Genomic DNA, 56,278 nt, shown 5'->3' on the forward strand with positions numbered 1-56,278 from the left:
GTCGGCAAGTGCCTTGCCCGGGCACGAGTATTTTTTCGTGAGACCCGCAGCCCCGGGGGGAGGCGGGCTAGTCCTTCGAGTCGTCCGGGCAGTCGGGGATGCGCGCGCCATGCTTTCGGGCGGCAGCCAGTATTTCCGCGGAAAGCGGGCTGTCGCCAGATGCCCGCGAGAGCACCATCGCGCCGACCATCATCGACACCAGGGCGAGCGCCTCGCTGCGGCGCTCCGGCCCCTTGCCCATGGCCTCGTGCAGCAGGGCGGCGCGTTTTTCGATGGCATCACTGAAGACCTGCCGGCACCGCGGGTCCGTCCTGGCGGCCTCGACCCCAACCGCGGCGATCGCACAACCACGTTCGGCATGGTCGCGGTGGGTGAGCGAGAGGTACGAATCCAGCACGGCGCCTACGCGCTCCATGGGGTCCTCCGACGTGCTGGCAGCCTCGCTCAGGCGAGTCGCGTAGGTCTGCTCGAGCGCGTGCTCGAGGGCAGCCAACAGCACATCCTCCTTGGACTTGAAGTGTGCATAGAAGCCCCCGTGGGTCAGCCCCGCATCGGACATCAGGCCCGCGATGGACACCTGATCGATGCCGTCCCGGCAGAAATTCCGTGCGGCGCGGTCGATGATCCTCTCCCGCGTCTTTTGCTTGTGTTCGGGTGAGTAGCGCATGGCGGCCCTCCAGGACGTCGATGCCATGATACCTCTCATTCAAAGGCGGGGACCGGGAGGCCGTGGCGGAGGGCCCCCGGCAGCGACACTTGCACATGGAATTATGAGCATCATACTATGCAGCCCTGGTCAGCGCATCCCCATTGGCCCGCACCAGGGCTGGCATGTCCGCCTTCGGGTGCCAGTTGCGTCACTACAACGCCCACTCCCCCAGCCTCGAAACGGAAGCGCCCGCAGTGAACTGGAGCCACCGATGAAATCTCCCACGCTGTACCGGCACGTCAATCGCGTGCTCGGGCCCGTTCTCCCGCAAGTCATGGGTCGGCTAGCCGCCCACATGCTGCTCACTGCACGCCCCCCTCGGAATTCGCCCCCGCCCAAGGATGCAGAGCGCTCGGTCGACCTTGGAGCTGGCGCCCGCGCCTGGGTATACGGCCGCGGGCCCGCCGTCTTCCTGCTGCATGGATGGTCCTCCGGGCCCATGGCGCTGGGAAGCCTGGTTCCTTCCCTGGTGGCCATGGGCCTCCAGGCGGTGTGCCTGCGTGCGCCGGGCCACGATCCGGACGATCCGGCGGCGTCGCACCCGGCTGCCTTCGTGGATGTACTGCTGCGCGCGCGCGACGAACTCGGTACCCCGGCGGCCGTGGTGGGGCACTCGATGGGTGCCGGTACGGCACTGGTGGCCCAGTCCGAGGGCTTGCGGGCCGGCAGCCTGGTCCTGATCGCAGGGCCAGCCTCCGTCACCGGTGTGCTGGACCGGTTCGTCTTTGAAACCGGCCTGCCGGACCGGGCTGCCCGGGCATTCCGGCAGCGCGTGATCCATGCCGGGGGAAAGTCGGAAGGCTTCTTCGACAGCCAGCGCTTCGCCCGCGACATCGACGCCACCGTGCTGCTGGTGCATGACCACGATGATGCGGAAGTGCCCTTCGAGGAGGCAGAACAGCTGCATGAGCGTCTGCCCAACTCGCGCCTCTTCGCCACCTCCACGCTCGGCCACCGCCGGATCCTGAAGGACCGCCGCGTGCTGACCGAGGTCGCAACGTTCCTGGTCAAACATGCCAGGACGCCTCGCGAGGACAGTGCCATGGCAACATCCCGCAGTGCGGGTTCCCTGAGCGTGGAGATGACGTGAGCAGCAGCACGCTGAACATCTGGAAGCGGCTTGCCTCCAAGCCGGGCGGCAAGTGGGCCTTCTCGCGCCTCGTGTGTCTCAAGGCGCCTTATTTCGGCAGCATTCGCCCGCGGTTCGAAGAACTGCGGCCCCAATATTGCGCAGTGCGAATGCGCAAGCGGCGGGCCGTGCTCAATCACATCGGCACCGTGCATGCGGTTGCCATGTGCAACCTGGCGGAGCTTGCAGGCGGAACGATGACCGAGGTCACGATCCCGGCGACGCATCGCTGGATCCCCAAGGGCATGACGGTGGAATACCTCAAGAAGGCCACAACGGATCTGGTCGCTGTCGCCACACCCCGTTCGCAGATCGACTGGTCGGTGCCGGGCGAATTCAAGGTCGAAGTCGCGGTCCGCGATCAGCAGGGGGAGCAGGTATTTGGCGCCGTCATCAGCATGTGGGTGGCACCGCGCAAGCATCGGCCGGACGAATTCCGTGCCCGGGACGATGGCGAAAGCAGCTGATTGCACGGGACTTCCGGGCCGGGGAACGCCACCGCGTGGCGCGGTACAATCGAACGATTCCCGTCTCCACACACGGCCATCGTTTATGAGCACCACCGCCCACGACCATTCCGACGCCTCCGCCCAGGCCGAGCACGACAACACCCCGCTGCGCTTCGTCACCGCCGCCAGCCTGTTCGACGGCCACGATGCCGCGATCAACATCATGCGCCGGCTGATCCAGGGCCAGGGCGCGGAAGTGGTGCACCTGGGGCACAACCGCTCGGTCGAGGACGTCGTGCGCGCCGCCCTGCAGGAGGACGCCGACGGCATCGCGCTGTCGAGCTACCAGGGCGGCCACGTCGAATACTTCAAGTACATGGTCGACATGCTCAAGGAGCGTGGCGCCGAACACATCCGCGTGTTCGGCGGCGGTGGCGGCACCATCACGCCCGAAGAGATCAAGGAGCTGCAGGACTACGGCGTCGAGCGCATCTACCACCCCAACGACGGCATGAAGATGGGCCTGGTGGAGATGATCGAGGACGTGGTGAACCGTGCCGGTCGTGCGCGTCTGGACTCCACGGTGCCCGAGTCGACCGACCTGGACGACGAGATCAGCATCGGCCGCATGCTCTCGGCGATCGAGGAGGGCCTGATCGAGGAGCCCGAGCTGGCCAAGCTGCGCAAGCAGTGGCAGCTGGCCGGCGCCAAGACCCCGGTGGTCGGCCTGACCGGCACCGGCGGCGCGGGCAAGTCCAGCGTCACCGATGAACTGCTCAACCGCTTCCTGCAGGCCTTCCCGGACATGCGCGTGGCGGTGCTGGCCGTGGACCCGACCCGCCGCCGCAGTGGCGGCGCGCTGCTGGGCGACCGCATCCGCATGAACTCGCTGCGCTCCAAGCGCGTGTTCATGCGCTCCATGGCCACCCGCCGCCAGCACGTGGCCACCAATGCCGTGCTGCAGGACTGCATCGGCCTGCTCAAGGGCCTGGGCTACGACCTGGTCATCGTCGAGACCGCCGGCATCGGCCAGTCGGATTCCGAGATCGTCGACCTGGTCGAATTCCCGGTCTACGTGATGACCAGCGACTACGGCGCGGCCAGCCAGCTGGAGAAGATCGACATGGTCGACTTCGCCGACCTGATCGTACTGAACAAGTTCGACCGCCGCGGCGCCGAGGACGCGCTGCGCGACGTGCGCAAGCAGTGGAAGCGCAACCGCACCCAGTTCCAGCTGGCCGACGAGGACGTGCCGGTCTACCCGACCATCGCCAGCCAGTTCAACGACCCGGGCGTGAGCTGGATGTTCGCCAACCTGTGCCGCCTGCTGCGCGAGAAGCTGGGCCACGACGGCGCACTGGGCAGCGAGCGCTGCAACTTCCAGCCCGAGATCGACACCAGCCTGAAGTCGCCGCGCGCCACCGTGCTGATCCCCGGTGCGCGAGTGCGCTACCTGGCCGAGATCGCCGAGCAGGGTCGCGGCATCAACCGCCACATCGAAAGCCAGTCGGAAACCGCCAACCGCGCCCAGGCCTACTGGCAGAGCCTGCGCGACCTGGGCGACGAGCAGCTGCCCAAGGCGCTGGAACTGTTCGACGCCGACGACCTGCGCATGCCCGGCCCGGATGGCCAGCCGGCCAGCGAATGGGACGGCGTGGAGCGCCGCAGTGGTGACGACCGCCGCGTGCCCGGCGTGCTGGGCGACCGCCGCCGCGCCAAGTTCCAGTGGGAGAAGCGCGCCAGCGGCATGCCCGACGACCACCAGGACAGCAACCAGCCCGCCACCGTCGACCGCAGCCTGATCACGCTGCGCCAGCGCTACAACGACGCCGTGCAGTCGCTCGACTCCGACGCGCTGAAGCTGCTGCGCGACTGGCCGGCGCGGCTGAAGTCGATCACCGACGAGGTGACCGAGTACGAAGTGCGCGGCAAGAAGATCAAGGTCGAGAACTACCGCGAATCGCTGAGCCACCAGCAGATCCCGAAGATCGCCGCGCCCACCTACACCAGCTGGGGCGAGCTGCTGACCTTCCTGCAGAAGGAAAACCTGCCCGGCGACTACCCCTACACCGGTGGCGTGTACCCGTACCGCCGCAGCGGCGAGGACCCGATCCGCATGTTCGCCGGCGAGGGCACGCCCGAGCGCACCAACCGCCGCTTCCACTACCTCAGCGAAGGCCTGCCGGCAGCGCGCCTGTCCACCGCCTTCGACTCGGTCACGCTGTACGGTGAAGATCCGGCCCCGCGCCCGGACATCTACGGCAAGATCGGCAACTCCGGCGTGTCGATCGCCACGCTCGACGACATGAAGAAGCTGTATTCCGGCTTCGACCTGTGCTCGCCGACCACCAGCGTGTCGATGACCATCAACGGCCCGGCGCCGATCATCCTGGCGATGTTCATGAACACCGCCGTCGACCAGCAGGTGGAGATCTACCTGAAGTCCGACGACGGGCTGTGGAAGGAGGCGCAGAAGAAGATCGACGCCTTCTTCAAGGACCGCCCGCGCCCGGAGTACAGCGGCACCCTGCCCAAGACCAACGACGGCCTGGGCCTGGCGCTGCTGGGCATCACCGGCGACCAGCTGGTGGACGCCGACACCTACGAGAAGATCCGCGGCGCCACCATGGCCACCGTGCGCGGCACCGTGCAGGCCGACATCCTGAAGGAAGACCAGGCGCAGAACACCTGCATCTTCAGCACCGAGTTCGCGCTGCGCATGATGGGCGACATCCAGCAGAGCTTCGTGGACCGCAAGGTGCGCAACTTCTACTCGGTGTCGATCAGCGGGTACCACATCGCCGAAGCCGGGGCGAACCCGATCAGCCAGCTGGCCTTTACGCTCAGCAACGGCTTCACGATCGTGGAGTACTACCTGGCGCGGGGCATGAACATCGACGACTTCGCCCCGAACCTGAGCTTCTTCTTCTCCAACGGCATGGACCCGGAGTACACCGTGATCGGCCGCGTGGCCCGCCGCATCTGGGCGCGCGCGATGCGCGAGCGTTATGGCGCCAGTGCCCGCAGCCAGATGATGAAGTACCACATCCAGACCAGCGGCCGGAGCCTGCACGCGCAGGAAATCCAGTTCAATGACATCCGCACCACGCTGCAGGCGCTGTACGCGCTGTTCGACAACTGCAACAGCCTGCACACCAACGCCTACGACGAAGCGATCACCACGCCGACCGAGGAAAGCGTGCGCCGCGCCGTGGCGATCCAGATGATCATCAACAAGGAGCTGGGGCTGAACTTCTGCGAGAACCCGTGGCAGGGCAGCTTCATCGTCGACAAGCTGACGGATATCGTGGAGGAGGCCGTGTACAAGGAGTTCGAGGCGATCAGCGAGCGTGGCGGCGTGCTGGGCGCCATGGACACCATGTACCAGCGCGGCAAGATCCAGGAAGAAAGCCTTTACTACGAGCACAAGAAGCACGACGCAGCCTGCCGCTGATCGGCGTGAACACCTTCCTGCCCAAGGAGCACGCCGGCGAAGTGGTGACCGAGATCGAACTGATCCGGAGCACCGAGGCCGAGAAGGGCCAGCAGATCGAGAACGTGCAGCGCTACCAGGACAACCGCAACACGCTGGCCGGGGAGGGCCTAAAGCCGCTACAAGCCGCGGCGCGCGAGCGGAAGAACGTGTTCGAGGGTCTGCTGGAGGCGGTGAAGACGCATAGCCTGGGGCAGATCAGCCATGCGTTGTATGACGTCGGTGGGGAGTATCGGCGGAATATGTAGGCGACTGCCGCATACAATCGAAAAAACGCCCGCGTCGCGGGCGTTTTTTTTGGGTTATAGTTTCGCAGGTAGCGTTGACCGGGGCCGCAGTTCTTTACATGCCTGCGGGATTACAGAGGAGGCGATTCTTGAGGCGCTTCATGATCAGTTTTAGGCAAGGGTCATAGCGCGACGTTTGCCGGCGGCATAGTACAAGTCGCGGATGTGCGTAATGCACGCTGAAGGCAATCGTGCACTAAGCATGAAATTTATTTCCATCGCGCGCGAGCAGAATCCGCATATCGCGCAGCTTGGCGCGGCGAGCGCGCGCTTTCCCATTAAGAGTCGTCTCCATTCCTGTAACACCAGATGATCGGAAGCGTCCATGCTAGGAAAGAGCGATACAAGACGTTTCTAGCCAGCAGCATAGAACTGCGAGGGGATATGAATACACTGAGTTCAACGAGTGAAAACCTGTCACGATTCAGAGAGGCGGTGGCCGCCGATCTATTCTCTCCCAGTGACATAGTAGAGTTTTCCAGTTTATCTAAGTCAGTCGAGCGGCTGCGACCAGCAGTAGATCGATTACAAGCCGTGGCCGACGGTGGTTTATCTCCACAAAGCCTTGGAAGCGCGTTCGTCGCGGACGCAGATACGTACCGACTAGTGTGCAGGTTCTTCGCAATTTCTGCCGACATTGCGCTAGAGGACCACCGGCGACTTTCGGCAAAGCCCCCCAAAAACCTAGATGAAGCAACGTACGCTGCGGCCATTATGGTTGAGTTCGGTGTAGCTAACCTTCTTGCGCCTCACGTTGACGTAGAAAAGCTCGTAATGCTCACGCTAATCGGTGACGACGCAAAAAACCGAAGATTCCGCGTAGATGCAAAAATTCGACAGCGAATCGAATTGGCAGTTGAACGAGCTGTTGAAGCCGCAAAATCGTCTGGCTATGCCTACGAAATAGTGTCCCCATCTTCGCTTGGGGGCGTTGTAAGGCCCGTGCCAGACTATGTAATTAGCTTAGGCGGGACGCCCCGCGTGATTATTGCATCCACCTTCCAATCTCATTCTGGTGGTCGTCAGACGCGTGAGTTGACAACGCAGTATCCAATGTTGGCCAATGAGGCTAGACGCCATGGGCTTGAGTTAATACTGGTCGCTGATGGAAAGGGTATTAGAGATGCCTCGAAAAGGTCACTTTCGTTACTTTTCGAAGCCGTTCCTCTGACACTAACGATAGCCCAGGCTGAAAGCGAGCTTATGCAATCGGCTCTGCGTGAAATTGCAGAGCGCGAGCGTCTTATATCCATTGATGAAGTCGTTATAGACAAGCTTATTAGCGCTGGACTCGACCGCGAGCTAGAAATAGCTGCGGATGATCTCCCGGTGTCACCGCAGGTAGGGCGCTTCGCCCTTGCACGATACGCAAGCGCTAATTCAAATTTTGCACTCATCGTTGACCCTGGTGGGACACGCCTCCGATGGCAACATCATGAGGTCCTCCGTGCGTTCCAAACTTTGCAACGAAAATTTGAGCATGAAAATGCTGTAGACATCGTCGCGAATTACTTAGGCGGTCGTGAAATAGTGGTAGTTGAGGGATCTGAGTATGGAGCGAAACTCTTTGACCTTAGTGAGGGCGTACATCAAATTGTCTGCATTGCAGCAAAACTCGGGACAGTGAATGTCGAGGTGCTTCAACAGGTCTCACGGCAAGCGATGCATTCCGGAGAATCCTGTCGAATTGCGGTGCTTATCGTTTCTCATGCGTTGTCAGAGCAGAATGCGAGGGTGATCAGCGATAGTCAGGTAGCATTGCCCGTCACTGTCATTACGCTGGATCTCGACACCTGTATAGCGTTCGCGAGGTCAAACCGTGACCCTTCAGAGTTATTGCAGGAGGCTCTCTTAAATCAGTCAGATCTTACTAAACTCAGCCCTTTCGTTCTGCGAGGTGTCACGCCAGAGCGAGTTTTCTTCGGTCGTGAAGAAGAAGAAGCTACCCTTCTTGCGACACTAGCGACGAACAGTGTGGCGTTATTGGGTGGTCGCAGGATCGGTAAGACTTCATTGATGCAACACTCCTTTGCGCGTTTGCGCTCCGCCAATCTGCATCCGTTTTTCGGAGATTGCCAAGTCGTAAGAACATGGACGGACTTTGGGCAACTCGTGATTCGGGAGTGGGGCGTTGAACTTGAAAAAGACTTTGTTCCCTCGGATCTCTTCTCCATTGTAAATCAGTTGCGTGCGCGCGGTTCTGAACGTGTTGTAATACTGCTCGATGAGATTGATCAGCTACTGGACTGGGATTCTCGCCATGAAGAGGATGAGGTCCCAGAAGCCTTCTTCAGAACTTGTCGATCGATTTCGCAACAGGGGCTCGCACAATTCGTATTCTCCGGTGAGCGAACAATAGCAAAACGCATTTGGGATCCATCCTCCCCACACTGGAATTTTTGCCGGCCAATGATGTTGCGCCAGCTGACCCAGGCTGCAGCAGGTGCCTTAATATCGGAGCCGCTGGTCGGACTCGGAATCAGTATCGACAACATACCCGAAGTAGCAAAGGCAGTATGGACGACGACTGATGGTCATCCTGAACTTATTCAAGTGATTGGCGACGGAGTGATTTCTCTCGTAAATGAACGATCGCGAGATGACGTATTTGTGTCTGCTAATGATATAGAGGTTGTAACGTCTAATTATGAGTTTGCTGAGCAGTATTTAGAGACGTATTGGGGGCAGGCCAACCCTCTGGAACGGGCTGTTAGTATAATGCTGCTTTCAGTTCCCCAACCGACAACTGAGTTTCTTCGGAAGCTTTCCAATTTCGGGGTCTTCTCAAGCGAGCCTGATATTGTTTCCGCACTAAGAATGCTTGAGCTGTACGGAATCGCCGATCAGGACTCGGTTGGATATGCCGCCCGTCTTAGTTGGTTTCATACTGCCTTGCAATACTATGGTGGGAGTGACGCGGTGCTTTCTAGATTCGCGAAGGGGGCTAAAGGATGACCGTTGTTGCTGGCCCCGTCCCGGTTGATTCTGATCTCTATATTGAGCGCGAATTCGATAAAAAAGTGTGGGGGTCCTTGACCCGCGGAGAGTCGGTCGTACTGCTCGGCCCGCGTCAGCATGGCAAGACTTCTTCATTGTTAAGATTAAGGTTGCGCCTGAAAGAAGCGGGATTTACGGTCGCCTTAATAGATCTTCAGAAACTACCAGCAAGCTATACTTTTAGAATTTTATTAGAGTGGGTTGCTAATGAAGTTGCGAGCGAGGTTGGCGTTACCTCATTCGTGAAGCCCCAAGGGCTCGATGCTGAATCGCTGCATAAATGGTTTGGCTGTGTAATTCCCGATGGACATAGCCGCATTGCATTTTTAATCGATGAAGCATCCGGAATTTCCGATGAAAGTATTAGAAACGCGTTTTATGCGCAAATACGCGCGTTCAACGCGGCAGCGAAGAGTAGTCCGGGTTGATCCAAGCCAGGATCGTTTTTTTGTTCTCAGGGACTTTCCGTCCTGAGTCATTAGTGGTTCCGGAAAACTCTCCTTTTAATGTTTGTCTTGAAGTAGAGTGCGAAGACCTGACTCGGCGGCAGACTGAAGAGCTAGTACGTATGGCTGGGGTTGGGCAAGCCAGAGAAGTAGCCGATGTTCTCTTCGACTGTGCCGGTGGACAGGCCCATTTGACACAGTTGGCCGCCAGAGAGCTTCTTGAAATGGTAGGGGACAAGGTTGAAGGTGCGAAAACGATCGTGGACCGCTGGAGGCGTAACTCGAACGCTCATGCTGACAATATGTTTGCCGCGGTTTCGAGAGATCATGAGATGGGTGAAATAATTGAAGCCCTGTTACGCAGTAATGATGATGGCATTGAAATTGAACCCGGAAATTTGTCGTTTAAGTATGCGCGTGTTGTTGGTCTTTGCAAGCGGCGAGATAATCGTATTTGCTTTCGAAGCGCGCTCTTCGAGCACTTAGCAAGGGAGCGTAATCGAATCGAAAACGAGAGATCCTCGCGTGGGGGGGGCGGCGCAAGCGGTGGATCGTGTAGGGAGCGATTGGTATCTGTGCATGGCATTCGAACAAGCGGAACATGGCAGAAGGATCTGTCTCCGGTCGTTTCGGCTGCAGGGTTCACATACCATCCTCTAGATTACGGGTTTTTCACAGCGCTGCTATTTTTAACACCAGCCGGTCGACGACGGAAGCTACAGTGGTTTCGAAAGGCTATTGCTGACGTGCCACAAGATGCTAGGGGTCCTTCTATTGTCGCGCACAGTTTTGGATCCTATCTCGTAGCGCGGTCGTTGGAAATAGATCCGTATATTTCCTTTAGACGTGTAATTCTTTGTGGGTCAATTGTACGTACAAGGTTCCCTTGGGATCGGTTTGTGAAGGAGGGAAGAGTCGAGGCAGTTCTACATTCCTACTCAAGATTAGACGTTTGGGCTCGGATAGTCGGCTGGGTAGTTCGCGACGCTGGTCCGTCTGGTGCCATAGGGTTCGATTTGGATACAGCAAGTCTCGTTCGGCAACATGGTTTTAACGAGTTTGGGCACAGCGACTATTTTTACAGAGTCTATTATGAGCGTAGCTGGGTACCATTTTTGCGGGGTGAGGCAGTGCCAGATGTCTCCCAGAACCCCGAGCCCTCGGATTGGAACTGGCGGTACACAATTTCTTGTTTAATCGTGATCTCGCTCACGTTAATATTAATTGGATATTTTCTGGGTATCCATCTTTAGACAATGGAGTAATATCGTTCTGAGCCAGCAGCTGCATGCGACGATGGGTATGTGCTCGAGAGACTGGCGAAGTACCGAGAATCCCTCGTCCTGGATGCGTGCGCGATACGCGCCATTGCCAGATAGAGGCCCATGAGTGCTCAGTCCCAAGCTTTCGCCGCTGAATTTAGCGCTTGAAGTTGGGTTGGCTGTGGAAGCGATCCCACAATACTTCTAGGTGAGGTAGTTTCGTGGAGTCGTGCTTCACGAGATCTTGTCTGCGAATAACCGGTGATGGTGCTCAAGAAAGCTCGCCTGCTCCGGACGAAACGGTGCCACTCGTCGGTCAGGATCGATCGACCATCGCTCCAGGACCTCCCCAGAAAGGGACGGATGGACCCGCATTCGACCCGTCTGCTCGAACGTGATCAGGCGGTCATCGAACAGGGCATCCACGTGGGGCGAGAGCAAAAGGCCATTTAGACCACTTAGCCGTTCGGCGTTGCTGGCGTCCTTCCAAGGCTTGATGTGGCTGGCGATCAATATGCGGCGATCATCGACGCCTGTCACGCGGCAAGACTGCTCTAACAGGATGACCCGCTTGCGAAAAAGCCCTTGCCCGATACGCGCTTTGGAGAGCTGCATGCGCTGAGTTTCGGGAATGCTTTTGTCAGCTTCGATCTGGTGGATGTCCTCCAGGACCTCACCGCCCAGTTCAGCCTCGCGCGTCAGTAATCTGTTCGTTGCCGCAAGCTCTTCCGCCTCCGTTAGTGCCAGCAGAAGCAAGCCTAGGCTGTCGGGGATCGACGCCAGATAGCAGCCTTGGTTGCCGTGGCCGTTCGCCCTAATGGGGGAGTGTCTGTCTGGCAGCAGGGGAGCAATCTGACTAGCGTACTCTGCAGGACGGATTGGCCTCGGTACCGGCGAGAACTCAACACCGACTAGCCAACCCTCGTCCGACCAATAATCGCCGACGGAGCCGAACTCAACTGGCTTGGGGCTGGCAGTGGCTTCTTCCGTGACCCGGCCGATCGCTTGAATTTCGCCATTGGCGAACGAAAAGACGATGTCGCCTTCCCGTGCCATCCGCATGTTCTCGTAGGTTTGGTTGAATGCACCGTTGGCATTCCGGAACGGCGACCACAGGTAACCGCCAAGCACTTCGTGCTTGCGCGTTTGCTTGTGGTTGACCCACCAGAACGCCATGTCGTCGCTCCCCCGAGGTCCCCAGGTTAGAGCAGGTGGAGAATAGGTGCCAGCTGCGATGACCAGAGATTTTCTAGGGTGTATGAAGTTTCCGCGTGGTATTCATCGACTAGGGGTCATCAGACGCGAGCGCTGGCGGACTAGAGCGCGTCGCTTGCGATTCATGTTTAGACCACAAGGGGGAAGTGATGGACGAAAGGCCTGAGTTTCTTGTCCGAGGCGAGCGCGCTCGGTTGTTCCCGGTGCTCGCTGATACGTCCAAGGAAGGCCGGACGTTGTCCATTGTGTTGTCCTGCATGGAAACCGTAGAGGACTTCGGGAAAGCGCTGCTCTCCGACCTGGGGGTCAAGGCTGGAACCCGGACCCGGGTTGAGGCTTATACGGAAGTGGTTCTGCGCAAGACTGGTACTGCGAACGTGAGGCCAGACGGACTGCTGGTACTGCGCTCGGGCGGAAATCAATGGACGGCGCTGGTTGAGGCAAAGGTCGGCAACACCGATCTGACTCCGGAGCAGATGGAGGCGTACCTCGAGCTGGCAAAGCTCAATGGCGTCGATGCGCTCTTGACGATATCCAATCAGTTCGCGCCGCTGCCTGGACATCATCCGGTGCCGATAAGCGCTTCCGGAATCAAGAAAGCCAAGCTGTGGCACTGGTCTTGGATGTACGTCCTGACACAGGCGATGTTGCACTTGGAGAACGGAGACGTTCAGGACCGCGAGCAACGCGTGATCCTCAACGAAATGATTCGGTTTCTCAGTCATCCTAGCGCGGGGGTGAAGAGCTTTGATCAGATGCCCGCGGCATGGACCAGTGTCGCGGCAGCCGTTCAAGCGGGTGGTGCGCTTTCGGCAAAGTCCAGTGACGTTCAGGAGGTTGTGGGTGCCTGGTATCAGGAAACTCGCGACCTGTGCCTGATTCTTAGCCGCCAATTGGGCGAGGAAGTTTCAGTCAAGGTGTCTCGGGCACATACATTGGACCCGAGCCTGCGGATCAAGGCGGATGCGGACCTACTGGCTCAGGAGTGCCGGCTGAGGAGCAGCTTCGCAGTCCCCAATACAGCGGCGGCCATCGAAGTGTCTGCCGACTTCAACCGGCGAGCGGTTTACGCATCAATGCGGGTGATGGCGCCGGGAGACCGCAAGTCCACCAAGGCGAGGTTGACGTGGCTGCTTCGCCAACTGGGCAAATCCAAGGCCGAGAACATTCACATCCGCTTCTATTGGCCAGGTCGCGGTGCGTTTACGCAACATCCGCTGGCAAAGCTCAGGGAAAGCCCCGAGTTGGGAGAGGAGGCGGGTAAGGTTGTTTCGTCCTTCGAGGTTGTTTTTGCACGTGACCTTGCCGGCCGATTTGCCCAGAGGAAGAACTTCGTCGTGGATCTCGAGCAGGCCATTCCAGACTTCTATGAGCAGGTTGGGCAGCATCTGAAAGTTTGGCAACCACAGGCCCCAAAGCTCAAGGAAGATCGATCGTCTGCAATCGATGTCGGCACCGCTGCGATGCAAAAGGAGGCTGAATCTACAGTTGCAGAAAGGAACATTCCGGCGGAGGGAGAAGGTAGCGAGCTCTAGAGTTTGCCCACTTGTGCCTCTCGGCGATGCTTTCGGGCTGGGCGGGGATAGGCCGGATGCTCGTGTGTTTGTTACCGCCGTCGGAAAGTGCTACCCAGGTCGTGCGCCGTTGAGTTTCGAGTTAGTACGCCGCGCGACTCGATGCACGCGTCCTTTGCACTGCGGATTCAATTGGGCGCGCCTAGCGCTCTTGCTAGCCGAGAGGGTTGGGTCGCCTTCGGGGCTTCCACGCAAGCCGTATAGATCCGCTGACGGAGCCGCCATGCGGGACTTTTCGATGATCGGAAGCAAAAAACTTCTCGCGCAGTACCACGGGTCGAGCCTATCCACTCAATCTTGTCTGGATGCACTGGCAAGAGTGCTTGCAGCCGATGTGGCTATCGCACGAGCTCTTTTGCTCACACACGGCGACAGGCACGGCTTCTATCTGGAAGTGGAGGAGCCCGAGCCGATATTCATCCGGTGCGGCTTTGCCTCCGGATACGGAGGGGAGGGGCCCGCGGGACTTGCGATTGCGCTCCATCTCTTGCGGCGGTTTCAGATTGACGTCGACGAAGTCGCGGTGGAGCACGGTCTTTTGCAACGGCTCGATGAAGGAAATCTGAGGCGAGCTGATTTGGAAGGGATTGTGCAGGCGCGTGTGATCAGGCCGATGCGCACGTACGGCTACATGCATGCGGGGCTCGAAGGCCGCGAAACCGCAGAGCAACTTATGCGGAGGCAGTTTCCACCAAGTATTCCTTGGTGGACGCTCGACGATCGGCTAACAGACCTAGCTCTCGACGCTTCTACTAACCCGGACCGGGCCGTGTTTGAAGCCTATCGGCTACTTGAGCAACTGGTGAAGCTCCGCTGTGGAATCCACATGGATGTCTCAGGTGTCGCGGTGCTCCGTAAGGCGTTTCGAGGCCCAGGCTCGCTCCTGACCTGGACGAGCGTGTCAAATGGCGAGGCTGAGGGACGCGCCCAGTTTTTTGAGGCAGCGTTCTTGGCGCATCGGAATCCTAGGGCGCATCGTGAGGTCGAGGGAGGTGTAGCGCGTGCTTTTCGCGAATTCGCTATTGCGAACGAGCTCTTTGTATTGGAGAGCGAGGCTGTGGCACGTATCACCAAGGAAGACGCGTAGAGAAGCTAGGGAGTTCGGGGGTCACGGCAGCAGTGAAGAGCGAGCGATACAGCCGGTCCCGGCCACGTCAGAGCGACTCCCAGGCTGCTTGCTGGGGCTGGTAGCCACAGCTGGCTTAAGGACGCTAACGAATCTCGGCCGTGAAGCGGCACCTCGGATACTGCGAGCACCCGAGAAATTCGGATCCAGTGCTCCTGTTCTTGCGAACGACCGTCTCCGACCCGCACGCTCCGCAGGGTGGAGGGCCTACTGCGCCCGGTGGCGGAGGTACCGACGTCGGATCAGCCGAAGCAAGTGGGACCGAACCGCAGCGTTCTTTCCGCAATAGGTCCACTAGCCGGTCGTCCCCAACCAAATCGATCGGTTTGCCCACCGCGAAGCGCCGGGCATCTGCACTGAACGTGCCCGTGCAGATGATGCTCACCGCATCGGCGCCGTGGTGTTGGAGAAGGCCGAACATTTCCCTGACGGTTGAAACCGGTATCTGCCGGTTTCGCCAGTGTTTGCACTGCACCAGTGTCTTCTTTCCGTCGCGGTGAAGCACCAGATCCACACCGCCGTCGGGGCCTCCCAACCCTGACTCAGTGACGCGGTAGCCCTGCTGTCGGAATGCCTCGCCGATGAGCATTTCGAACTGGCGCCAGTCGAGTTCACGAATGGCGGCAAGGTCTGTTCGTGTGGCGAACAGGTGCGAGCGCTTCCTCCTTTCGACGAACGACACGAGGGCACTGATCGAGAAGACCGCCAGGAGAATCCACGCGAACACTGGCAGCGAGTGGGTGGCGATGGCGGTGTACATCGAGCGCGAAATGGGATTCTCGATGCGTTCGGCCAAAACCGGCGCGACCCACATCAGCGCGGCGAACACGATTGCGCCGACAAGCAGACTCACCTGCCACGGCATTGCCGCGGCGAGATCGAACAGATTGGGCTTGGATTTACGGCGCACGGCTCTGGACCTCAATGGGCGAACAACGAGCTCAGCGACATCGATCTCGTTCCAGGTTGGCAACCTGACGGTGCCGATCGAGCAAAATCTAGCGCGCCTCCGCAAACGTTTGTTGAGAAAGGTGTCGCAAAGGAGACCAGAAAATTTCTAGGTCATCGATCCGACCTCTGATCGGCAGGTACCATCGCTCAGGGGGAGCACAGGGGGTTCGTATGACAGGCTTGGCAAAGACTCTTCGACGAGCGTGGAGGCGCGGGCAGCCGGTTGGCGTCCTGCTGGCCATCGTGCTCGCATCGGGCTGTGGCACGGAGGAGGCCCCTCGGGCCCCGCAAAAGGCGGGTGAACCCATGAACTCCGCCACGGTGGCTGCGCGTCTCACTGCAGCAAACGTCGGGGCCGTTACGGGGAACGACGAGCTCTATCGCGAACAGATGGGTGCGCTGAACGAAGAGTTTCGTCGGTCGATCAAGCTGGCCGACCCGAGCCGTCCGGTCGAGCGCGAATCCGCGAGGACTGCTGCCCGGTCCGTGGATGGCGTCCGCTCGGTAGTCTGGATCGACCAGCACAACCTGTTCGCCATCGTGGAGGAGAACGCCCATCGCACCTACGCGACGATCGATTCGGTCTGTCTGGAGCTGGAGCCCTTGGGCGACACGCTGGGAGTGGTGGTGAACCTGCAGTCCGGTGCGGCCCGTACGGGCGACGAACTGGAGATCCTCAGCCGCAACTGTCAGCTCGCCCCGGGCCAGCGGGCGATGTTTCAGCCAAACCGCCAAGTGGACGCGATCGACCCTGCTATCCGGCGGGCGCATAGGGCGAATCAGAACCGCTAGCAGCAAACGTCGCAACGAGCATGGTCCAGACTTGATCGGGGAAGCTGAATTACAGGGGAGCACGATGAATCAGTGGATTCTGGCTTCAGCACTGCTGTTGGCCGTCGGGGTGGCTGGCGCTGAAAGCGATACTTCGCCCGCTGAGGAGCACGCGGCCGCGCTCCGCGAGGCCGAGGCCGTAGGCCGGGAGCTTTTCGCCCACGAAACCGCACAGCGGGCCGCTTCCGAGTCGGCACGCCGGGTACGCGGCTTCCGCCGCGACCGAGCGGTGGCCGGGGTGTTGAGCACGCGGGTCGATGACCGCATCGAGGTCGAGTTCGTGGTGCCGGGCGACGACGGCGTACCGCAGGTGCGTTACCGCGCAATCGCCAACAGCGATGGCCAGCTGCTGGATGGCACCGAGCGCCTGGCCACGCCCGAGCCACTGCCGGCGGATCGCGCACGCGCCTTCGACGTGCGGCAACGGGCCGCCAGCTACCCCTTCGAGCGCTGTGGCGAGGATGCGGCGGTGATCGTGCTGCCCGAACCGGGTGCCGGCGAGGGCGCGCTGCGGGCCTACACGCTGGCTTCGGCGGGGCGCAATGCGGTGGCCGCCGGGGGCAACCACCGGATGGACGTGGCGGCGGACGGCAGCATCGTGGCCACCCGGAAGTTCACCAATACCTGCATCCAGCTGGGCGACGACCCGCGCGCTGTGGCGCTGACCCTGACGCATCTGCTGGATCCACACCCCACCGAGATTCACGTGTTGCTGGGATACCGGACGGGCAAGGCGCTGTACCTTTTGACCACCGAAAACGAAGCGATGTGGGCGATCGAAAACGGTGCGGTGCGGTGGGTGGACCGGGGCGGGGACGGGGAGTAGGGCGCGATGATCAGGACCGTGATGTCGACTGTGCTGCTGGCGGCGGCACTGCTGCCCTGGCGGGTGGAGGCCGATGATCGGCAGGCGCTGCTGGACCGGGCGGATGCGCTGGAGAGCGAGGGGCGGGAGGCCGAGGTGCTGGCCCTGCTCGGGCCCTATGCCGGGGAGGACGACACCCGGGTGCTGGGTCGCCTGGCCAGTGCGGCCTTGCTGGTGGCCACAAACGGGGGCGAGGGCGCGCCAGTGACGGGGGCATCGATCCGGCCCGCCATCGACTACGCCCGCCGCGCGGCGGAGCTGGGTGAAGCGATCGGCTGGAACCTGCTGTGGGTCATCTACTCCAACGGCATGGGCGTGGAGGTGGATGTGCCGCGGGCCGCGGGCTATCTGCGCGCCGGGGCCGATGCCGGGGATCCGGGGGCGCTGCTGAATCTGTTGGGGCAGCTCTACGGCGGCTCGCCCTTCTTCGAGCCGGACGTCGCCGAGGCCTGCGCGGTCTACGACCGTCTGGTGGCCACCGGAATCGATCTGCCGGATCCGGTTGCGTTCACGCGTGCGGAGATGCGCATCCGGGGCCACTGCGGCCTCGAGGCGGACCCGGATGCGGGCTTCGCCGAATGGCGCGCCCTGGCCGAGGGCGGCTTTGTCGACGCGCAGCGGCTGGTCGGGCTGGCCCTTGTCCGGGGCTGGTTTTCCGAGCCCGCGCATGCCGAGGCGATCGAGTGGTTCGAGAAGGCGGCCGCACAGGGCGATGGCGAGGCGATGTGGGAGTTGGGCAGTGTCTACGTGAAGGGCCACGGGGTGGATCCCGACCCGGCCCGGGCGGTGCACTGGTTCCAGCAGGGTGCCGATGTGCACCATCCGAATTCCGTCACCTCCCTCGCGGTGATGTATGCCACCGGATCCGGCGTGGCCCAGGACTTCGCGCGGGCAAAGCGCTTGTACGAGCAGGCAGCGCAGCTGGGCGACACGCACGCGCTGAGGAACCTGGCCGTGATGAACGTGCTGGGCCAGGGCACACCCCCGGATCCGGTGCAGGGGCGGGTGTACTACCTGCAGCACCTGCACGCGGGGCATGAGCCCCATCCCCCGTTCGAGGCGCTGCTAGACAACGCGCTCGATCCGGCGGGGCGGGCCGAGTCCGAGCAGCGCTTCCAGGATTGGCTGGTGCTGCAGGACATCCTGGACGCGCAATGACACTAAAGGAAAGTTAATGAGCGACAGTCGGGGCATGGGGCGGGGCTTTGCGTGGTGCGCGGTGTGCCTGTTGCTGGTGGCCTGCGCAACACCGGGCGGCGCGCGCCTGACGGCCGAGGGGGAGCTTTCACGCTTCGGCTCCGAGGCGGCCTTTGCAGCCTGGCTGAAGGCAGAGCGGGCGAAGCATCCCGAAGGAATCGCGAGGCGAGGAACGATCGTGCAAGAGGCGCCCGTGCCCTTGAGCGCGCCGCCGCCTCCGGCACCTTCCCCCGCGGCAGGCGACTCGTCGCTGGATCGGATCGAGGTCACTGGCGCACGCCTGGCCAGCCCGGTGGCCGGCGAATCGGTCACGAACGTCCAGGTGGCGGGGGTCGATGAAGGCGGCATCGTCAAGCGGGCCGGCGATTACCTGGTGGTGCTGCGCGATGACGTGCTGTACACCGTTCGCCTGCGGCGCGATGGCTCGGAGGTGTTGGAGCTGGCCGACGCCCTTCCCACCGCGTTGGAGGCCGACGGCAAGGACGTGTGGTACGACGAGATCCTCGTCTCGGGTTCGAACATTGTCCTGATCGGCTTCAACTACGGACAGCGCACGGCGGTGTCGGAGCTGCTGCTGTTCTCGATCGATGCCGATGGGGCGCTGCAACGTCGCTCGCGCTTCTGGATCGAGACCGAGGACTACTTCGATACCGAAAACTACGGCGCCCGCCTGGTCGGAAATCACATCCTGATCAGCGCGCAGCTGCCGTTCGCGTGGAACGCGATTCCCGATGCTCTGCGCTGGTCGCGCCGTGACGTTGCGACCCCGCGGTGGCATGACCTGATCGATCTTGCAGAGGTGCACTTGCCGGTGTTCGCGCTGCGGAGTCCCGAGGTTCACGTGCTGTCGCTGTGTCCGGTGGAGGATCTACTGCAGGGCATGATGGACTGCCAGACCTTCGGTGTGGTGGGCGACCGGGGTTCGCAGCTTTATGTCTCGCCCTCGTCTGCTTTCCTCGCCCTGGCCCATCCCGTTTACGACAAGAAGGGCACCGGGCCCTTGAGCAGCATCTTTCGGGTGCCGTTGCGCGACTTTCAGGCCCCCGGCTTCGCGGTGGTCAACGGCAAGGTGGACAGCCCGCTGCAGTTCTCCGAGCGAGCGAACAGCCTGTTCGTGGCCACCGCGTCGGCACCCGGCGCGGGTGCCGAGGGCGCCTATGATGTAACCCGCGTGCCTTTGGATCGGTTCGGCACCGCGATGGCGCAGGACGTTGTGCTGCCGGACTGGCTGGTTGAGCTGCCGTACCACGGCGCCCTGGTCCGGTTCGGAGAGGATGCGGTGTGGTTTGGGCGCGATGGACGTCACCGCTGGCAGTCCGAACCCGCTTCGCCGGGGCCGATGGTGGTCCAGACGCTGGACGATGCACCGCCGGCCCGCTTCGAAACCGGCATCTGGCCGCAGTTGCTGCAACCGGTGCCCGGTGGGCTGCTGGTGTTTGGCAGCGATGAGGATGAGGAGGACTTCGTGCTGGGCTACGCCGCACGCGAGGCCGACGGGGCGCGACTGGTCGACCGCTACATTCCCGGCGGCGTGGAGTTGTCGGAGATGCGCACGCACGCGGTGAACATGGCCGGGCAGCGCGACGGCAGTTTGCTGGTCGGGTGGCCGGTGCGCGGGCGCGAGGGCTCGGAATCGGCGTTGATGTTTGCCGCCCTGCAGGGTGGCAGTCTGGCCGACCGCGGGGTGCTGGACTTCAGCGACATGCCCGAGCTGGCTCGCCAGTCCGTCGCCTGGTACGGCGAGTCGCGGGTGGTGTTCCTCGGCCACCGGGTGATTGGCCTGAGCGGTGATGCGCTGATAGAGGGGCAGCTGCAGGGTAATCGGGTCGCGCCGCTGCGCCACGCGGTGCTGGAGCGGCCGGGCCGCTAGCGCACCGAAGACCGTTGCGACCCAGCCACGTGCGTGTCGCAACGCATCGGCGACGCCCTGCCGCTGCCGGGCTGCCGCACGGCTACACTTGGATGTGGTCCGGCAAACGGATGGGGGGGCGAGCATGATTTGGATGATCCTGGGGTTGGTAGTGTTCCTTGGTGCGCATTCGGTGCGGGTGGCGGCACCCGCGTGGCGTCAGCGCATGATCGGGCGCGTGGGTGAGGGCACCTGGAAGGGCGTCTACAGCCTGGTGTCGATCATCGGCTTCGTGCTGATCGTCTGGGGCTACGGGCAGGCGCGGGCGGCGGGCACCACGCTGGTGTGGGTGCCGCCGGTGGGCATGCGCCACGCCGCCTCGCTGCTGACGCTGGTGGCCTTCGTGCTGCTGGTGGCCACCTACATGCCGCGCAACCACATCCGCCGTGCCGTCGGGCATCCGATGATCATCGGCGTGGCGCTGTGGTCGGTCGCGCACCTGCTGGCCAACGGCTGGCTGCATGCCATCGTGCTGTTCGGCGCGTTCCTGCTGTGGGCGCTGGTCGACTGGGCGTCCGCGGCGCGGCGTGGGCCGGTGGTCGTTGCACCGGCCAGCGCCATGATGACCGCGCTGACCGTGGTGGTCGGCGTGGTGGCGTGGCTGGTGTTTGCGATGTGGCTGCATCGAATGTTGATCGGGGTGGCACCTTTTGGTTGATCCAGCAGTTCTTCAGGGGGAATGAGGATGATGATGTCGGGAGCATCCGGGCGTGGCCCCGGAGGTTGGGCAGTGCTTGGTCGGGGGCTGGTGCTGTGTGTCGGTCTGGTGCTTGTGGTCGGCTGCATGCCCGCCCGGAACCTGACATTGGCGGACGTTCCACCGCCCGCCAGGCAGTTCGTGACCGATGCCACTCAACCGGATGCCTATCCGGGGTTTGGCGCCGCGGAAGGCAACATCTACAGCTGCCGCTATGGCATTTCCCTGCAGAAGACCGAGGAGTTCAGTCCGCCCAAGGCACGCATGTTCGAGGCGCTGCTGGCCGCAGCCTGGCCGGAAGTCGAGTCGCGCGAGGTGGTGTTGCATCGCTTCGACATCTACGACAACAAGCGCTTGAGGCTGTTGTCCAACGCGGGCAACTTCATGGGCGGAGCCATCGGTGCCGCCGTCTCTTCCTCCGCAAGGCGGGCCACCGGAGATCGCGTGTTCACTGACCGCCTGGTGGTTCACGTCGACCCGGATCCGTCCTACGTGCCCGACGACGAAAACCCGATCGGGTGCAATGGTCGCGGCGAGGGGGAGTACTTCGCATCCGAGATCAGCGCCGGGCACAGCGTGATGGTGACGTGGCTGCGCTTCGACGTGGACGGCACGCCGTATCACCTGCGCACCTTCTATCCCTATCAGGAGATCACGCTCGATGCGCTGGAGCATGCCAAGCGCGAAGCGGTGCGCCTGAGCGTGGCCGCCGCCGTCGACCTGGCGCGCGATGGTGCGGTCGCAGGGGCGCAGGAGGCGGGCTTGTAGCCGGGTCCGGGGTTTCAGGGTTTGGTGTGGTCGATATTCTCAGCGAGAGTGAGGATGACCGTCGTGGGGTGACCGACCATGAAAAATCCACCTACGGCGGCGTAGAGAAGGTGGAGGATGGCCGGGAGTGGGTGCGCCTGCGGAGGGGCCTGCTGTGGAACACGCCGGTCGAATGAGGGGCCGTGTTGTCCCGCTCGACGTAGCGAGGAGCTTCGCTCAGCGCCGGAACCAGCTGCGCAGTCTTGCCAGCAGCAACTCCACGTCGGTCAGTTCGGCCCGCTCGGTCCGCACCCGGACCGCTTCGGCGGGCACGTCGGTGCTGATGTCGTGCACGCCCAGGTCCATGTAGCGCGCCATCAGTACCGGGTCGTTGACGGTCCACACCTGCAGTAGGTACCCGCGGCGGCGTGCGTCGGCCACCACCGAGGCGTCTACCCGCACGTGGTTGAGGCCCAGCATGTCGAAGTCGGTGCGGCGTGCGGTGCCCGGCAAGGCGGCATTGGCGAACAGGGCCAGTCGCGCCTGCGGAGCCACCACGCGTGCCGCGCGCACCAGGTCGGGCGACAGCGAGGCGAGGATGACGGCGTCCCAGTGGCCGCCGTCCTCGATGACCGCCACGGTGGCGTCGAGCAGGGCCTGGGCATTGCCGGGGTCGGGCTTGAGCTCCACCAGCGCCTGCGCGCGTCCGTCGAGGAAGTCGAGCGCCTCGGCCAGCGTGGGGATGCGCTCACCCGAGAACACGGGATCGAACCAGCTGCCCACGTCGATGTCGCGCATGTCCGACAGGGGTGTATCCACGACGGCCCGCGAATCGCCTGCCATGCGCCGGAAATCGCTGTCGTGGAACACGATCACGGCGCCATCGGCGCTGAGCCGCACGTCGAACTCGATCGCATCCGCGCCGGCGTCGAGGGCGGCCTCGAAGGCGGCCAGCGTGTTTTCCGGGGCCACGGCCGATGCGCCGCGGTGGGCGGTCACGGTCACCTCGCGGCCCAGGTTCATGCTGACCACGGCGAACGTCGCCTGCACCAGCGCCACGACCAGAACGACCGCCTCGGCGCCGCCGACGAAACGTCCCGGGCGGGGCGGCACCGCGTCCGCGTCTTGGACACCAATGACACCCCCGAGCCGGTGGAACAGCGCACGCACCAGCAGCGCGTTCGCCGTGGTGCCGAGGAACAGCACACCCAGCACCGTGGCGGCGTAGAGGGTGAGGTAGCCCACCATTCCGGCGCTCACCAGCCAGCGATTCGCCGGGATCTGGTCCAGCAGTGGGGTGGCCGCGCGGTCGTACCCCAGCGTCACCAGCACCGGCAGGGCGGCGATGGCCAGCGCGACACCCACCACCAGCAGTGCGATGCGCAGGTGCCGGCCACGCGTGAGGGCGCGGCTGCGGGTAAGCGCCGCCACCGGGGACAGGCCCTCCAGCACCAGCGCGGGCGTGGCCAGCAGCCAGCGGAAGTAGAGCGTGGCGTGCAGGAACAGGCCGGCTGCCAGAACCGGCAGGAAGCCGCCGAGGAACCACCACAGCGCGGCGGGTTGCACGGTGATGACGTAGTAGGGGTCGAGGTTTCCAAGCAGCAGCCAGTACAGCCCGATGCCGACCACCAGCCAGGGCAGCGCCAGCACCGCATGCGCCAGCACCTGGCAGCCCGTCAGCGCGGCCAGCGGCGCCGCGCGCCGGAGCATGCCGCGCAATGCCGCCGCGGCGATGCGGTAGCGGCAGCCGTGGCTGGCCGACACCAGCAGCATGCCGGCCTGTTGCAGCATGACCGCGAACAGCGCGAGCGCACCGGCCAGCATCAGCCAGCCGAGCGCCAGCACGATGTCGATCAGACCGTCGAACTCGCCGGCGAGCGGGCGCTCGATCCAGTGCAGCAGCGCGGCGAGCGACCAGGTGCTCAGTGGGGCGGCGGCAACCACCGCGAAGGCAGTGAACAGCAGGTACCAGGCGAGCATCGGGCGCAGGTGGCGGCGGAGGTCCTGCCGCATGTCCTGGATGAGGATGCCGCGCAGCAGCTGGCGGTCGTCCGGGATCGTCGGGCGTTCCATCCCATCTAGTGATCCGCTTTCGATGTGCCCGCCTGGCTCGTTGTGCATCGGGCGATTGTAGACAGTGGCGGACAGGGCATCGAACTGGCGATCAACACGCTGTTCATCGCACCCGGGTAGGGGGCCCGCGCGTCGAGGAACCGGGCCCCAGCTCGAGGATTGCGGCCAATGATTCCGAGGGGGAAGTGGTTGGGCTATAGTCCCGCCGGGGGCGCCCACCGGCGCAGCAGAAAGCATCTCAGGGGACTTCAGATGGAAATCTCGCAGCGGCGCAATGCGAACCGCATTCGCTTCACGTTTGGCGAAGCAAGTCTGCAGTATCAGCAGCAGGATGGTTCCGGAAGCCGAAGCTTCAGTGTCGATTACGTGGACATTTCCCGTGACCGGCAGACGCTGGTCGAGCGCAACGACTGGTTGCGCAACGTGGGCCTGCTCTGGCTGGCGATCGGCGCGGTGATGACGGCAATCAACTGGATCGGTGGCAACTGGGGAATGCCGAACTTCTGGATCTTCATCGGCGCCGGTTGCTACGCCTTCTACCATTTCCGAAGCACGCCATTCACCATCCTGCCCACCCCGAAGGCAACCTGCTGGTGATCGACGATGCGAGTGGCGCGAAGGTTCTCGATGAGATCGCCACGCGACGCGCGGCCGCCTACCGGGCGGAGTACGACTTCTTTCCCGATGGTGAATCCCCGGATGATTCTCGCCGCCGGTTCAAGTGGCTGCATCAGGAGGAAGCGCTGACCGATGAGCAGCTGCAGGGGCGGTTGGCCCAGGTGGATGCGATGGAGGTTGCTCCGACCGCGCTCGAACCCGCAGCCGCCAGGCCACTGCTCAACTGAACCGACTTCGGGATCCAGGGGCGCGCCGGCTCAAGTCCGGTGCGCGTGCGGCGCCGATCAGGCGACTACCGCTGGTCCAGCTCGTGATGGATCAGCACCACGCATTGCGACGCGAACAGCATCGTCCTGCCCAGCGTGATGCGCTTCGCGCCCAGGCGGTCGAGGCTGTTGAAGGTCTTCTTCGGCATCGGAATGTGGTCGGTGAGCAGGAAGCAGGGGTTGCCCTGGAACATCTGCTCACGCATCGGCGTGCCTTTCGGGTCCATCACGAACAGCTCATGGCCCTCGGCCAGTTGCTTCACCAGCGCCTCGAAGCTCTGCGTGTGCACGGTGACGCCTGATTCCACCGGTCGCGTCTCGTCCTTGCCCATGCCCCGGGACGCATCCAGCGCCCGGGCGACCTTGCCCAGCAGCGCCCGCTCGTTGAAGCCGCCGATGTCATGCATGGCGTTGGCCTCGAAGCGGATCGTGCGCGAGTAGTCCTGCGTGCTTTCCAGCACAAGGTAGACCACCACGTCGGGGCGGTGCGACTGGGCCACGAAGATCGCGTTCATCAGCGTGTGCGCCAGGATCTCCGTATGCGCCTGGGTGCCCACGCCGGCCAGCAGGTTGGCGCTGTCGGTGGGCGCGGCGCGCGCCCTCAGTACGAAGGTGCGCATCGGCTCAATCCTCGTCGTCCTGCGCCTCGCGCCCCTGCTGGCGGATCAGCGCCACCTGGCGCGCGTCCTCGATCGCGTCGCGCACGCCGTCCAGGTCGACGGTGTGCTCATCGAAGGTGAACTCACCGGTCAGCGGCGTGTCGGGTTGCAACTGGCCGGCCTCGAAGATCGCCCACATCTCCTCGCCGTACCAGGTGTCCAGCAACTCCGGCGCCCAGCGGCCAAGCGTGGCGGTGAGGTTGTTGACGTCGCGCAGCAGCATGGTGCGCGCGGCGTTGTTGCCGGCGGCGCTGACCACCTGCGGAAAGTCGATGACCACCGGGCCCTCGGGGCCCACCAGCACGTTGTAGGCGGACAGGTCGCCGTGGATCAGGCCGCAGCACAGCATCCGCACCACCTCGCGCACCAGGATGGCGTGGAACTCGCGCGCCTTCTCCGGCGTCAGTTCCACCTCGGCCAGGCGCGGGGCGGCGAAATCGTTCGCATCGGTGATCAACTCCATCACCAGCACGCCGTGCAGGAAGCTGTAGGGCTCCGGCACGCGAACGCCGGCGGCACGCAGCTGGAACAGCGCGTCGACCTCGGCGTTCTTCCACTCGTCCTCCTGCTGCTTGCGGCCGTAGCGACTGCCGGACGCCACGGCGCGGGTCTCGCGGCTGCCGCGTGACTTGCGGCCTTCCTGGTACTGCACGCGCTTCTGGAAGCTGCGGTGCCCCATGTCCTTGAACACCTTGGCGCAGCGCACCTCGTTGCCGGCGCGCACCACGTACACGGCCGCTTCCTTGCCGCTCTTGAGCGGTCGCAGCACTTCGTCGATGACGCCTTCTTCGATCAGCGCCTGCAGGCTTGGTGGAGTCTTCACGGGGTCCCGGGGATGGGTCGCGCGGCGGAACGGCGCGACGGGGGCGCATTATCGCCGAAATTTCACCTGCACCTCGACCGCATCAGGGCGATGGTTGTGGCTGAGCGATCCGCCAAAGCGCTGCACGAGGCGCGAAACAAGCTCCAGGCCCAGGCCGAAGCCCGCCGTGCGGGAGTCCTCGGCGTACGGGTTCACCACGGACAGCCCGTCGGAATCGGCGTTCACCTCGATGATGCCGGGTCCGCCGTGCTGGATCGCATTCATCAGCAGGTTGGCTGCAATCGTTTCGATCACCTCCGCCGGCCACGGCCAGCACAGCCCGGGCGGCGCGTTCGCATGCAGGGCCTGCCGGCGGCTGTGTGCGAGTGGTGCGAACTCCTCGTCGAGTGCCGCCAGCAGCGTGTCCGCCGGGGTCGGAGGGGCCGAGGAGCGCACGCTGTCGCGTTCCAGCCAGAGGATGGCCTGGCTGGCACGGACAAGGCGCTGGTGGGCACGTCGCAGGCGCATCCACGCGGCGCCGTCATGGCGGTCCTCCTGCAGTGCGTCCAGGCTCGTGCGTGCCGATTGAAGCGGTGTCCTGAGTTCGTGGCCCAGGAAGGCGAGGGTTTCACGCTCGCGCTCCAGGGCGGTCAGCCGGGCGTCCCACGCGTCGGCACTGCGATGGGCGAGAAGGGCGAACTCTTCGATCGGCTCGTCGCGGGCCAGCTGGCGCAGGCTGGTGGTGTCCCCGGGCTCGCCGAGCGCATGCACCAGGGCATCCGCGCGGCGCGCCAACGTGCCGACGAAGCGATGCGCCAGCACCCAGGCCGCCAGGGTCAGCAGTGCCGCGATCGCCAACAGCCAGGGCCAGCCCGTGCGCAGCGCGGCGTTGACGTAGAGCTGGTCAGTGACGTCATAGACCAGCAGGAAGTCGCGCCCCCCCTGGTCGCGCCCCGCCAGCACATGGACGTATGGGCCATCGGGCAACCGCAGTTCCCTGATCGCGCCGGGCCGGTGGGCCTGGAACGCGGCCAGGACCGCCGGCGGGGCATCCTGCGACCCATACCGGGTGAAGCCGGTCGGCAGGTGGACGGCGCCCTCCACGACGGTTTGACCCACGTCGCGCAGGCGGCGGTCGATGAACTGGTCTTCCAGCAGGAACAGCAGCAGGAGCGCCATCGCCGCAAAGCCGGCGAACAGCGTCACGCCAAACGTGATCCATTGCCGCGCCAGCACACTTCGCAGGCGCAGGCGCCTCATTCGCCGACCTCGAACCGGTAGCCGATGCCGCGCTCGGTGGCGATCGGCCGGGTGCCGAAGGCCGACAGCAATGCCTGCCTGAGCTGCCACACGTGTGCACGCAGCGGGTCGCTGTGCGGTGGAAGGTCTCCCCACAGGCGGTCGATCAGCTGCTGGCGCGACACGCAGGCCGGGTGGGCCTGCATCAGCTGGGCCAGGATCGCCACGCCGCTGACGTGCAGCTGCAAACGCTTGCCGCCATGGGTGAGCAGTCCGGCGGACTCGTCGAGTCGATAGTCGCCCACGCACAGGGCGGTGGATCTTGGGCCCGCCGCGACGTGGGTGGCGATCGCGCGGATGCGCGCCAGCAGCTCGGCCGGCGCCACCGGCTTCACCAGCCAGTCCACGGCCCCGGCATCGAAGCCCTTCAGCTTGTCGTCCAAAGCGCCCCGGGCCGTCAGGAACAGCACCGGCTGGATGATCTGCTGGCGCGCCTTGAGGTCGCGGCACAGGCTGATGCCGTCCTCGCCCGGCAGGTTGACATCCAGCACCAGCACGTCGAACGCTTCCTCGCGCAGTCGGGCCCGGGCCTGGGTCGCGGAGTAGGCGAAGTCGACCGACAGTCCATGGGACTGCAGGTAGTCGCCGAAGCCGGCGGCTACGTCCAGATCGTCTTCGACCAGCAGCACGTTGATGCGTGCCGGCGACACCAGTGCGCCCATTGCCTCGCCGCCCATTCGTGATGTCACACCCGCGCCAGGCGCTGCAACTGCCAGGCGCTGCGCAATTCCCACTGCATCGCTGCCACCACCGCGTGCATCAGCAGCAGGCGCTTGTCCGCACGAGGCGCTTCGCGCTTGAGCGCGATCGCCGCGCCCAGGCCCTCGCGCCGGTACACGTGCAGCAGGCTGACACTCACTTCCTCCGGTGTCACCTCCCGGGGCAGGGGCTCGTGACCCAACACACGGATCATCGTCTCGGCGACCTCCCAAGTGGACCATGGATTCTGTCCGCTCACGAGGCGACCGTCCACGATGGTGTGGCCCAGGTACATCGGTGCCTCATGGAAGGTGGCGCCGTGGGCGATGAGTTCGTCCTGCAGCAGGAAGGGAAAGCGGTCGCGTGCCTCCGGGATCAGGAACAGCTCCTCGGCGTTCGTGAAGCCGGTCACCTGGCGATCCCGGAGCCAAGGGCTGCCGTCTTCGCGCAGCACGCCGACCAGCGCGGCCGGTCCATGGCACACGGCGCCGACAACACCGTTGCGGGCGTCGATGGCGGAAACGATGCGGGCGATGTCGGGGTTGTGCGGGAAGTCGAACATCGTGCCCTTGCCGCCGACGAAGTACACCGCGGCGTAGCGTTCCGGATCCACCTGGGCCAAGGGAAGCGTCGTGGCCAGTTTCCGGCGGATGTCGGGGTCGTTGAGGAAGGCGTAGTCGGCATCGGTGACGTCATCGCTGTCCACCACCATCTCCGGTGCGCCACCCATGGGGCTCGCCACGTCGACCTCGTAGCCGTTCACGGTGAACACCCAGTAGGCGCGTGAGAGCTCGGTCAGTTCGTAGCCTGCCCGTTTCCCGTTGTCGGGAAATCGCCCGGTGCTGGTGACGACTGCCAGGATGCGGCCGCGGCGCTCGGGAGTCTGCAGCTGCAGGTAGGGCAGTTCGGCGGCAAGCGCCAAGGGGTCGGCTCGAGGCTCTTTTTCCAGATCCAGCGTGGCGTACCAGATCCAGCCGGACAGGCCGAGGCTGGTCACCAGGGCCACCATTCCGCCCAGCAAAACCCATGTGAAAGTGCGCATTGGTCCATCCCGTGCCGCCGGTTGGCGGGTTCGGGAGGGATGGTGGCTCGCCGAGGTAAAACGAATGTCCGCGACGCCCCGGGCAGGCAGGTCACGAACCAGGATGCGCCGGAGGGGCGTGTTCGGGCATTTTGCGCTGAACGTAGCCCCAGTGGCGTCGATGGAGACGTGCGCTTACACCGAAATGGCCCGTGCGCTGCACGCCCCCGTAATGCCCCTCACGTGACACTGGACTTCGGCCAAGGAGGCCGATGACCAAGGAGCTGGGACATGAACGACAGAATGGATGGGCACAACAGGACGGGTGGCCAGGACACGAAGCGCGCGCCCGACACGAAGCACGACCACGACGGTAAGCATGACGCCAACCGGGATCCGATCACCGGAGCGCCCGGGGCCCATCCCGTCGGCACGGGCGTGGGCGCGGCTGCCGGAGGAATCGCCGCCGGTGCTGCCGCCGGCACGTTGGCCGCCGGGCCTGTCGGCACGGTGGTGGGCGCGGCAGCCGGTGCCATTGTCGGCGGGCTGGCGGGCAAGGCAGTGGGCGAGAAGATCAACCCGACCGTTGAGAACGCGCACTGGCGGGAGAACTACAAGAACGAACCGTATTACAAGGCAGACCACGGTTACGAAGACTACGAGCCCGCCTACCAGACGGGCTACGAAGCCCGTGCGCGTCATGCGGATCGCGACTTCGACGATGTCGAGGAAGACATGCGCATGGATTACGAAAAGCGGAAGGGCAACTCGCGCCTGGGTTGGGAAGATGCCAAGCCGGCCAGTCGTGCGGCCTGGGATCGAGCCGATGGCAAAACCTCCCGGGCATCCGAGGACCGCAGTCACTGATCCGAGCGCCTCGCGTTCACTGTTCATGTTCAACGCACCCGCGGATCCCGGAGGCGGGGTCCGCGGCCCGTGCCAGTCGCGGCGGCAGGTTCCAACTCAGCTGAAGGCGTACACCACCATGAACTGGACGGTGCGGTAGACCAGATAGTTGGTGACGCCCAGTACCAGCAGGAACGCCATGGCGGCAAGTAGCGCCCGCCACCATGGCGTGGCGTAGACGCGACGGATGGCTAGGGTGGTATAGCCCAGCACCACGATCAGCATGATCGGCCGCCAGGCGTGGAACATGGCCACGTACCAGCTGCCGCCCAGGGCATTGGCGACCAGCGAGGCCGGGCCGATGGTGAGTTCGATGAAGAGCACCAGGAAAGTGAACAGGTGCAGGGCGACGACGAAGTGCTCGGCGAAGTAGAGCCGACGGCTGCGGTACATGGCGGCCAGCGCAAGCGCCAGGAACGGCACGTGCAGGATGATCAGCAGCTTGCTGATCGCGCCGGAGCGGGCGTCGTAGTCGCGCGCATAGTCCACCATCGTGTAGCCGACGCGGCCCCCGCTGCGCTCAAGCCGATCGGCGTTGCGACGCTCCACCCGGGCGCGCACCCAGTCCGCCGTGATGGGGCTGTGGACCTGGCCCCTGAAGTTTTCGATGGTTTCGCGCGCCCTCGGACTGATCCGTTCGGGGTCATCGAAGGACTCCATGGCGATGTCGCCGGGCACCTGGTTGTAGAAGGGCAGGGTGAAGTCGGTCAGCGCCGGCGCAAGGAAGTACAGGACGTTGGCGATGACGAACAGGGTGATCGGTGGCAGCCAGTGGGTCCGTCGCCCGGCGATGTAGTCTCGCGACAGGACGCCGGGGCGAAACAGCAACGCGCGGATGCTGCGCCAGAAGCGGCTGTCCAGATCGGTCATCGCCCCGAAGAACTGCCCCAGCAGGTGTCCCAGGCGACGATCGGACTCGCGCAAACGGCGCTGCCCGCACTGGGCGCAGAACCCGCCCTGCAGGGTCGCGCCGCAGTTGCGGCACTGTGTCGAGTCCAGGCTTCCCGGCTGGACGGGCTGGTCGTCGGCCATGGGCGAAGCTTAGCCCAGCCTGCGACGGCCGTTTATGTCCGGGTAACCGCCGCGGAACTATCGTCGCGCCATGACCTTTTCCCAGCCCGCACCGGATGCCCCGTTCTTCGTCGTCATCAATGCCGCCTCCGGCCACGTCGATGCGGAGGAGGTCATGGCCTGCATCGGCGGCATCTTCGATGAAGCCGGACGACGCCACGAGTTCCTGCAAGTCCTCGATCCCTCCCAGCTGTCGAGCACGGCCGAAGAAGCGGTGAAGCGGGCGATCGCGCAGGGAGGCGTGGTGGTGGCCGCCGGTGGCGACGGCACGTTGAGTGCGGTAGCGCAGGCGGTGCACGGCCGCGGGCCGGCCTATGGGGTGTTGCCACAGGGCACCTTCAACTACTTCGGGCGGGTCAACGGCATTCCCCAGGAGCTGGAGAAGGCGACCCGGGCGCTGTTGCGTGCGCGGGTGCAGCCGGTGCACGTGGGTCGGGTCAACGGCCGCGCGTTCCTGGTCAATGCCAGCCTGGGGCTTTACCCGCAGGTGCTGCAGGATCGCGAGAAGGCCAAGCAGCAGCTGGGGCGCAATCGCTGGGTTGCGATCTATTCCGGGCTGCGCACGCTGGCCGGCCATGTGCGCCAGCTGAGCCTGGAGTTCGAGCAGGGCGGGAAGCGCCGCGTGCTGAAGTCACCCACGCTGTTCGTGGGCAACAACCAGCTGCAGCTGGAGCGGATCGGCATCGGCGAGGCCGCCGCGCTGGACGCCGGGCAGCTGGCGGGCATCGTCGTGCGGCCGACCTCGTTCTGGGCGCTGTTGTGGCTGGCGCTGCGTGGTGCGCTCGGCAAGCTTGGCGACTCCGACAACGTCGAGAGTTTCGCTTTCAAGCGACTTTCCGTCAGTCCGCACGGTGCGCGCCGGGCCAAGGTGGCGCTGGACGGCGAGATCCAGTGGCTGGACACGCCCCTGGTGTTCGAGGTGCCCGAGCCGCTGCCGCTTATGCTGCCCTTGCCGGAGGATCGCGTGGAGGTCGAATGAGTGTGCTCTTGCAGGTGTCCGATCCGCATTTCGGGACACAGGTCGACGAGGTGGTGGAGGCGCTGGTGGCCTTCGCGAAGGACAAGCGGCCCGACGTGTTGATGCTGTCGGGCGACATCACCCAGCGGGCGCGGCGGGAGCAGTTCCTGGCGGCGAGGGCGTTCTGCGACCGCCTCGGCATCGGCGTGGAGCTGGCGGTGCCGGGCAATCACGACATCGCGCTGTTCGATGTGTTCACCCGCGTTGTTGCCCCGTATCGCCACTATCGCGAGTCGTTCGGCAACGATCTCGAACCGGTGCTCGACACGCCCGACCTGCTGGTGATCGGCGTGAACTGCACGCGGCCGTGGCGCCACAAGCACGGGGAAATCTCCAAGGCGCAGATCAGACGAATTTCCGACCGGTTGGCCCGGGCTGGCACCGGACAGCTGCGCGTCGTGGTGACCCATCAACCGGTGGACGTGCCGACGGGAAGCGACGAGAACAACCTGGTGCGCGGCCATGCCGATGCCGTCCACGCCTGGGTGGAGGCGGGTGCGGACATCCTGATGGGTGGGCACATCCATCTGCCCTTCATCCGCCCGCTGGCGCAGCGCTACCCGGAGCTGCGACGCGCCGCGTGGTGCGTGCAGGGCGGCACGGCGGTGTCGCACCGGGTGCGTGCTGACCGGCCGAACTCGGTCAATCTGGTGACACATGTCGCCAACTCGGGACAGGCCGTGGTGGAGCGCTGGGACTTTGCGGGCGAGGGCGGGTTCGAATGCGGCGAGCGCGTCGAACTGGTGCTGGACCGTTCCACCAATCATGGATCGGATCGCACCAGGCAGGGCGCCTACCGCGAATCGCACTCTTGAGGGCGGCACGGGGCCTTGAGGTTCCGCTGCTGACGGGGGCCCGGTAGTGTGGGTGGTGCGCCAAGCGCCACGTCGCACCTCGCTGCCTACGGAAAGCCTGTCGATCCGATGCAGGACACGCCCACAATCCTGGTCAACACGCCCATCACGCTCGCGTTGGCGATCGTCGCTTTGTGGCTGGGTTATCACATCAACCAGCGCATCCACTTCCTGCACAAGTACAGCATTCCCCCGGCGGTGTCGGGTGGCTTGCCGATCAGCGTGGTGGTCGCCCTGGTCGAGCTGGGCAGCGGCTGGGAGATCCGCTTCGACCTCCACCTTCGCGACCTGTTGCTGATCGCGTTCTTCAGCACCATCGGCCTGTCCGCCAAGCTGCGGCAGATGCTGGAGGGCGGCCGGCTGCTGGCGATCATGCTGGGGCTGGCCGTGGTCTTCCTGGTGTTCCAGAACCTCACCGGCACGCTGCTGGCGATGTTGACGGGGCAAAGCCCGCTGTACGGCCTGATCGGTGGCAGCATTTCCCTCGCGGGCGGTCATGGCACGGCGATCACCTGGGGGCAGATGTTCGAGGAGCACTTCGGCCTGGAGAACGCCAGCGCGATGGGCATGACCTTCGCCACGGCGGGCCTGATCACCGGCGGGTTGATTGGTGGGCCGGTCGGCGGCTACCTGATCCGCCGCCATGGCCTGACGTCGGAGGAACGCGACCCCGAGCTGCCGCATGTCGACGTGGGCAAGAAGGTGACCTACCTCATCGAGCTCAACAGCCTGCTGACCGCGGTGCTGCTCATCACGCTGTGTTTCGCGCTGGGTGCGGCCGTGTACGACTGGCTGTCGGGCTTTGGGCTGCGCCTGCCGGCGTTCCTGACCGCGATGTTCCTGGGCATCGTGATCACCAACACGCTGGAGCTTTCCAAGGTGGAGGTGGACCACCGGCCGATCCAGCTCGTGGGCGACATGAGCCTGCAGCTGTTCCTCGGCATGAGCCTGATCAGCCTGCCCCTGCTGTCGCTGCAGGGAGCACTGGGTCTGATCAGCCTGGTGATGCTGGCGCAGGCACTGGTCATCACCGTCTTCACTGTGTGGGTGGTCTTCCCGCTGCTGGGTCGCACCTACGATGCGGCCTGCATCAGTTCGGGCTTCATCGGCATGGGCCTGGGCGCCACCCCGGTGGGCATCGCCAACATGAATGCGCTGACCAGCCGCTTCGGGCCGAGCCCCAAGGCCTACCTGGTCATTCCCCTGCTGGGCGCGTTCTTCATCGACATCGCCAACGCCACGCTGGTGCAGATCCTGCTGGGATTCGGCTTGTTCAGCGCTTGAGCGTTGGATTCACTCGCTTGCGGTGCAGCAGCTTCGACAGCACCGGTGCGAGACCCAGGCGGGAAAGCCATTTCCGGTTCCGGGCGATGAGCGGATACAGGCGGTCGAGCAACGGACGCAGGCGAGGATGCCCGAGCACCTGGGCGGTGCGACTCAGGCCGGTGGCGCCGTAGGCGAGTTCGAACACCTCCACGCCGTTGAACCACCGGCCCTGGGCGTCGCGGGCCTGGATCCGGGCCATGGCCGTGTCGACGGAGATGCCCTGCTGCTCGAGGTCGGGGTCGGCGAAACCGGGCCCGGAACAATCCACCAGTTCCAGTGCGTCGTTCTCATCGCGCGACTTCAGCCCGTGCAGCTCGGAACGGCACATCGGGCAACTGGCGTCGTAATAGATGCGCAGCGGAAAGCTGGCTTTGCTCGTCATGTCTTCTTCCCCTCCCGGACCAGTTTCTGGATGCGGCTGCCGAGCTTCATGATCTTCATCAGCGTCGCCGGCTCCAGCCTCAGCATCTCCTCGCCCCAGGACGACAGGGCGTTCATCAGCGCCAGCGTCTCGTTGATCCGCTTGCGGGCGCCGGGGTCCTCCGCGGCGAAGTCGGGGTCGTTCACGCATTCGGTGAGCATGCCGACCGTGGGGTCGAACTCGCGTGATTTGCGCTCCCGGATCACGGTACGGAACAGTTCCCATACGTCCTGCGAGGTGGAGAAGTGGTCGCGGCGGTCGCCCAGTTGGTGGACCACCTTGACCAGGTTGAGGTTCATCAGCTCGCGCAGGCTGTTGCTGACGTTGGAGCGCGCCACCACCAGCGTTTCGGCGATCTGCTCGGCGTGCATCGGCTGGCCGGTGATGAACAGCAGGGCGTGGATCTGCGCCACGGTTCGGTTGACGCCCCAGCGCGAACCCATCTCGCCCCAGTGCATGACGAAGCGACGGCTGATCGGCGTGAGGATGTCGGTTGCGGGCGTATCCATGTGCGGCTTTCCGAAGGGCTTGTGCTCAAGCTAGACCTGTCATACATTTCTGTCAAGACAGAAATAACTGACGGGACGGGGTGGCGCATGGACAGGCTCGGGGGAGTGGCGGAGAAGGAGCGGCACGCGGCAGGGCCGATGCGTGTGCTGGTGCTTGGCGGGTCGGGTTTCATCGGGCGGCACGCCTCGGCCGCGCTGCAGGCAGCGGGATGCGATGTGGTGGTCGGAACGCGCGATCCGGCCAAGGCGCGCCGCAAGCTCCTCTCGCCCTCGCCGCAGTGTGCCTTCCGCCGGGTGCGCCTGGAGCGCCACCTTGATCCGCGAAGCTGGGAAGCGGTGCTCGAAGGCGTCGACGCGGTCGTTAACTGCGTCGGCATCCTTCGCCAGCGCGGCCGCGAAACCTACGACCGCGTGCACCATCTTGCGCCCGCGGCGCTGGCGGCGGCCTGTGCCGAGGGGGGAATCCGCCTGGTGCACGTCTCGGCATTGGGTCTGCGCGCGCCGGTACGCAGCCGCTTCCTGCATTCCAAGCGCGATGGCGAGGATGCCATCCGGGCGTGCGGGGGCGACTGGTGCATCGTCCGGCCTTCCCTGCTGGACGGGCGTGGAGGCTTCGGGGCGCGATGGATCCGCCGGGTGGCTGGCTGGCCAGTGCATGCGCTGCCCGCGAACGCCACGGGGCGCATCGCTGCGCTGGACGTGTGCGACCTGGGCGAGGCCCTGGCGCGGCTGGTCGTCGGGCCTCGCATGGATGGGCCATCCCGCGAGTTCGAGCTTGGCGGGCTGCAGGAGCGCTCCATCGGGGAGCAGCTGCGCGCGATGTCGCCAAGGACCCGCCCGCCCCTGGGCGTCAAGGTGCCCGTCTGGCTGGCGCGACTGGCAAGCCACGTGTGCGACCTTCTGCATGTCACCCCCTATTCGTTCGGGCACTACGAGCTGTTGCGCTTCGACAATTGTCCCCGGCCCAACCGCTTGCCCGAGGTGCTGGGCAGGCTGCCGCGCCCGGTTCCGGCAGCCGAGGGTGGCATCATTCGTTTTACGTCATCGCAATCGAAGGAACCCGCATGCCGCTTGTCACGCCACTGCCCGCCGACCATGACGCCGAAGTCGCTGAGCTGGCGAAGTTCTTCAACGAAACGCTCGGCTTCTGCCCCAACAGCGTGCTGACGATGCAGCGCCGGCCGGCGATCGCGCGGGCGTTCATCGAGCTCAACAAGGCGGTCATGGCCAACGAGGGTCGTGTGACCGCCGAGCAGAAGCGCCTGGTCGGCTACCTGACATCGGCCAATACCGGTTGTCGCTATTGCCAGGCGCACACGGTCCTTGCAGCGCACCGGTACGGTGGCAGCGATGCCCGCCTGGAGTCGATCTGGAGCTTCCGGGACAGCGCGCTGTACAGCGACGCCGAGAAGGCGGCGTTCGAGTTCGCGCTGGCGGCGTCCGCCGTGCCGAACGCCGTCGATGACGCGATTTCCGCCAGGATGCGCGAGCACTGGGACGAGGGCGAGATCGTGGAGATCCTGGGCGTGGTGTCACTGTTCGGCTATCTGAACCGCTGGAACGACAGCATGGGGACCACTCTGGAGGACGGTGCACAGCAGGCCGGCGAGCGCTGGCTGGGCGCCGGGGGCTGGTCCGCTGGAAAGCACCGCTGAGGCTCCTTTCAAGCACTCGGGATCCACATGTCCATCGTTCTCACCGACTTCGCACGCACTCGTCTGTTTCCGCGCGAGCCGCGCCGCAATACCATCCAGGACTGCACGCCGGAAGATTTCGAGCGCCACCTCAACGACGAGCCACCGCTGAAGGTGCTCGACGGTTACGCGCCATTCTGCAAGCTGCACGTGCACCGCAACTGGACGTCGACGCGTTGCATCGCCGTGCCGATCACCGATGTGAATCGCCACCTGCTGCGCTCGGACTACGAGGCGCGCTCGTCCGACGAACTGCCGGTGCTGGTGCGCTGGTTCGAAGGCGTGGACCCGCCGGTGGCCGGCTACCTGGTGGTGATCCTCTACGACCGCGCGCAGCTGGCGAAGGAGGGCACGAGGATAGACGCCGACTGGGGCGTGGTGGGCTGCCTTTACACCGCCGAGCCGGAAGAGATCCCCATGGCACCGATCACGATGCTGCGCAATGCACTCGGCGTGGAGGAGGGCGGCTCCGGCGTGTCGCTGGATCGCGCGGCGTATGCGCGGAGCGTGGCCTTCTGGAGCACGCACGCGAACTGGCGGGGGTGAGCTTCTGCCGCTGCTAGAGTAGATGGCCAATCACAAGGAGAGGACGGGCATGAAGCTTTTGTCGTGCGCAGCATTGCTTGCTTTGGGTTCCCTGGCCTTCGGGGCCCGGGCTGGCGACGTCGTGGAGCGTACCTATTCACTGGATGTGGTGGTGTCGGCCGACGGTTCGGTGAAAAGCGCGCAGGCGCGCGAGGGTGCCCCGCCGTCGGTGGCCTCGTTCCTCGAAAGCCGTGTAGGTAGCTGGAAGTTCCAGCCCGGCAACGTGGACGGCGAGCCCGCCGAGACCGAGACCACGGTATCGGTGCGTTTGCAGGCGCGCCCCAGCTCGGATGACCCGGAACGGGCCGAGGTTGCGGTGATCGAAGCGGCGACCGGTGCCTCCTCGCTCACCACCACGACGCCGCGCTACCCGCCCGGCGTGGCTCGCCGTGGCATCGAAGGTGCCGTGGTCGTGGCCGTGGACATCGACGGGGAGGGTGCGGTGCTTGACGCGCGGCCTTTCGAGCATGCGCCACGCGTGGACCGCACGCTGCAGCGCGCCGTGCTGGATTCCATGGCGGACTGGACCTTCACCCCTGAGCGGGTGGCGGGCGAGGGAATGCCGGCCACGGTCGTGGTGCCGGTGTGCTTCACGATGCATCGCATGGGTTCGCGTGGGCCAGTGGACGTTCAGACGCCGCCTTGCGAGTACTCGCTCACGGGTGAGCCTGAAGGTGAAATGCGAACCCTTTCGGTGACTTTGGACCCTGCGGCAAGGCTGCTCAGCGATCCGACCGCGGAGCCGACTGCCGACTGATCCCGCCGGTCTTCACCTCGTCGCTACCTTGCTGAATCCTCGGTGGATTGCGGACCGTGCAAGCCGCTGTTCATGTTGATCTTTGTCGTAGGGGTCGTAGGGTGGGAGTCGCCATATCAAACCTACAAGGAGGTTGACGAATGAGTACTCCCGGCGAACACGTACGCGAAACGGCGGTCGCCCCAGGCCGCCCTGCAGTAGCCACCGTCGCCGACCCCGCGACAGAGGTCTCTTCCAACGAATCCGCGGTCTCGTGGTCGGCGATCTTCGCCGGTGCGGCTGCGGCTGCCGCGCTGTCACTGGCGCTGGTGCTTCTGGGTGTGGGCTTCGGGCTCTCCACGGTTTCCCCATGGGCCTTTGAAGGCGTCTCTGCCGAGACATTCGGTTGGGGTGTCATCGTCTGGATCTGCCTGACCTCGATCATCGCCTCGGGAATGGGCGGCTATCTGACCGGACGGCTGCGCATCAAGTGGGTGTCGGTCCACGGGGACGAGACCTACTTCCGCGACACCGCGCATGGCTTCCTGTCCTGGGCGGTTGCCCTCCTGTTCCAGGCTGCCGTACTGACCACGGCGGTGGGCGGGATGCTCGGCACGGGTCTGCAGGCGGGCGCCCAGGCGACCGCGGGCACCGGCATGCCCGGTCAAGCGCTCGTCCAGGGCGATCAGCGCCCCGGCGCTGCTGGACAGGGCATGCAGCAGCAGGGCACACAGCCCGGCCAGCGTCCGCATGCCCGCATGGATCAGCGGCCGCAGACCGGCGTGGGGGCGATGGGTCCCCAGACGGCGCAGGACGTCGAGGAAGCACGTCGCCTCACGGCCCGTACCGCGCTGTGGCTCTTCATCTCGATGCTGATGGGCGCGTTTGCCGCCAGCCTGATGGCCACCTTTGGTGGGCGCCAGCGCGACGACCTTTGATTGCCTAGTCGATACAGGAGGTATCTGAAATGAAATTTCTTCTGCTTTGGTTCCTGGGAATTCCCATTCCCGTGTTGATCCTGCTCGCATTGATCTTCTGATCTTTTTGCGGACGAAGCGGACGGGGCCCGACAAGGCCCCGTTCGCGGTTTACCATCTGCCGCTGCGAACCCGCCCGGGGAGGGCATGTGGCGTCGGCAGCGGAGCGTAAATCAAAGGGGGCAGGTGAAGTATCGATGCGGGGCCGGGTCGGGCTGGTGCTCGGCCCGCTGTTGTTCGCCCTGTTCTATTTCATCCCGGCGCTGACCGGGCTTGAAGATTCGCCACGCGCGGTCCTGGCGGTGACGCTGTGGGTGGCCACGTGGTGGATCACCGAGGCGCTGCCGATCCCGGCCACGTCGTTGATGCCGATCTTCCTGTTGCCGATCACCGGCGGTGCGGACGAGCGCACCGCCTCGATGGCCTACGGCAACCCGATCGTATTCATGTACATGGGCGGCTTCACGATCGCGCTGGCGATCCAGAAGTGGGACCTGCACAAGCGCATCGCGATGGCGATCCTGACGATGGTGGGCACGGGCGGCAGCCGCATCACGCTGGGCATCATCCTGGCCACCGCCTTCCTGTCGATGTGGATCTCCAACGCGGCCACCGCGCTGATGATGCTGCCGATCGGACTGGCGCTGATCGAGGAGATCAAGCGCGAGCAGCTCTACGACGACGAGTCGCTCGGACGGTTTGCCAAGGGCCTGCTGTTGTCGATCGCCTACGCCGCCTCGATCGGTGGCCTGGCCACGTTGATCGGGTCGGTGCCTAATGCGGTGTTCGCTGCCGTGTCGGCGCAGAACCTGGGGCGCACGGTGACCTTCGCCGACTGGTTCTTCTTCGCGGCACCTCTGACGGTGCTGATGCTGGCGGTGTTGTACGTGTACATGACGAAGTTCCGGTTCCGCGTCCGCGCGCGCCAGGACATCGGGGCGGGGTTCGCCCGCGAGCAGCTGCACCGGCTGGGCCCGATGTCGTTCGAGGAAAAGGCGGTGCTGGCGGTGTTCGCCACCGTGGGCACGCTGTGGATCGGAAGCGGCTTCCTGCCCGAGCCATTGCGGCTGTCGGACACGTCGATCTCGATGATCGGTGCGGTCAGCCTGTTCCTGTTGCCGGCACGCAAGGGCCGCGGGCGGCTGATGGGCTGGCCGGACATGCGCAACCTGCCCTGGGGCCTGCTGTTGCTGTTCGGGGGCGGGCTGTCGCTGGCTGCCGCGTTCGAGTCCTCGGGACTCACGGTGTGGTTCGGCGGCCTTCTGGCTGGCCTGCAGGTGTTGCCCTACGTGCTGATCATCGTGTCGCTGGCCACGATCGTGCTGTTGATGACCGAGATCATGTCGAATACCGCGGTATCCAACATGCTGATACCGGTGGGCATCGGTCTGGCGCTTGGCATCGGCGCCGATCCGCACGCGATCATGGTGGTCATCGCCTTGTCCGCCAGCTGCGCCTTCATGCTGCCGATCTCCACGCCACCCAATGCAGCGGTGTTCGCGTCGGACTACATCACCATCGACGACATGGTGAAGGCGGGCATCGGCATGAACATCGCGGCGGTGGGACTGATCAGTGCGTTCGTGCTGCTGTGGCAGCCCATCGCGATGGGCTGCTAGCAGGCGCCACTTGCCCTGGCTCGGGTTGGCATCGCGCATGGGCCCCGGCGATGGCCGTTGCAGGGCAGGGTTGGCGTTGCTTGAAGTGCCGGGAACCCTCTCGGTATTCCACGCCAGAAGGATCAAGCCATGAAACGATTCATCGTGTTGGCTGCAGCTGTGCTTCTGCTTGCGTCAGGCTCGCTGCTTGCACAGGATTCGCGAAACTATACCGAAGGTTCCGTCACGGCCGTGACCGCTGTCCGGACGCACGACGGGCAGTTCGAGAACTACATGCGTTACCTGGGAGACCAGTACAAGCGCGTCATGGATGCGCAAAAGGAGGCGGAGAACATCCTCGACTACCAGATCTTCGCCACCATTCCACGCTCGCCGGATGATCCCGACATCTACCTGACGGTCACCTACGCCAATATGGCGGCGTTCGATGGCATGCAGGACCGCATGGACCCGGTGTCCCGCAGGGTGTCGGGGGAATCCCTGGACCAGTCGGAGCGTTCCTATGGCGAACGTGGCGAGATGCGACGGATCCTGGGCACCGAGCTGATCCGCCAGCAAATCCTCCGATAGCGTTCTGGCCAACAGCCCGCGCCGAAATCACAGACACGGGCTGTTGGCAGCTGTCCCACCCGGGCGGGCCACGGCGGCTGCAGTGCTCGCTTCAGCGTCCCTGCCGGACCACCAACGTATAGGTTCCCGGCCCCTCGGAGCCGAATGCGCGCACCCGCACCTCGTAGCGGCCCGCGGGCAGGTCCGCCTGCAGGCGCGAGTTGGTGCCTTCGCCTCCGTCGTCGTCCTCCAGCAGCAGCTCCTGCCCCTCGATCTCGATGACGGTGTCGAAGTCGTCGGAACGCAGGTCGAACGTGTAGGGGCCGCGTGTGTCGACCTGCAGGGTGTAGGTGTTCGGGGCGCGGGGCTCGAGCCAACCGGTGAGCATGCGGTCCAGCGGAAGCGGGCCTTGGTTGACCATGCCCGTCATGTCCGGCGCCGGCTGCGATGTCACCGCCAGCGTGTACAGGCCACTCGCGCTTTCTCCGCCGAAGGCGCTTACCCGAAGCGTGTACGTGCCGGGTTCCAGGATGGTTTCGACCAGCGAGTTGGAGCCATCGCCACCATCATCGTCCTCCCGCGACACACCGTTTCCAGTCACTTCCAGCACGGTGTCGAAGCTGTCCGATGCCAGTGCGATCGCATAGCGCGCCCGTTCGGTCACCTCCAGCGCATGGGTGGTCGCGCTGCCCTCGTGCCAGCCGCGCAGTTCGCCCGCATCCACCAGCGCGTCGGGCTGCTGCAGGTCGACCTGTTGGGCGGACAGCGTGAACGGGCCGAAGCCGCGGTGATCCTGGCCGCTGACGACCACGGTGTAGCTTCCCTCGGCGGGCGCACGGAAGCCTACCTGCGGTCGACTGCCCACGCCTGCGTCGGGCGCCTCGTGGGCCAGCAGGCCATTGTTCTCGTCGAGCACGGTGATGCTGCCGGCGAACGGGGCTTCCAGCTCGAGCAGTAGGATTTCGGGGGCACCCAGGTCGAGCCTGAAGTGCTGGTATCGACTGCCATCCTTCAGGTTGATGGGGCTGCCGGCCCTGAGTTCGCCGCGTACGCTGTCACCGATGGCGACGCGTGGCGTGGGGGCGGCGCTGTCGCGGGTGCCAAGGTGAGGTGTCAGCACCACGCCGGCGATGAAGGAACCGCCCATCAATGCCAGCGTCGTGACCGCCCAGACACCTCTTCGACTCGCCATCTACCGATCCTTCTGCTGGTGCCCCCGCGGGAGCCGAATTTGGCGGGCCTTTCCCGGCGTGTCGCCTGAGCGGGGATTGCACACCAATCATGTGGCCTGCACAAGCACGGGTGTTCACCGTATCCTCGTGAGCCCTCTCGATTTCGTGTGTCCGTGATGTCTGAGAACACCTATCCCGTCGGTACCCCCGGCCAGCCCTGGGGAGGGGCCGAACGCGCCCTCTGGCTCTCGCGCCAGACCCGGCACCGCAGCTATGCCACCGACGTGCTGTCGGTGGTCGAGCGCCTTCGCGATCGCTTCGATGTGCAGCAGTACGGCCAGCTGGACTATGGCGAGGACAGTTACCCGCTGATGGCGGTGCGCAGCCGCGACTGGCGAGAGGACCTGCCCACCGTGCTGGTGACCGGAGGCGTTCATGGCTACGAAACCAGCGGTGTGCACGGCGCGCTGCAGTTCCTGCAGACCGAGGCCGAACGCTACGCCGGGCGCGTGAACCTGCTGGTGGCGCCCTGCGTGAGTCCGTGGGCCTACGAGCGCATCCACCGCTGGAACGCCGACGCGGTCGATCCGAACCGCTCCTTCCGCGAGGACAGCCCTGCCGGGGAGTCCGCGGCACTGATGCGACTGGTCGCGCCGCTCGGGGACAGCATCGTGCTGCACATCGACCTGCACGAGACCACCGATACCGACGAGTCGGAGTTCCGTCCGGCCCTGGCCGCGCGCGACGGCAAGCCCTACGAGCCCGACCTGATCCCCGACGGCTTCTACCTGGTGGGCGACAGCGAGAATCCGCAGCTCGAGTTCCAGAAGGCGGTGGTCGAGGCGGTGGCCAAGGTGACGCACATCGCGCCGCCCGACGACCAGGGCGAGATCATCGGTTCCAAGGTGGTGTCCGAAGGCGTGATCCTCTACCCGTTCAAGCCCCTGGGCCTGTGTGCCGGCCTCACCAACGCCAGGTTCGCCACGACGACCGAGGTCTATCCCGACAGCCCGCGGGCCACGCCGCAGCAGTGCAACGATGCCCAAGTGACGGCGGTATGCGCGGCGATGGATTTCGCGTTGGGGCAGGCGGCCCGCTGAGCCGGCTTCACGCGGAGGCCTACCGCGCCTGCACTAGCCTGTTGCCCTCGTGACATCGACACGCACACACCAGGGGAGACAGGCTATGGAACGGATGTCCAAGGGGATGCAGGTGGCCGGCCTGGCCGGCTGGCTGGTGTTGTGCTTCCTGGCGGCGGCCATCGGCAGCGTGGGCTCGATGGAGGCGCCAAGCTTCTACGGCCAGCTGCAGCAGCCCGGCTGGGCGCCGCCACCGGCGGTGTTCGGCCCGGTGTGGACGCTGCTGTACACGCTGATGGCCATTTCCGCCTGGCTGGTGTGGCGGCAGGGCGGGTTCAAGGCGAACACGCTGGCGCTGGGGGTGTTCCTGGCCCAGCTTGCGCTCAATGCGTTGTGGAGCTGGACCTTCTTCGCGTGGCAGCAGGGCGCCCTGTCGCTGGCGAACATCGTGGTCCTGCTCGCGCTGATCGTGGCGACCATCGTGCTGTTCTGGCGCGTGCATCGATGGGCGGCGGCACTGCTGGTGCCCTACCTGCTGTGGGTCGGGTTTGCGACCGCCCTGAATTTCACTTTGTGGCGCCTCAACCCGGGGATTCTCGGCGGCTGATCCTCCCACCCGGGCGTGGCCCGCCCCCTGGTCTTTGCGCGTTGCTTGCTTCAGGAGTGGCAGGGCCCGCAACGCAGGAGGCGTCATGTCCGGTGTGGCCAGGCGCAAAGACGATTCGGGTGCGCCCGCGACATGGTGGGCCCGGCTTGCTGGCGGCATCCTTGTGTTGGTTCTGGTGTCGCTGGCGCTGGTGCGGGCGGAACTCGGCACGCGCCTGGATGGCTTCACGATCGACGAGCCGTGGCACATCGTGGCCGGGGCCAGCTACGCGCGCACCGGCGACTATCGGATCAATCCCGAGCACCCACCCCTGGTGAAACGGTGGGTGGGCGCATGGATGCCGGAGGCACTGCTGCCGCTGCCACCGCTCCAGGTGGTGCAGGACAAACCCCAGGAGCGGGAGCTGGTCGAGGCGACGGTGTTCGCCAGCCCGGACGTGGATGCCGTGCAGGAGCGCGCCCGTCGGGCCGCCATGGCGCTGAACGCACTGTTGCTGATGGCGCTGGCCCTGGTCTGCTGGCGCGCGCTCGGGTTTCCCGTCGCGGCGGTGTTGCTGGTCCTGGTTCTGGTGGAGCCGACGCTGCTGGCCCATCTTCCCCTGGTCATGACGACCTGCCGGTGGCGCTGACCTTGTTGCTGGCCGCGTTGGCCTGTGGAATGTTCGTTTGGCGCTGGCAATGGCGTTGGGCGGTAGCGCCGGTATCGCCATCGGGCTCGCGCTGGCCAGCAAGCATTCGGCCCTGCCGGGGATCGCCGCGCTGGGCGTGGCGCTGCTGGCCATGGTCCTGGTCAACCTGGTCGCCAACGGTTGGCACGCTGCGTTCCATCGGGCGGTGAAGCTGTCGGTGGTGGTGGTCGTGTCCGGCCTGGTGGTCTGGGCAGCCTATGGATTCCAGTTCACCGCCGGTCCCGACGGCAGCGACCACTACAACCGGACGCTCGAGCAGAAGCTCGACGACCTCCAGTCGCCGGCAATGGCGCAGGGGATCCGCATCCTCGACCGATCCGGCGCGTTGCCGCGGCCCTACCTGTGGGGCTTGGCCGACACGGTGCGCGCGGCGTGGACGGGCGGGGGCAGGCCGAGCATCGCCTGTGGGGCGTGGATCACGCCGGGCGGCCGCCTGCCCATGCCTGGCCCAGCCTGGTGCTGTCGAAGCTCCCGCTGGCCTTGGTGGTGCTCCTGCTGGTGGGCGGTATCGCGCTGGCGGTGCGGTTGCCGGTTTCCTCGCGCGCGCGCAGCGCATTGGCGATGGTGCTGGTCATGGCTGCCGGCTACGCGCTTGCGTTGCTGTTGTCCAAGGGCACCTACGCCGGTATCCGCCACGCATTGCCGGTGCTGATGGCGATGCTGCTGCTGGCCGCCGTCGGACTGTCGATGCTGTGGCGCGCGGACGGGCGCGCACGGGTGCCCGGCATGGCCCTGGCGGTTGGCGCATGGGCGCTGGCGGTGGCCACGACGCTGGGCGAGCCACGGCTTTACGAGTTCCACAACACCCTGGCGGGCGGCCATGTGGACGCGTGGCGGAACTTCCGCAACGAGAGCGTGGACCTTGGGCAGCGCATCCGCGAAGTCGCACGCTTCCACGACGAGGTGGTGGTCGGTTCGGGCCAGCCGCTGTACCTGTTCTACCGGGTCGGTGAGCCGGCCACGCGCCACTACCTGCCCGGCGAACGCAAGCTGGTTGACTCGATCCACGATGAACACGCCTTTGGCGAGTGGGAAGGCTGGTTCGTCTTCCCCATGCCCTATACCGAGCCCGAGCCGCGTTCGGACTGGGACCCCGCCGAGATCTTCGCCAACCTCGAGCTGGTGCAGAGGTTCGGGCATGTCGGGGTGTGGCAGGGACGCCTGAACCACCCACGCATGTGGGCGGGGTCGATGAGCGCGCGGGTGTGGGAGTACATCTACCAGCAGGGCGGCGACGACTGGGGTCTGGTCGCCCGGCGCCTGGACCAGGTGCTGGCGCTCAATCCCCACGCCTACTTCGCCGCTTTCGAGCTCGGAAACGCACGGCTCCGGCTGGGAGAGCGCGAGGCTGCGGTCGCCGCCTACCGGCGGGTGCTGGAACAGGACCGCTTCCCGATGGACCCCGACTTCGTCGCCCGGCTGTCGGCACACGTCCAGATCATCGAGCAGTCCAGCGACCTGGCCCACGTCTCGCCCATGCGCTCGCCGTTCCTTGAGTAGGGCCAAGGCCGGAAACAGCGCACGGAAGCAGGTAGAGTCGGGGGGCACCGCAGGGAGACGTTGTGATGGGTCGACAGCAGGGCGAGGGCGCCAGGCAGGCGAGCGTGCATCGGATGGTGATGCCCGGCCACGTATGCCCCTATGGGCTCAAGGCCGTGGACCTGCTCAGGCGCAAGGGCTACCAGGTGGACGACCACCACCTCACCTCGCGCGAGCAAACCGAGGCGTTCAAGCGCGAGCATGACGTGGAGACCACGCCGCAGGTCTTCATCCAGTCGGAGCGCGTCGGGGGCTATGACGCGCTGCGCAAGCATTTCGGCCTGGAGGTGGTCGAGGAGGGCGACACCACCTACCGCCCGGTCGTGGCCCTGTTCGTCGTCGCCGCGCTGCTCGGGCTGTGCGTGAGCTGGGTGGCGTTCGGCACGGTCCTCACGATTCGCAGCGTGGAGTTCTTCGTCGCGATCGCGATGACGCTGCTCGGGCTCCAGAAGCTCAAGGACGTCGAGTCCTTCAGCACGATGTTCCTCAACTACGACCTGCTGGCCAGGCGCTACGTGCCCTATGGCTACTTCTATCCCTACGCGGAAACCGCCGCAGGGCTGCTGATGCTTGCAGGCGTGCTGATCTGGGTGGCGGCACCGCTTGCGCTGTTCATCGGAAGCGTAGGCGCGGTTTCGGTGTTCAAGGCGGTCTACATCGACAAGCGCGAGCTCAAGTGCGCCTGCGTGGGCGGCGACAGCCAGGTGCCGCTGGGATTCGTGTCGCTGACCGAGAACCTGATCATGGTGGCGATGGCGGTGTGGATGCCGCTGAGGATGTTCGTGCTTTCACATTGAAGCGCTGCTGCAGCGTGTGGGCCAGGGCGGCCTCGGTCAGTTCGCCCATGTGTGTGTCGGCAAGGCGGCCATCGGCATGGAAAAACAGGGTCGTTGGCAGTCCCCGGGCGCCGACCTCCTGCATGACCCGCGAATACGGGTCGAGCAGCATGTTCTCGAAGGACAGTCCGGACTGCTCGAGGTAGTTTAGGACCTCGATGGGAGACTCGCCCTGGTTGACCAGCACGAAGTTCACCCCTGGGAATCGATGTTGGGCGGCGGCCAGCACCGGCATCTCGCGGCGGCACGGGGGGCACCAGGTGGCCCAGAGGTTCACCACCATCGGTCGCCCGGTGTATTCGTGCAGTTGAACGGGGGTGTGGTCCAGGAGGGACAGCTCGGCCTCGGGCATCTGGACCATTGATCGCTGCAGCATCAGTACCGTGCCCGCCAGGAGCGCCCACGCCGCGATTCCAGCCATGAAGCCGATCAGCACCGGCTTGCGCAGAACCGGCTTGGCGCGCAGGCGCCAAAAGGCGAGCGCCAGGCCGGCCACGATGCCGACCCAGGGAATGAAACCGCCGTCGCCTATTCTCAGGATCGACCAGGGAGCCTCGAGGTAGGACTGCCACCACAGCAGCACGAAGCCCACGCGTGCCGCCACCAGGCCCACCAGCAGCGCGTCGGTGACGTGCGATGCCACCTCCGACCACGGGCGGGGCACGAGGCCGCGTGCAAGGCGCGCGCCGACGGCAACGGCAATGGCCGCTGCGGCCAGGACGATGAAGAGGACGAGGGGAAGGGGACCGGCGCTGATCACGCCTCCGAGCGGTCCAGCATCGAGCAGTCCAGCGCCTCGCACGCAGCCATCGAGCCGAAGGCATTGGCGACGTCCTCGAAGCCGTGTGCCTTGAGGATCGATGCGGCCACGATCGCGCGCTGGCCGCTGCCGCAGAAGGTGACCACGGGCATGTTGCGGTCCAGTTGGCCGATCTCATCGGGCAGATGGCCGAGGAAAACGTGCCGGGCGCCCTTGAGCCGCACTTTCCTGAATTCAGTGATCTTGCGAACGTCCAGCAATGTGAATTCCTCGCCTTGCTCCAGCCTTGCGTTGAGTGCGCCTGCGTCGATGGCATCGACACTGCCGTAGTCGCGACCGCTGCTTTGCCAAGCGGTCAAGCCGCCCTTGGCGTAGCCGGCGATCGATTCGAACCCCATCCGGATGAGATGTCGCACGGCGAGGTCGAGCTCGGTCTGTGTGTCGGTAAGCAGGACAAGTTCCCTTCCGTACTCGAGCAGGTAGCCGCCATAGGCGGGCAGCAGGTCCAGTGGAATCGACAGGCTGCCGGGAATGAACGAGGACGCGAACGCCTCGGGGCTGCGAAGGTCGAGCAGCAGGGCGCCGGACTCCGTGCGCTTCGCCACCTCGCCGGCACTGAGTGGGCGAGGCACGGGAAGCGGCCCGAGCAGCGGTGGGCCCTCGAGGTTGTACTCCTCCATCTTCTTGAAGTACCTGGGCTGGTAGTGGTGCTCCTCCATTTTCTTGCGGACGAAGCGCTCGCGGTCCTGCACCTGCAGCATCGGGCTGTGCGCACGCTCGTGGCCCAGCGTGGAGAACTCGCGCGAAGCCATGTTCTCTCCGCAAACCGAGCCGGCGCCGTGGGCGGGGTAGATCAGGGTCTGGTCGCCCAGCGGCAGCAGCTTGTTGAACAACGTGTCGTAGAGTGCCTCGGCCATCTCGCGCTCCCGACCCGACACGAGATCGGTGCGACCGACATCGCCGATGAAGAGGGCGTCGCCGGTGAACACGCCGACCGGGGTGTCGCCCTGGTTGCTGTCGCGCAACACCAGCGAGATGCTCTCCGGGGTGTGGCCGGGGGTTTCGAGGATCTCGAGCCTGAGTGCACCGCATTCGAAAGTGTCGCCTTCCGTGACACTGTCGCCATAGCCGAAATCCAACGCGGCGCCATGGTGGATGCGGGCGCCGGTCAGGCGCGACAGCTCCAGGGAGCCGATGACATAGTCCTCGTTGCGGTGGGTCTCGAAGATGCGGGTGATGTGCACGCCCTGGCTTGCGGCGATGTCGACATAGACCTGGCAGTCGCGGCGCGGGTCGACGACGAAGGCCTCGTTGCCGTCGCCGAAGATCCAGGACAGGTGTGCCAGGCCTTCGGATTTGATCTTCTTGAGGAACATGTCCATCTCCTTTGGCAACGCCGGTAAGCCAGCAGGCAGGCGGGTCCGGATCCACTTTAGCTATCGCCGGCGTTAAGCTGCTGTGGAAACCCTGGAATGCAGAACTCGGAAGGAATCCCGGATGAGCACGAACGGAGGAACGGAAAAAGCCGGGGCCGACCGGACCGACCTGGCGGAAGACCGCACTCGGCTGGCCATCGAGCGCACCTTCGCAGGATGGATGAGGACCTCGATGGCGATGGTGGTGCTTGCGTTGGGCCTGCGTGCGCTGATGCGCAACTTCGAGCCGGACTGGATCCCGAAACTGGCGGGCACCGCACTGATTTTCGCGGCTGCAATCGTGGCGGTTTCCGGTTGGCGCCGCGCGATCGCCGTACTGGGCCGCCTCGAGTCCCATGTGACGGAGTCGACCCCGAACGGGTGGTTCAGCGTGGTCGCGGGGCTTGTCATCGCTTCCTACGCGGTGATTGCCGTGCTGATCTGGCTCGCGTTCTAGGCCGATCCGTCGCGTTATCCGGGGTTTCGTCGCAAACGGGGCGAAATGGCTTCCGGTGCTGGGTATGCTCGATCGCAATCCCAAGCTGGTGGCCCCATCGTGATCAAGAGCCTTGTCTTCGTCCTGCGCATCAGCCTCGCCTGGTTGCTGGCGGTGGTGCTGTTCTCGGCGCTGTGGTCGGAGCTGCCCGGGCTGGGCCGGCTGGAATGGCCGGTGGCGCTGGCAGGCACGCTGACGATGGCGCTGGTGGTGGCCGGCGCGATTTCCCATCTCGGGCGCGTGCACCTGGTGGCGGGGCGCATCGACAAGGAGGCGCTGGCCAACCGGCAGCGCCGTCTGGTGGAGATTCCCCTGGAGGCCGGCGAGGCCTTCGACCTGGTGGAGGCGGCGATCCGGGAGCTGCCGGGCGTGTCCGGCGTGGAGAGCGCCCGCGACAGCCTGCAGGTGCGTGCCCTGGTGGCGCGCGAGCAGAACTACGACCGACACCCGCTGGGCCGGTGGAACCCGCTGCTGTGGTTCGGCATTCCGCGCAACCGCATCCAGGCCACGGTGACGCCGGGGGATGACAGCGGCAGCGTGACGCTGATCTGCGAGCCCGAAACCCCCGCCTGGAGCGACTGGTTCCTGGTCGATGACGCGACCAACTTCGAGAACGCCGAGGCGATCACCCGGGCGCTGAGCCGACGCGTGGCCGAGCGCCGCCGCGGCGAAAAGGCCGAGGCGGCACAGACCGCCACGGAGAAGGAGCTGACCGTGGCCAAGCTGAGCCTGCTGCATGCGCAGGTCGAACCACACTTCCTCTACAACACGCTGGCCAGCGCCCAGCTGCTGGTGCGCAGCGACCCGCCCCGCGCGGAGGAGATGCTGGGCCACCTGATCCAGTACCTGCGCCATTCGCTGCCGCGCACCGACGACGAACTGTCCACGCTGGGCGTGGAGCTCGAACGCGCCCTGGCCTACCTGGAGATCCTCCGCATCCGCATGGGGCCCCGTCTTGCGGTGCAGGTGGACGTACCCGAGTCCCTGCGCACGACGACGCTGCCGCCGATGATGCTGCAGACGCTGGTCGAGAACGCGATCAAGCACGGGCTGGAGCCGCGCACCGCAGGCGGCACCGTGTGGATCCGCGCCCGACGCGCAGACGGCATGGTGTCGATCACCGTGGCCGACGATGGCGAAGGCCTCAGCACGAAGAATTCCGGCACCGGCATCGGCCTGAAGAACGTGCGCGAGCGCCTGCGGCTGGTCTATGCCGGGGAGGCGTCGCTGGCCGTGGTGGCGAACTTCCCGACCGGCGTGGCCGCGACGATCATCGTGCCGGCGCACGATGCCAAGGAGACTGCACATGTCTGATCCGATCCGCACCTGCGTGGTGGCCGAGGACGAGGCCCTGTTGCGCGAATCGCTGCTGGCGCAGCTGCGCACGGCGTGGCCGGCGCTGCAGGTGGTGGCCGAATGCGAGGATGGCGCCAGCGCCCTGGAGGCGATTGCCGAACACCGCCCCGACGTGGCCTTCCTCGACATCCGCATGCCCGGTTTGACCGGTCTGGAGGTGGCGGCTGGCGCGGCCGAGGCCAGTCCGTCCACACAGGTGGTGTTCGTGACGGCCTACAACCAGTACGCAGTGGATGCGTTCGAGCGCGGCGCCATCGACTACCTGCTCAAGCCGATCGCGCCTGACCGGCTGGCGGCCACCGTGCAGCGCCTGCAGGCACGCACGGGGAACCTCGATGCGGCGACCCTGGCGGCGCTGGTGGAACGCCTGGGGCCGGCGCGCAGGGCCGACGATGCGCCGCCGCCACTGACCTGGCTGACCGCGATGGCGGGCCGTGAAACCCGCCTGGTCCTGGTCGACGACGTGGCCTATTTCCGGGCCGACAACAAGTACACCACGGTGATGACCGCCGAGGGCGAGGCGCTGCTGCGCACGCCGATCAAGGAGTTGCTCGAGCGCCTGGACCCGGCGATGTTCAAGCAGATCCACCGCTCCACGATCGTCAACCTCAAGGCCGTGGCCGGCGTGGTGCGCGACGAGAGCGGTCGCGGCACCGTCCGGCTGAAGAACCGACCCGAGACACTGGCAGTCAGCCAGCCCTTCATGACCCTGTTTCGCCACATGTAGCCTTCGCCGGGCCCGGCCCGCGCAGGTCTACCGGAGAGTGACCCGTGAACAGATTGATCGCGCTTTTCTATTTCGTCCTGTCGCTGGTGGGCCTTGATGTCGGTGGCAGCAGCTTCGAGCATCGCGCCACCGCCAACGGCACCGACGTGCTGCTCAGCCGAGCCCACGTGCAGGCCGGGGTGGCACGCTTCGACTGCGTGCACAGCGCCAGCGGCGAATGCCACTACATCGTGCTGCCCAAGGCCTGCGCTGCGACCGATGCGGTCGACCCACCCGACGGCTGCGCGCAGGATCCCATTGCCCGCTTCACGCTGGCGCAGGGCGAAAGCCACCAGGTGAGCGGCCTGCAGAATTTCCGCCTGTGCGTGGGGCCAGCGTCCGGGCCGGCGGGCGAGCAATGCCAGTCCGCCTCGGCCGGCGCCGATCGCAACGGTTGAAGCTGGAGCGGCGCGTCGAAGTGCCTTGGCTGTTCGTCCACGGCCGTGACCTCTGGCACTGCGTACCGGCGGGACCAGGGAGTTGGATGGGAGTTTGATCAACGGGAGTTCGCCATGCGTGCCGTCGTGCTGGTTCTTGGTCTGATGCTGGCCCCTCTCGCCGGGGCTTCCCCGATCGCCTTCACCGGTGTGAACGTGGTCCCGATGGACGAGGAGCGCCAGCTCCCCGACCACACCGTCGTGGTGGACGCCGGCAGGATCGTCGCCGTGGGTCCGGTGGGCGAGGTCGAGGTGCCTGAAGGGGCCAGGGTGGTCGATGGCCGGGGCCACTGGCTGATGCCGGGGCTGGCGGAAATGCATGGGCATGTACCGCCTGTCGCGCAGGCAGCCGCGCTGGACAACGTGCTGGACCTCTTCCTGGCCAATGGCGTGACCACGGTGCGCGGCGTGCTCGGCGAGCCCGGCCATCTGGCGCTGCGCGATTCGCTGGCCTCCGGTGAACGCCAGGGACCGCGCCTTCTGACCTCCGGTCCCTCGCTCAACGGCAACACGGTGGGCAGTCCGGAGCAGGCGGTGGAGCTGGTGGAGGCCCAGAAGGCGGCGGGCTATGACCTGGCGAAGCTGCATCCGGGCCTGACGCTCGAGAACTTCGACGCCATCATGGAGGCAGCGAACAGGGTTGGATTGCCCGTGGTGGGCCACGTGCCGGCGGCAGCCGGCATCGAGCATGCCCTGTCGATGGGGATGGCCTGCATCGAGCACATGGACGACTACGTGCGCGGGCTGGTGCCCGAGGACCGGCCGGAGCGGACGGCCAGCCCGGGCTTCTTTGGCCTGGATGCCGCGATGGCTGCCGACCGCGCACGCATTCCGGTGCTGGTGGAAGCCACCCGCTCCTCCGGGGCGGCGATCAGTCCGACCGAAACGCTGATGGTGTCCATCCTCGGGTCGACACCCGCGGAGGAGATGCTGGACTGGCCCGAGATGAAGTACGTCGCCCCCGCGACGAAGGCACAGTGGCAGGCTTCGCGTGCGGGTGCGCAGTCCGCGCAAGGCTTCAGTCGCGAGCGTGCGGACCGGTTCCTGCAGTTGCGCCGGGAATTGCTCAAGGCGCTGCACGATGGTGGCGTGCCGATCGTGCTGGGTTCGGATGCACCGCAGGTGTTCAACGTGCCGGGCTTCTCCGCGCACAGGGAAATGGCGCTGATGGTGGAAGCGGGGCTGACTCCGTTCCAGGCGCTGCGCACGGGCACGGTGGAAGTGGCGCGCCACATCGGCGCGGAAGGCCATCGCGGGGTGGTCGCGCCGGGAATGGCGGCCGACCTGGTGCTGCTCGGCGCCGACCCGCTGGCCGACATCGCCAACGCCGGCCGCATCGAGGGAGTGATGGTGGCCGGCCGCTGGTACGACCGCGCCGACCTCGATGCACGCCTGGCGCGGGTCGAGCAGGCCGTCGGCGAGTGATCGCCGGTCCCGACGGCCGATGCCTCCGCAGGAGGGCAGCGAGCCGGTGGGTGCTTCCCCGAGCCTGACCGATGGCGCGCCATTGACGCCCTGCCCATGATTCCCCACGCTGGCTCAGGAGCCTGAGGACAGGGAGACCCCGGATGGGAAAGCGAGGACACATCCTTGGCGCCGCGGTGCTGGGCGTCGTGCTGGCGCTGGCCTGGGGAGGGCTTGTCGAGAGGCCCGTCCCGGGAAGCCCACCGACCCAGTGGACCCAGGCGCTTGGCAACGCGCCTGTCGCGGTGAACCAACGCCCCCGTGAAACACCGCCGACCGTAGCGCCGGCGGAACAGCGCGACCCTGCTTCGGACGAGGATGGCTGGATCGGCTGGGCCTTGCTGGTCGGCATCCCGGCGCTGATCATTGTCTGGATATTCGGTCGACGCAGGCGATTCCGCCGCGGGCCCGACCGCGACCGCGACTGAACCCCGAATTCGTCCGGAGTCACTGCCATGCCGAGCACCAGCGCGAAGATCGACGCCTACATCGCGAAGTCCTCCGACTTCGCCAAACCCATACTCGAGGAGCTGCGCCAGCGGGTGCATAGCGCCTGTCCGGAGGCGGAGGAGACGCTGAAGTGGAGCGCGCCGAGCTTCACCTACAAGGGAAAGATCCTGGCCGTGATGGCGGCCTTCAAGCAGCACGTGGCCTTCAACCTGTGGCACGGCGCGAAGGTGGTGGGCGACGACGCGCAAGCGGCCGAGGGCATGGGACAGTTCGGGCGCCTGCAATCGGTGAAGGACATCCCGGGAAAGCGCATCATGGCGGGCTACATCCGCGATGCGATGAAGCTCATCGACGCGGGCGAAACCAAGGGCGGCACGAAGGCGGCCAAGCCCAAGCCGGCAGTCGTGCCGCCTGACGACCTGCTGTCCGCGTTGGAGGAGAATCCGGCCGCCAAGGCGACGTTCGACGCCTTCCCGCCGGGCAAGAAGCGCGACTACGTCGACTGGATCGTGGAAGCCAAGCGCGAGGACACCCGCCAGCGGCGCCTGGCCCAGGCGGTGGAATGGATGGCCGAGGGCAAGGCCCGGCACTGGAAGTACGAAAACTGTTGAGCCGTCCCCAGAATGAACGGGCGGACCTGGCCCGTTCAGCCTCAAATCGCCAGCAGGGCCGGTATGATGCGGGCGGGGTGCGACGACCCTCGGGAGGGGCGTCGCAGAAGACAGGGGAACCCGCTGGAGCGGGACTTGGGGAAAATCATGGGTTTGATCTGGAAGTGCGGCGTCGCGCTGCTGCTGGTCTTTTTTGCGGGCAGCGTGGAGGCACGGCTGCGCGCCGTGGCCCCGGGACAGGTGCCCGAGCTGCGCGAGGACGAAGGGCTGGTCGTCGTGGCGGTCGACACGAACGTCGACCTGTACCGGGTGCGGCTGATGCGCAACGGCGACTCTTCGGGTCGGGCTCCATGGACGACCTCAAGGAGGGCCACAACTACGCCCTCTACATCGCCACGGCCGGCGACTACGAGTGGGTCGACCTGTGGCCGGTGCGCCAGGTGAAGTACGAACTGCGCAAGGACCCCGAGTTCCGCTTCAGCGTGGCGCCCGGTGCCATCACCTATCCGGGCGACCTGCTGTTCCGTCCGTCCTCGCTGTGGCGGGCGCAGATGCTGGTGTACAACCGCGGCCTGGCCGCGATGGACTGGCTCGACGAGCACCACCCCCAGCTGCTGGCGCGCCACGGGATGGTGTATTCCGGCCATTACCCAGATCCGTTCCCGGCGTTCTACCTGGAAGAACGCGGCAAGCTGGGCACGCACAAGCCGGCTGCCGAGGTCACGTTCCGCGCACCGCCCGAACCCGGCGAGCTTCCGCTTGCGGTTGAAACGCTGTTCCGCCCCGACCGCATCGTCAGCGTCGAGCTCAACCCGCGCGGCGACCTGCTGGCCATCCATGTCCGCGAGAGCGACGACGAATGGGCGATCGAGCTGGTCGACCTTCGTGCGGGGACCCTGACGGTGATGGCGACCAGCGTGCGACGCTTCGTGCGCATGCAGTGGTCGGGTGACGACAAGCTGCTGGTGGCCGCCCAGCCCCGGCGCCAGGCGCCGATCACATCGTTGATCCGGATC

55 protein-coding genes (1 of these 55 cut by a window edge) are annotated in these 56,278 nt (G+C 65.2%); 40 read left to right on the plus strand and 15 right to left on the minus strand.

What is annotated here, in order from left to right; genetic code table 11:
• Positions 1–67 precede the first annotated feature (67 nt).
• A complete protein-coding gene (locus FU658_RS05135) occupies positions 68–667 on the minus strand; it encodes a TetR/AcrR family transcriptional regulator (protein WP_147891103.1) in 600 nt (199 codons plus the stop codon).
• A gap of 337 nt (positions 668–1,004) precedes the next feature.
• On the opposite strand from FU658_RS05135, the gene FU658_RS14335 reads away from it, so the two are divergent.
• From FU658_RS14335 to FU658_RS05160, 6 genes are all read left to right on the plus strand, one after another.
• Complete coding sequence (locus FU658_RS14335; protein WP_255505457.1) at positions 1,005–1,799, plus strand: alpha/beta fold hydrolase; 795 nt, start codon at positions 1,005–1,007, stop codon at positions 1,797–1,799.
• Complete coding sequence (locus tag FU658_RS05145; protein ID WP_147891105.1) at positions 1,796–2,305, plus strand: hotdog fold domain-containing protein; 510 nt, start codon at positions 1,796–1,798, stop codon at positions 2,303–2,305. The genes FU658_RS14335 and FU658_RS05145 overlap by 4 nt, the downstream gene beginning before the upstream one ends.
• Positions 2,306–2,390: 85 nt before the next feature.
• The gene (locus FU658_RS05150; protein ID WP_343195871.1) at positions 2,391–5,741 is read left to right on the plus strand and encodes a methylmalonyl-CoA mutase family protein; all 3,351 of its coding nucleotides are present in this window, start codon (positions 2,391–2,393) and stop codon (positions 5,739–5,741) included.
• A gap of 5 nt (positions 5,742–5,746) precedes the next feature.
• Positions 5,747–6,028, plus strand: coding sequence for a hypothetical protein (locus FU658_RS15800; RefSeq protein WP_343195872.1), 282 nt, complete (start codon positions 5,747–5,749; stop codon positions 6,026–6,028).
• 423 nt (positions 6,029–6,451) lie between these two features.
• Positions 6,452–9,022 carry an AAA family ATPase gene (locus tag FU658_RS05155; RefSeq protein ID WP_187265932.1) on the plus strand — a complete coding sequence of 857 codons (2,571 nt, stop codon included), beginning with the start codon at positions 6,452–6,454 and terminating at the stop codon, positions 9,020–9,022.
• Positions 9,019–9,492 carry an AAA-like domain-containing protein gene (locus FU658_RS05160; RefSeq protein ID WP_147891107.1) on the plus strand — a complete coding sequence of 158 codons (474 nt, stop codon included), beginning with the start codon at positions 9,019–9,021 and terminating at the stop codon, positions 9,490–9,492. Before FU658_RS05155 ends, FU658_RS05160 begins: the two co-directional genes overlap by 4 nt.
• 1,514 nt (positions 9,493–11,006) lie before the next feature.
• Here the strand turns inward: FU658_RS05160 and FU658_RS05165 are convergent.
• A complete protein-coding gene (locus FU658_RS05165) occupies positions 11,007–11,948 on the minus strand; it encodes an HNH endonuclease signature motif containing protein (RefSeq protein ID WP_147891108.1) in 942 nt (313 codons plus the stop codon).
• A gap of 188 nt (positions 11,949–12,136) precedes the next feature.
• On the opposite strand from FU658_RS05165, the gene FU658_RS05170 reads away from it, so the two are divergent.
• Positions 12,137–13,522, plus strand: a complete 1,386-nt coding sequence (locus tag FU658_RS05170) for a hypothetical protein (RefSeq protein WP_147891109.1) — start codon at positions 12,137–12,139, stop codon at positions 13,520–13,522.
• A gap of 277 nt (positions 13,523–13,799) precedes the next feature.
• Positions 13,800–14,648, plus strand: coding sequence for a TIGR02391 family protein (locus FU658_RS05175; protein WP_187265933.1), 849 nt, complete (start codon positions 13,800–13,802; stop codon positions 14,646–14,648).
• A 124-nt stretch (positions 14,649–14,772) separates the two neighbouring features.
• On the opposite strand, the gene FU658_RS05180 is transcribed toward FU658_RS05175, so the two are convergent.
• Positions 14,773–15,597 (minus strand): restriction endonuclease, encoded by an 825-nt coding sequence (locus tag FU658_RS05180; RefSeq protein ID WP_255505433.1) that lies wholly within the window; start codon positions 15,595–15,597, stop codon positions 14,773–14,775.
• A gap of 347 nt (positions 15,598–15,944) precedes the next feature.
• On the opposite strand from FU658_RS05180, the gene FU658_RS05185 reads away from it, so the two are divergent.
• The 6 genes from FU658_RS05185 to FU658_RS05210 all read left to right on the plus strand — a co-directional run bounded on the left by FU658_RS05185 (position 15,945) and on the right by FU658_RS05210 (position 21,905).
• Entirely contained in the window at positions 15,945–16,430 is a 486-nt protein-coding gene (locus FU658_RS05185; protein WP_147891111.1) for a hypothetical protein, read from the plus strand.
• 64 nt (positions 16,431–16,494) lie between these two features.
• A complete protein-coding gene (locus FU658_RS05190) occupies positions 16,495–17,295 on the plus strand; it encodes a hypothetical protein (protein WP_147891112.1) in 801 nt (266 codons plus the stop codon).
• 21 nt (positions 17,296–17,316) lie between these two features.
• Complete coding sequence (locus tag FU658_RS05195; RefSeq protein WP_147891113.1) at positions 17,317–18,492, plus strand: tetratricopeptide repeat protein; 1,176 nt, start codon at positions 17,317–17,319, stop codon at positions 18,490–18,492.
• Between the two features lie 76 nt (positions 18,493–18,568).
• Positions 18,569–20,401, plus strand: a complete 1,833-nt coding sequence (locus FU658_RS05200) for a beta-propeller domain-containing protein (RefSeq protein WP_255505458.1) — start codon at positions 18,569–18,571, stop codon at positions 20,399–20,401.
• A 124-nt stretch (positions 20,402–20,525) separates the two neighbouring features.
• Positions 20,526–21,098: an NnrU family protein gene (locus tag FU658_RS05205; protein WP_147891115.1), complete on the plus strand. Its 573-nt coding sequence runs from the start codon at positions 20,526–20,528 to the stop codon at positions 21,096–21,098.
• A gap of 180 nt (positions 21,099–21,278) precedes the next feature.
• On the plus strand, positions 21,279–21,905 hold the full coding sequence (locus tag FU658_RS05210; protein ID WP_147891116.1) for a hypothetical protein: 627 nt from the start codon (positions 21,279–21,281) through the stop codon (positions 21,903–21,905).
• A 216-nt stretch (positions 21,906–22,121) separates the two neighbouring features.
• Here the strand turns inward: FU658_RS05210 and FU658_RS05215 are convergent, their stop codons facing one another.
• A complete protein-coding gene (locus FU658_RS05215) occupies positions 22,122–23,957 on the minus strand; it encodes a glycerophosphodiester phosphodiesterase family protein (RefSeq protein ID WP_187265935.1) in 1,836 nt (611 codons plus the stop codon).
• 252 nt (positions 23,958–24,209) lie between these two features.
• Here FU658_RS05215 and FU658_RS14340 point away from each other — a divergent pair, with 252 nt between their 5' ends.
• Entirely contained in the window at positions 24,210–24,554 is a 345-nt protein-coding gene (locus FU658_RS14340) for a hypothetical protein (RefSeq protein ID WP_187265936.1), read from the plus strand.
• The gene (locus tag FU658_RS05220; protein WP_147891118.1) at positions 24,551–24,802 is read left to right on the plus strand and encodes a hypothetical protein; all 252 of its coding nucleotides are present in this window, start codon (positions 24,551–24,553) and stop codon (positions 24,800–24,802) included. Before FU658_RS14340 ends, FU658_RS05220 begins: the two co-directional genes overlap by 4 nt.
• 65 nt (positions 24,803–24,867) lie before the next feature.
• Here the strand turns inward: FU658_RS05220 and trmY are convergent, their stop codons facing one another.
• Genes trmY through FU658_RS05245 form a run of 5 tightly spaced genes read right to left on the minus strand, consistent with a single transcriptional unit; the run spans position 24,868 to position 29,342 of the window.
• Positions 24,868–25,461, minus strand: coding sequence for a tRNA (pseudouridine(54)-N(1))-methyltransferase TrmY (trmY, locus tag FU658_RS05225; RefSeq protein ID WP_147891119.1), 594 nt, complete (start codon positions 25,459–25,461; stop codon positions 24,868–24,870).
• 4 nt (positions 25,462–25,465) lie between these two features.
• Positions 25,466–26,323 (minus strand): PA4780 family RIO1-like protein kinase, encoded by an 858-nt coding sequence (locus FU658_RS05230; protein ID WP_147891120.1) that lies wholly within the window; start codon positions 26,321–26,323, stop codon positions 25,466–25,468.
• 48 nt (positions 26,324–26,371) lie between these two features.
• A complete protein-coding gene (locus FU658_RS05235; RefSeq protein WP_147891121.1) occupies positions 26,372–27,562 on the minus strand; it encodes a sensor histidine kinase in 1,191 nt (396 codons plus the stop codon).
• Positions 27,559–28,278, minus strand: a complete 720-nt coding sequence (locus FU658_RS05240) for a response regulator transcription factor (RefSeq protein ID WP_187265937.1) — start codon at positions 28,276–28,278, stop codon at positions 27,559–27,561. Before FU658_RS05240 ends, FU658_RS05235 begins: the two co-directional genes overlap by 4 nt.
• Positions 28,279–28,286: 8 nt before the next feature.
• Complete coding sequence (locus tag FU658_RS05245) at positions 28,287–29,342, minus strand: type 1 glutamine amidotransferase domain-containing protein (protein ID WP_147891123.1); 1,056 nt, start codon at positions 29,340–29,342, stop codon at positions 28,287–28,289.
• Between the two features lie 270 nt (positions 29,343–29,612).
• On the opposite strand from FU658_RS05245, the gene FU658_RS05250 reads away from it, so the two are divergent.
• Positions 29,613–30,188 carry a hypothetical protein gene (locus FU658_RS05250; protein WP_222708358.1) on the plus strand — a complete coding sequence of 192 codons (576 nt, stop codon included), beginning with the start codon at positions 29,613–29,615 and terminating at the stop codon, positions 30,186–30,188.
• A gap of 96 nt (positions 30,189–30,284) precedes the next feature.
• Here FU658_RS05250 and FU658_RS05255 read toward each other — a convergent pair whose 3' ends face one another.
• On the minus strand, positions 30,285–31,259 hold the full coding sequence (locus FU658_RS05255) for a DUF3667 domain-containing protein (RefSeq protein WP_147891124.1): 975 nt from the start codon (positions 31,257–31,259) through the stop codon (positions 30,285–30,287).
• A 70-nt stretch (positions 31,260–31,329) separates the two neighbouring features.
• Here FU658_RS05255 and FU658_RS05260 point away from each other — a divergent pair, with 70 nt between their 5' ends.
• The 3 genes from FU658_RS05260 (at position 31,330) to gltS (ending at position 34,454) form a co-directional block, all read left to right on the plus strand.
• On the plus strand, positions 31,330–32,277 hold the full coding sequence (locus FU658_RS05260) for a diacylglycerol/lipid kinase family protein (protein ID WP_147891125.1): 948 nt from the start codon (positions 31,330–31,332) through the stop codon (positions 32,275–32,277).
• Positions 32,274–33,131, plus strand: a complete 858-nt coding sequence (locus FU658_RS05265) for a metallophosphoesterase family protein (RefSeq protein ID WP_147891126.1) — start codon at positions 32,274–32,276, stop codon at positions 33,129–33,131. Before FU658_RS05260 ends, FU658_RS05265 begins: the two co-directional genes overlap by 4 nt.
• A 108-nt stretch (positions 33,132–33,239) precedes the next feature.
• A complete protein-coding gene (gene gltS / locus FU658_RS05270) occupies positions 33,240–34,454 on the plus strand; it encodes a sodium/glutamate symporter (RefSeq protein WP_147891127.1) in 1,215 nt (404 codons plus the stop codon).
• Here gltS and FU658_RS05275 read toward each other — a convergent pair.
• Positions 34,444–34,878 (minus strand): thiol-disulfide oxidoreductase DCC family protein, encoded by a 435-nt coding sequence (locus FU658_RS05275; RefSeq protein ID WP_147891128.1) that lies wholly within the window; start codon positions 34,876–34,878, stop codon positions 34,444–34,446. The two genes, gltS and FU658_RS05275, sit on opposite strands and share 11 nt — an antisense overlap.
• Positions 34,875–35,426 carry a GbsR/MarR family transcriptional regulator gene (locus FU658_RS05280; protein WP_147891129.1) on the minus strand — a complete coding sequence of 184 codons (552 nt, stop codon included), beginning with the start codon at positions 35,424–35,426 and terminating at the stop codon, positions 34,875–34,877. The genes FU658_RS05275 and FU658_RS05280 overlap by 4 nt, the downstream gene beginning before the upstream one ends.
• A gap of 87 nt (positions 35,427–35,513) precedes the next feature.
• Here FU658_RS05280 and FU658_RS05285 point away from each other — a divergent pair, with 87 nt between their 5' ends.
• The 7 genes from FU658_RS05285 (at position 35,514) to FU658_RS05315 (ending at position 41,607) form a co-directional block, all read left to right on the plus strand.
• Positions 35,514–36,593, plus strand: coding sequence for an NAD(P)H-binding protein (locus FU658_RS05285; protein WP_147891130.1), 1,080 nt, complete (start codon positions 35,514–35,516; stop codon positions 36,591–36,593).
• Positions 36,491–37,081: a carboxymuconolactone decarboxylase family protein gene (locus tag FU658_RS05290; RefSeq protein ID WP_147891131.1), complete on the plus strand. Its 591-nt coding sequence runs from the start codon at positions 36,491–36,493 to the stop codon at positions 37,079–37,081. The genes FU658_RS05285 and FU658_RS05290 overlap by 103 nt, the downstream gene beginning before the upstream one ends.
• A gap of 27 nt (positions 37,082–37,108) precedes the next feature.
• A complete protein-coding gene (locus tag FU658_RS05295) occupies positions 37,109–37,666 on the plus strand; it encodes a DUF3228 family protein (protein WP_147891132.1) in 558 nt (185 codons plus the stop codon).
• A gap of 22 nt (positions 37,667–37,688) precedes the next feature.
• On the plus strand, positions 37,689–38,462 hold the full coding sequence (locus tag FU658_RS05300) for a TonB family protein (RefSeq protein WP_147891133.1): 774 nt from the start codon (positions 37,689–37,691) through the stop codon (positions 38,460–38,462).
• 140 nt (positions 38,463–38,602) lie between these two features.
• A complete protein-coding gene (locus FU658_RS05305) occupies positions 38,603–39,379 on the plus strand; it encodes a hypothetical protein (RefSeq protein WP_187265938.1) in 777 nt (258 codons plus the stop codon).
• 236 nt (positions 39,380–39,615) lie between these two features.
• Positions 39,616–41,037, plus strand: coding sequence for an SLC13 family permease (locus FU658_RS05310; RefSeq protein ID WP_147891134.1), 1,422 nt, complete (start codon positions 39,616–39,618; stop codon positions 41,035–41,037).
• Positions 41,038–41,166: 129 nt separating this feature from the next.
• The gene (locus FU658_RS05315; RefSeq protein ID WP_147891135.1) at positions 41,167–41,607 is read left to right on the plus strand and encodes a hypothetical protein; all 441 of its coding nucleotides are present in this window, start codon (positions 41,167–41,169) and stop codon (positions 41,605–41,607) included.
• Between the two features lie 91 nt (positions 41,608–41,698).
• Here FU658_RS05315 and FU658_RS05320 read toward each other — a convergent pair whose 3' ends face one another.
• Complete coding sequence (locus FU658_RS05320) at positions 41,699–42,778, minus strand: hypothetical protein (RefSeq protein ID WP_147891136.1); 1,080 nt, start codon at positions 42,776–42,778, stop codon at positions 41,699–41,701.
• Positions 42,779–42,934: 156 nt separating this feature from the next.
• Between FU658_RS05320 and FU658_RS05325 the strand changes: the two genes are divergently transcribed.
• From FU658_RS05325 to FU658_RS05345, 5 genes are all read left to right on the plus strand, one after another.
• Entirely contained in the window at positions 42,935–43,858 is a 924-nt protein-coding gene (locus tag FU658_RS05325) for a M14 family metallopeptidase (RefSeq protein ID WP_147891137.1), read from the plus strand.
• 94 nt (positions 43,859–43,952) lie between these two features.
• The gene (locus tag FU658_RS05330) at positions 43,953–44,444 is read left to right on the plus strand and encodes a TspO/MBR family protein (RefSeq protein ID WP_147891138.1); all 492 of its coding nucleotides are present in this window, start codon (positions 43,953–43,955) and stop codon (positions 44,442–44,444) included.
• Between the two features lie 85 nt (positions 44,445–44,529).
• On the plus strand, positions 44,530–45,072 hold the full coding sequence (locus FU658_RS05335; RefSeq protein ID WP_147891139.1) for a hypothetical protein: 543 nt from the start codon (positions 44,530–44,532) through the stop codon (positions 45,070–45,072).
• 432 nt (positions 45,073–45,504) lie between these two features.
• Entirely contained in the window at positions 45,505–46,632 is a 1,128-nt protein-coding gene (locus tag FU658_RS05340; RefSeq protein WP_147891140.1) for a tetratricopeptide repeat protein, read from the plus strand.
• Between the two features lie 65 nt (positions 46,633–46,697).
• Positions 46,698–47,468 (plus strand): MauE/DoxX family redox-associated membrane protein, encoded by a 771-nt coding sequence (locus FU658_RS05345; protein WP_222708359.1) that lies wholly within the window; start codon positions 46,698–46,700, stop codon positions 47,466–47,468.
• On the opposite strand, the gene FU658_RS05350 is transcribed toward FU658_RS05345, so the two are convergent.
• Both FU658_RS05350 and FU658_RS05355 read right to left on the minus strand, forming a co-directional pair.
• A complete protein-coding gene (locus FU658_RS05350) occupies positions 47,413–48,267 on the minus strand; it encodes a TlpA disulfide reductase family protein (protein ID WP_147891141.1) in 855 nt (284 codons plus the stop codon). The genes FU658_RS05345 and FU658_RS05350 overlap by 56 nt on opposite strands.
• The gene (locus FU658_RS05355; protein WP_147891142.1) at positions 48,264–49,643 is read right to left on the minus strand and encodes an MBL fold metallo-hydrolase; all 1,380 of its coding nucleotides are present in this window, start codon (positions 49,641–49,643) and stop codon (positions 48,264–48,266) included. Before FU658_RS05355 ends, FU658_RS05350 begins: the two co-directional genes overlap by 4 nt.
• An 82-nt stretch (positions 49,644–49,725) precedes the next feature.
• On the opposite strand from FU658_RS05355, the gene FU658_RS05360 reads away from it, so the two are divergent.
• The 8 genes from FU658_RS05360 to FU658_RS05395 form a co-directional block, all read left to right on the plus strand.
• The gene (locus tag FU658_RS05360) at positions 49,726–50,139 is read left to right on the plus strand and encodes a YidH family protein (protein ID WP_222708360.1); all 414 of its coding nucleotides are present in this window, start codon (positions 49,726–49,728) and stop codon (positions 50,137–50,139) included.
• A gap of 99 nt (positions 50,140–50,238) precedes the next feature.
• The gene (locus FU658_RS05365) at positions 50,239–51,492 is read left to right on the plus strand and encodes a sensor histidine kinase (protein ID WP_187265939.1); all 1,254 of its coding nucleotides are present in this window, start codon (positions 50,239–50,241) and stop codon (positions 51,490–51,492) included.
• Entirely contained in the window at positions 51,485–52,261 is a 777-nt protein-coding gene (locus FU658_RS05370) for a LytR/AlgR family response regulator transcription factor (RefSeq protein WP_187265940.1), read from the plus strand. Before FU658_RS05365 ends, FU658_RS05370 begins: the two co-directional genes overlap by 8 nt.
• A gap of 44 nt (positions 52,262–52,305) precedes the next feature.
• On the plus strand, positions 52,306–52,698 hold the full coding sequence (locus FU658_RS05375; RefSeq protein ID WP_147891144.1) for a hypothetical protein: 393 nt from the start codon (positions 52,306–52,308) through the stop codon (positions 52,696–52,698).
• Between the two features lie 114 nt (positions 52,699–52,812).
• Positions 52,813–54,162: an amidohydrolase family protein gene (locus FU658_RS05380; protein ID WP_147891145.1), complete on the plus strand. Its 1,350-nt coding sequence runs from the start codon at positions 52,813–52,815 to the stop codon at positions 54,160–54,162.
• A 143-nt stretch (positions 54,163–54,305) separates the two neighbouring features.
• Entirely contained in the window at positions 54,306–54,629 is a 324-nt protein-coding gene (locus FU658_RS05385; protein WP_147891146.1) for a hypothetical protein, read from the plus strand.
• Between the two features lie 27 nt (positions 54,630–54,656).
• Positions 54,657–55,262, plus strand: a complete 606-nt coding sequence (locus tag FU658_RS05390; RefSeq protein WP_147891147.1) for a YdeI/OmpD-associated family protein — start codon at positions 54,657–54,659, stop codon at positions 55,260–55,262.
• Positions 55,263–55,612: 350 nt separating this feature from the next.
• Positions 55,613–56,278, plus strand: the 5' portion of a protein-coding gene (locus FU658_RS05395; RefSeq protein WP_147891148.1) for an alpha/beta hydrolase family protein. It continues 1,611 nt past the right edge of the window; only the first 666 of its 2,277 coding nucleotides appear in the window; it begins with the start codon at positions 55,613–55,615; the stop codon falls past the right edge of the window.

This window comes from Alkalisalibacterium limincola, assembly GCF_008017755.1.
Classification (GTDB): domain Bacteria; phylum Pseudomonadota; class Gammaproteobacteria; order Xanthomonadales; family Xanthomonadaceae; genus Alkalisalibacterium; species Alkalisalibacterium limincola.

What these genes read in the sequence shown, in the direction of transcription:
- FU658_RS05135 (WP_147891103.1), bottom strand. Translation starts at nt 667, where the DNA reads ATGCGCTACTCACCCGAACACAAGCAAAAGACGCGGGAGAGGATCATC.
- FU658_RS14335 (WP_255505457.1), top strand. Translation starts at nt 1,005, where the DNA reads ATGCTGCTCACTGCACGCCCCCCTCGGAATTCGCCCCCGCCCAAGGAT.
- FU658_RS05150 (WP_343195871.1), top strand. Translation starts at nt 2,391, where the DNA reads ATGAGCACCACCGCCCACGACCATTCCGACGCCTCCGCCCAGGCCGAG.
- FU658_RS05155 (WP_187265932.1), top strand. Translation starts at nt 6,452, where the DNA reads ATGAATACACTGAGTTCAACGAGTGAAAACCTGTCACGATTCAGAGAG.
- FU658_RS05160 (WP_147891107.1), top strand. Translation starts at nt 9,019, where the DNA reads ATGACCGTTGTTGCTGGCCCCGTCCCGGTTGATTCTGATCTCTATATT.
- FU658_RS05165 (WP_147891108.1), bottom strand. Translation starts at nt 11,948, where the DNA reads ATGGCGTTCTGGTGGGTCAACCACAAGCAAACGCGCAAGCACGAAGTG.
- FU658_RS05170 (WP_147891109.1), top strand. Translation starts at nt 12,137, where the DNA reads ATGGACGAAAGGCCTGAGTTTCTTGTCCGAGGCGAGCGCGCTCGGTTG.
- FU658_RS05175 (WP_187265933.1), top strand. Translation starts at nt 13,800, where the DNA reads ATGATCGGAAGCAAAAAACTTCTCGCGCAGTACCACGGGTCGAGCCTA.
- FU658_RS05185 (WP_147891111.1), top strand. Translation starts at nt 15,945, where the DNA reads ATGAACTCCGCCACGGTGGCTGCGCGTCTCACTGCAGCAAACGTCGGG.
- FU658_RS05190 (WP_147891112.1), top strand. Translation starts at nt 16,495, where the DNA reads ATGAATCAGTGGATTCTGGCTTCAGCACTGCTGTTGGCCGTCGGGGTG.
- FU658_RS05195 (WP_147891113.1), top strand. Translation starts at nt 17,317, where the DNA reads ATGTCGACTGTGCTGCTGGCGGCGGCACTGCTGCCCTGGCGGGTGGAG.
- FU658_RS05205 (WP_147891115.1), top strand. Translation starts at nt 20,526, where the DNA reads ATGATTTGGATGATCCTGGGGTTGGTAGTGTTCCTTGGTGCGCATTCG.
- FU658_RS05215 (WP_187265935.1), bottom strand. Translation starts at nt 23,957, where the DNA reads ATGGAACGCCCGACGATCCCGGACGACCGCCAGCTGCTGCGCGGCATC.
- FU658_RS14340 (WP_187265936.1), top strand. Translation starts at nt 24,210, where the DNA reads ATGGAAATCTCGCAGCGGCGCAATGCGAACCGCATTCGCTTCACGTTT.
- trmY (WP_147891119.1), bottom strand. Translation starts at nt 25,461, where the DNA reads ATGCGCACCTTCGTACTGAGGGCGCGCGCCGCGCCCACCGACAGCGCC.
- FU658_RS05235 (WP_147891121.1), bottom strand. Translation starts at nt 27,562, where the DNA reads ATGAGGCGCCTGCGCCTGCGAAGTGTGCTGGCGCGGCAATGGATCACG.
- FU658_RS05240 (WP_187265937.1), bottom strand. Translation starts at nt 28,278, where the DNA reads ATGGGCGGCGAGGCAATGGGCGCACTGGTGTCGCCGGCACGCATCAAC.
- FU658_RS05245 (WP_147891123.1), bottom strand. Translation starts at nt 29,342, where the DNA reads ATGCGCACTTTCACATGGGTTTTGCTGGGCGGAATGGTGGCCCTGGTG.
- FU658_RS05250 (WP_222708358.1), top strand. Translation starts at nt 29,613, where the DNA reads ATGAACGACAGAATGGATGGGCACAACAGGACGGGTGGCCAGGACACG.
- FU658_RS05255 (WP_147891124.1), bottom strand. Translation starts at nt 31,259, where the DNA reads ATGGCCGACGACCAGCCCGTCCAGCCGGGAAGCCTGGACTCGACACAG.
- FU658_RS05260 (WP_147891125.1), top strand. Translation starts at nt 31,330, where the DNA reads ATGACCTTTTCCCAGCCCGCACCGGATGCCCCGTTCTTCGTCGTCATC.
- FU658_RS05265 (WP_147891126.1), top strand. Translation starts at nt 32,274, where the DNA reads ATGAGTGTGCTCTTGCAGGTGTCCGATCCGCATTTCGGGACACAGGTC.
- gltS (WP_147891127.1), top strand. Translation starts at nt 33,240, where the DNA reads ATGCAGGACACGCCCACAATCCTGGTCAACACGCCCATCACGCTCGCG.
- FU658_RS05275 (WP_147891128.1), bottom strand. Translation starts at nt 34,878, where the DNA reads ATGACGAGCAAAGCCAGCTTTCCGCTGCGCATCTATTACGACGCCAGT.
- FU658_RS05280 (WP_147891129.1), bottom strand. Translation starts at nt 35,426, where the DNA reads ATGGATACGCCCGCAACCGACATCCTCACGCCGATCAGCCGTCGCTTC.
- FU658_RS05285 (WP_147891130.1), top strand. Translation starts at nt 35,514, where the DNA reads ATGGACAGGCTCGGGGGAGTGGCGGAGAAGGAGCGGCACGCGGCAGGG.
- FU658_RS05290 (WP_147891131.1), top strand. Translation starts at nt 36,491, where the DNA reads ATGCCGCTTGTCACGCCACTGCCCGCCGACCATGACGCCGAAGTCGCT.
- FU658_RS05295 (WP_147891132.1), top strand. Translation starts at nt 37,109, where the DNA reads ATGTCCATCGTTCTCACCGACTTCGCACGCACTCGTCTGTTTCCGCGC.
- FU658_RS05300 (WP_147891133.1), top strand. Translation starts at nt 37,689, where the DNA reads ATGGCCAATCACAAGGAGAGGACGGGCATGAAGCTTTTGTCGTGCGCA.
- FU658_RS05305 (WP_187265938.1), top strand. Translation starts at nt 38,603, where the DNA reads ATGAGTACTCCCGGCGAACACGTACGCGAAACGGCGGTCGCCCCAGGC.
- FU658_RS05310 (WP_147891134.1), top strand. Translation starts at nt 39,616, where the DNA reads ATGCGGGGCCGGGTCGGGCTGGTGCTCGGCCCGCTGTTGTTCGCCCTG.
- FU658_RS05315 (WP_147891135.1), top strand. Translation starts at nt 41,167, where the DNA reads ATGAAACGATTCATCGTGTTGGCTGCAGCTGTGCTTCTGCTTGCGTCA.
- FU658_RS05320 (WP_147891136.1), bottom strand. Translation starts at nt 42,778, where the DNA reads ATGGCGAGTCGAAGAGGTGTCTGGGCGGTCACGACGCTGGCATTGATG.
- FU658_RS05325 (WP_147891137.1), top strand. Translation starts at nt 42,935, where the DNA reads ATGTCTGAGAACACCTATCCCGTCGGTACCCCCGGCCAGCCCTGGGGA.
- FU658_RS05330 (WP_147891138.1), top strand. Translation starts at nt 43,953, where the DNA reads ATGTCCAAGGGGATGCAGGTGGCCGGCCTGGCCGGCTGGCTGGTGTTG.
- FU658_RS05335 (WP_147891139.1), top strand. Translation starts at nt 44,530, where the DNA reads ATGTCCGGTGTGGCCAGGCGCAAAGACGATTCGGGTGCGCCCGCGACA.
- FU658_RS05345 (WP_222708359.1), top strand. Translation starts at nt 46,698, where the DNA reads ATGGGTCGACAGCAGGGCGAGGGCGCCAGGCAGGCGAGCGTGCATCGG.
- FU658_RS05355 (WP_147891142.1), bottom strand. Translation starts at nt 49,643, where the DNA reads ATGTTCCTCAAGAAGATCAAATCCGAAGGCCTGGCACACCTGTCCTGG.
- FU658_RS05370 (WP_187265940.1), top strand. Translation starts at nt 51,485, where the DNA reads ATGTCTGATCCGATCCGCACCTGCGTGGTGGCCGAGGACGAGGCCCTG.
- FU658_RS05380 (WP_147891145.1), top strand. Translation starts at nt 52,813, where the DNA reads ATGCGTGCCGTCGTGCTGGTTCTTGGTCTGATGCTGGCCCCTCTCGCC.
- FU658_RS05385 (WP_147891146.1), top strand. Translation starts at nt 54,306, where the DNA reads ATGGGAAAGCGAGGACACATCCTTGGCGCCGCGGTGCTGGGCGTCGTG.
- FU658_RS05390 (WP_147891147.1), top strand. Translation starts at nt 54,657, where the DNA reads ATGCCGAGCACCAGCGCGAAGATCGACGCCTACATCGCGAAGTCCTCC.